62 protein-coding genes (1 of these 62 only partly in view) are annotated in these 57,459 nt (G+C 48.5%); 19 read left to right on the top strand and 43 right to left on the bottom strand.

Features of this window, described 5'->3' with window-relative positions:
* The 19 genes from sthA to XMA127_RS06120 form a co-directional block, all read right to left on the bottom strand.
* Window positions 1-393: the beginning of a Si-specific NAD(P)(+) transhydrogenase gene (gene sthA / locus XMA127_RS06210; protein WP_173482071.1), read on the bottom strand. The gene continues 1,008 nt to the left of window position 1, outside the view; 393 of the gene's 1,401 nt are visible here — the first part of the coding sequence; the start codon lies at window positions 391-393; the stop codon falls past the left edge of the window.
* Window positions 394-432: 39 nt separating this feature from the next.
* Complete coding sequence (gene nqrM / locus XMA127_RS06205; protein ID WP_173482072.1) at window positions 433-666, bottom strand: (Na+)-NQR maturation NqrM; 234 nt, start codon at window positions 664-666, stop codon at window positions 433-435.
* Window positions 667-669: 3 nt separating this feature from the next.
* Window positions 670-1,716 carry an FAD:protein FMN transferase gene (locus XMA127_RS06200; protein ID WP_173484066.1) on the bottom strand — a complete coding sequence of 349 codons (1,047 nt, stop codon included), beginning with the start codon at window positions 1,714-1,716 and terminating at the stop codon, window positions 670-672.
* A 3-nt stretch (window positions 1,717-1,719) separates the two neighbouring features.
* A complete protein-coding gene (gene nqrF, locus XMA127_RS06195; RefSeq protein ID WP_173482074.1) occupies window positions 1,720-2,949 on the bottom strand; it encodes an NADH:ubiquinone reductase (Na(+)-transporting) subunit F in 1,230 nt (409 codons plus the stop codon).
* 30 nt (window positions 2,950-2,979) lie between these two features.
* On the bottom strand, window positions 2,980-3,588 hold the full coding sequence (gene nqrE / locus XMA127_RS06190) for an NADH:ubiquinone reductase (Na(+)-transporting) subunit E (protein ID WP_173482075.1): 609 nt from the start codon (window positions 3,586-3,588) through the stop codon (window positions 2,980-2,982).
* Window positions 3,588-4,247, bottom strand: coding sequence for an NADH:ubiquinone reductase (Na(+)-transporting) subunit D (locus XMA127_RS06185; protein WP_173499063.1), 660 nt, complete (start codon window positions 4,245-4,247; stop codon window positions 3,588-3,590). The genes nqrE and XMA127_RS06185 overlap by 1 nt, the downstream gene beginning before the upstream one ends.
* A gap of 2 nt (window positions 4,248-4,249) precedes the next feature.
* On the bottom strand, window positions 4,250-5,032 hold the full coding sequence (locus XMA127_RS06180) for a Na(+)-translocating NADH-quinone reductase subunit C (RefSeq protein ID WP_173483483.1): 783 nt from the start codon (window positions 5,030-5,032) through the stop codon (window positions 4,250-4,252).
* Window positions 5,022-6,230 carry an NADH:ubiquinone reductase (Na(+)-transporting) subunit B gene (locus tag XMA127_RS06175; protein WP_173499062.1) on the bottom strand — a complete coding sequence of 403 codons (1,209 nt, stop codon included), beginning with the start codon at window positions 6,228-6,230 and terminating at the stop codon, window positions 5,022-5,024. The genes XMA127_RS06180 and XMA127_RS06175 overlap by 11 nt, the downstream gene beginning before the upstream one ends.
* A 13-nt stretch (window positions 6,231-6,243) precedes the next feature.
* Window positions 6,244-7,584: a Na(+)-translocating NADH-quinone reductase subunit A gene (locus XMA127_RS06170; protein WP_173482079.1), complete on the bottom strand. Its 1,341-nt coding sequence runs from the start codon at window positions 7,582-7,584 to the stop codon at window positions 6,244-6,246.
* Window positions 7,585-7,892: 308 nt separating this feature from the next.
* A complete protein-coding gene (gene tolB / locus XMA127_RS06165; protein ID WP_173482080.1) occupies window positions 7,893-9,203 on the bottom strand; it encodes a Tol-Pal system beta propeller repeat protein TolB in 1,311 nt (436 codons plus the stop codon).
* Entirely contained in the window at window positions 9,197-10,144 is a 948-nt protein-coding gene (tolA, locus tag XMA127_RS06160) for a cell envelope integrity protein TolA (RefSeq protein ID WP_173484069.1), read from the bottom strand. The genes tolB and tolA overlap by 7 nt, the downstream gene beginning before the upstream one ends.
* Before the next feature lie 4 nt (window positions 10,145-10,148).
* Window positions 10,149-10,565 carry a protein TolR gene (gene tolR / locus XMA127_RS06155; RefSeq protein WP_173482082.1) on the bottom strand — a complete coding sequence of 139 codons (417 nt, stop codon included), beginning with the start codon at window positions 10,563-10,565 and terminating at the stop codon, window positions 10,149-10,151.
* A 9-nt stretch (window positions 10,566-10,574) separates the two neighbouring features.
* The gene (tolQ, locus tag XMA127_RS06150; protein ID WP_173482083.1) at window positions 10,575-11,252 is read right to left on the bottom strand and encodes a protein TolQ; all 678 of its coding nucleotides are present in this window, start codon (window positions 11,250-11,252) and stop codon (window positions 10,575-10,577) included.
* A 12-nt stretch (window positions 11,253-11,264) separates the two neighbouring features.
* On the bottom strand, window positions 11,265-11,681 hold the full coding sequence (gene ybgC, locus XMA127_RS06145; RefSeq protein WP_173482084.1) for a tol-pal system-associated acyl-CoA thioesterase: 417 nt from the start codon (window positions 11,679-11,681) through the stop codon (window positions 11,265-11,267).
* A gap of 6 nt (window positions 11,682-11,687) precedes the next feature.
* The gene (ruvB, locus tag XMA127_RS06140; protein WP_173482085.1) at window positions 11,688-12,701 is read right to left on the bottom strand and encodes a Holliday junction branch migration DNA helicase RuvB; all 1,014 of its coding nucleotides are present in this window, start codon (window positions 12,699-12,701) and stop codon (window positions 11,688-11,690) included.
* Window position 12,702: 1 nt separating this feature from the next.
* Window positions 12,703-13,335, bottom strand: a complete 633-nt coding sequence (gene ruvA, locus XMA127_RS06135) for a Holliday junction branch migration protein RuvA (RefSeq protein ID WP_173484070.1) — start codon at window positions 13,333-13,335, stop codon at window positions 12,703-12,705.
* A 45-nt stretch (window positions 13,336-13,380) separates the two neighbouring features.
* Entirely contained in the window at window positions 13,381-13,899 is a 519-nt protein-coding gene (gene ruvC, locus XMA127_RS06130; RefSeq protein WP_173484071.1) for a crossover junction endodeoxyribonuclease RuvC, read from the bottom strand.
* A gap of 341 nt (window positions 13,900-14,240) precedes the next feature.
* The gene (gene aspS, locus XMA127_RS06125) at window positions 14,241-16,004 is read right to left on the bottom strand and encodes an aspartate--tRNA ligase (protein WP_173482088.1); all 1,764 of its coding nucleotides are present in this window, start codon (window positions 16,002-16,004) and stop codon (window positions 14,241-14,243) included.
* Window positions 16,005-16,242: 238 nt separating this feature from the next.
* Complete coding sequence (locus XMA127_RS06120) at window positions 16,243-16,686, bottom strand: HIT domain-containing protein (RefSeq protein ID WP_173482089.1); 444 nt, start codon at window positions 16,684-16,686, stop codon at window positions 16,243-16,245.
* A 53-nt stretch (window positions 16,687-16,739) separates the two neighbouring features.
* On the opposite strand from XMA127_RS06120, the gene XMA127_RS06115 reads away from it, so the two are divergent.
* A complete protein-coding gene (locus XMA127_RS06115) occupies window positions 16,740-17,867 on the top strand; it encodes a GNAT family N-acetyltransferase (RefSeq protein WP_173482090.1) in 1,128 nt (375 codons plus the stop codon).
* A gap of 47 nt (window positions 17,868-17,914) precedes the next feature.
* Window positions 17,915-18,283, top strand: coding sequence for a hypothetical protein (locus XMA127_RS06110; protein ID WP_173482091.1), 369 nt, complete (start codon window positions 17,915-17,917; stop codon window positions 18,281-18,283).
* Window positions 18,284-18,291: 8 nt separating this feature from the next.
* Here XMA127_RS06110 and XMA127_RS06105 read toward each other — a convergent pair whose 3' ends face one another.
* From XMA127_RS06105 to fabV, 3 genes are all read right to left on the bottom strand, one after another.
* Window positions 18,292-18,477: a hypothetical protein gene (locus XMA127_RS06105; RefSeq protein WP_173482092.1), complete on the bottom strand. Its 186-nt coding sequence runs from the start codon at window positions 18,475-18,477 to the stop codon at window positions 18,292-18,294.
* Window positions 18,478-18,562: 85 nt separating this feature from the next.
* On the bottom strand, window positions 18,563-19,648 hold the full coding sequence (gene hemH, locus XMA127_RS06100; RefSeq protein WP_173482093.1) for a ferrochelatase: 1,086 nt from the start codon (window positions 19,646-19,648) through the stop codon (window positions 18,563-18,565).
* A gap of 168 nt (window positions 19,649-19,816) precedes the next feature.
* Window positions 19,817-21,010: an enoyl-ACP reductase FabV gene (gene fabV / locus XMA127_RS06095; RefSeq protein ID WP_173484072.1), complete on the bottom strand. Its 1,194-nt coding sequence runs from the start codon at window positions 21,008-21,010 to the stop codon at window positions 19,817-19,819.
* 146 nt (window positions 21,011-21,156) lie between these two features.
* On the opposite strand from fabV, the gene XMA127_RS06090 reads away from it, so the two are divergent.
* The 7 genes from XMA127_RS06090 (at window position 21,157) to XMA127_RS06060 (ending at window position 26,957) form a co-directional block, all read left to right on the top strand.
* Complete coding sequence (locus tag XMA127_RS06090; protein WP_173483480.1) at window positions 21,157-21,591, top strand: MaoC family dehydratase; 435 nt, start codon at window positions 21,157-21,159, stop codon at window positions 21,589-21,591.
* 141 nt (window positions 21,592-21,732) lie between these two features.
* On the top strand, window positions 21,733-22,218 hold the full coding sequence (locus XMA127_RS06085; RefSeq protein ID WP_173482096.1) for a DUF523 domain-containing protein: 486 nt from the start codon (window positions 21,733-21,735) through the stop codon (window positions 22,216-22,218).
* A 79-nt stretch (window positions 22,219-22,297) separates the two neighbouring features.
* Window positions 22,298-24,016 (top strand): proline--tRNA ligase, encoded by a 1,719-nt coding sequence (locus tag XMA127_RS06080; protein WP_173484073.1) that lies wholly within the window; start codon window positions 22,298-22,300, stop codon window positions 24,014-24,016.
* A 12-nt stretch (window positions 24,017-24,028) separates the two neighbouring features.
* Complete coding sequence (arsC, locus tag XMA127_RS06075; RefSeq protein ID WP_173483478.1) at window positions 24,029-24,373, top strand: arsenate reductase (glutaredoxin); 345 nt, start codon at window positions 24,029-24,031, stop codon at window positions 24,371-24,373.
* A 1-nt stretch (window position 24,374) separates the two neighbouring features.
* Entirely contained in the window at window positions 24,375-24,953 is a 579-nt protein-coding gene (gene wrbA, locus XMA127_RS06070) for an NAD(P)H:quinone oxidoreductase (RefSeq protein WP_173483477.1), read from the top strand.
* 10 nt (window positions 24,954-24,963) lie between these two features.
* Window positions 24,964-25,338: a DUF2069 domain-containing protein gene (locus XMA127_RS06065; RefSeq protein WP_173482100.1), complete on the top strand. Its 375-nt coding sequence runs from the start codon at window positions 24,964-24,966 to the stop codon at window positions 25,336-25,338.
* Window positions 25,338-26,957 (top strand): SufS family cysteine desulfurase, encoded by a 1,620-nt coding sequence (locus tag XMA127_RS06060; RefSeq protein WP_173482101.1) that lies wholly within the window; start codon window positions 25,338-25,340, stop codon window positions 26,955-26,957. The genes XMA127_RS06065 and XMA127_RS06060 overlap by 1 nt, the downstream gene beginning before the upstream one ends.
* On the opposite strand, the gene dnaQ is transcribed toward XMA127_RS06060, so the two are convergent.
* The 3 genes from dnaQ to XMA127_RS06045 are packed head-to-tail and all read right to left on the bottom strand — an operon-like array spanning window position 26,945 to window position 28,862.
* Window positions 26,945-27,664: a DNA polymerase III subunit epsilon gene (gene dnaQ, locus XMA127_RS06055; RefSeq protein ID WP_173499061.1), complete on the bottom strand. Its 720-nt coding sequence runs from the start codon at window positions 27,662-27,664 to the stop codon at window positions 26,945-26,947. The genes XMA127_RS06060 and dnaQ overlap by 13 nt on opposite strands.
* A complete protein-coding gene (rnhA, locus tag XMA127_RS06050) occupies window positions 27,664-28,098 on the bottom strand; it encodes a ribonuclease HI (protein ID WP_173483475.1) in 435 nt (144 codons plus the stop codon). The genes dnaQ and rnhA overlap by 1 nt, the downstream gene beginning before the upstream one ends.
* A complete protein-coding gene (locus XMA127_RS06045) occupies window positions 28,095-28,862 on the bottom strand; it encodes a class I SAM-dependent methyltransferase (RefSeq protein WP_173482104.1) in 768 nt (255 codons plus the stop codon). The genes rnhA and XMA127_RS06045 overlap by 4 nt, the downstream gene beginning before the upstream one ends.
* Window positions 28,863-28,941: 79 nt before the next feature.
* Here XMA127_RS06045 and gloB point away from each other — a divergent pair, with 79 nt between their 5' ends.
* From gloB to ahpF, 9 genes are all read left to right on the top strand, one after another.
* A complete protein-coding gene (gloB, locus tag XMA127_RS06040) occupies window positions 28,942-29,715 on the top strand; it encodes a hydroxyacylglutathione hydrolase (protein ID WP_173484074.1) in 774 nt (257 codons plus the stop codon).
* 121 nt (window positions 29,716-29,836) lie between these two features.
* Entirely contained in the window at window positions 29,837-31,438 is a 1,602-nt protein-coding gene (locus tag XMA127_RS06035) for a LysM peptidoglycan-binding domain-containing protein (protein WP_173484075.1), read from the top strand.
* Entirely contained in the window at window positions 31,438-31,686 is a 249-nt protein-coding gene (locus tag XMA127_RS06030) for a hypothetical protein (protein ID WP_173484076.1), read from the top strand. Before XMA127_RS06035 ends, XMA127_RS06030 begins: the two co-directional genes overlap by 1 nt.
* 69 nt (window positions 31,687-31,755) lie before the next feature.
* The gene (locus tag XMA127_RS06025; protein ID WP_371731515.1) at window positions 31,756-33,558 is read left to right on the top strand and encodes an extracellular solute-binding protein; all 1,803 of its coding nucleotides are present in this window, start codon (window positions 31,756-31,758) and stop codon (window positions 33,556-33,558) included.
* Window positions 33,558-34,649, top strand: a complete 1,092-nt coding sequence (locus tag XMA127_RS06020) for a microcin C ABC transporter permease YejB (RefSeq protein ID WP_173484077.1) — start codon at window positions 33,558-33,560, stop codon at window positions 34,647-34,649. Before XMA127_RS06025 ends, XMA127_RS06020 begins: the two co-directional genes overlap by 1 nt.
* Window positions 34,650-34,652: 3 nt before the next feature.
* Window positions 34,653-35,678, top strand: a complete 1,026-nt coding sequence (locus tag XMA127_RS06015) for an ABC transporter permease (RefSeq protein ID WP_173482109.1) — start codon at window positions 34,653-34,655, stop codon at window positions 35,676-35,678.
* Window positions 35,675-37,270, top strand: a complete 1,596-nt coding sequence (locus XMA127_RS06010; RefSeq protein WP_173484078.1) for an ABC transporter ATP-binding protein — start codon at window positions 35,675-35,677, stop codon at window positions 37,268-37,270. The genes XMA127_RS06015 and XMA127_RS06010 overlap by 4 nt, the downstream gene beginning before the upstream one ends.
* A gap of 115 nt (window positions 37,271-37,385) precedes the next feature.
* Window positions 37,386-37,952: an alkyl hydroperoxide reductase subunit C gene (gene ahpC, locus XMA127_RS06005; RefSeq protein ID WP_173482111.1), complete on the top strand. Its 567-nt coding sequence runs from the start codon at window positions 37,386-37,388 to the stop codon at window positions 37,950-37,952.
* 83 nt (window positions 37,953-38,035) lie between these two features.
* Window positions 38,036-39,583: an alkyl hydroperoxide reductase subunit F gene (ahpF, locus tag XMA127_RS06000; RefSeq protein ID WP_173482112.1), complete on the top strand. Its 1,548-nt coding sequence runs from the start codon at window positions 38,036-38,038 to the stop codon at window positions 39,581-39,583.
* Between the two features lie 210 nt (window positions 39,584-39,793).
* Here the strand turns inward: ahpF and adk are convergent, their stop codons facing one another.
* The 16 genes from adk to rpoE form a co-directional block, all read right to left on the bottom strand.
* The gene (gene adk / locus XMA127_RS05995; RefSeq protein WP_173499060.1) at window positions 39,794-40,447 is read right to left on the bottom strand and encodes an adenylate kinase; all 654 of its coding nucleotides are present in this window, start codon (window positions 40,445-40,447) and stop codon (window positions 39,794-39,796) included.
* A 260-nt stretch (window positions 40,448-40,707) separates the two neighbouring features.
* Window positions 40,708-41,529 (bottom strand): nucleoside triphosphate pyrophosphohydrolase, encoded by an 822-nt coding sequence (gene mazG / locus XMA127_RS05990; RefSeq protein ID WP_173499059.1) that lies wholly within the window; start codon window positions 41,527-41,529, stop codon window positions 40,708-40,710.
* Window positions 41,529-43,793, bottom strand: a complete 2,265-nt coding sequence (gene relA, locus XMA127_RS05985; protein ID WP_173499058.1) for a GTP diphosphokinase — start codon at window positions 43,791-43,793, stop codon at window positions 41,529-41,531. The genes mazG and relA overlap by 1 nt, the downstream gene beginning before the upstream one ends.
* Window positions 43,794-43,883: 90 nt before the next feature.
* The gene (gene cysM, locus XMA127_RS05980) at window positions 43,884-44,789 is read right to left on the bottom strand and encodes a cysteine synthase CysM (protein WP_173482116.1); all 906 of its coding nucleotides are present in this window, start codon (window positions 44,787-44,789) and stop codon (window positions 43,884-43,886) included.
* 71 nt (window positions 44,790-44,860) lie between these two features.
* On the bottom strand, window positions 44,861-45,235 hold the full coding sequence (acpS, locus tag XMA127_RS05975; RefSeq protein WP_173482117.1) for a holo-ACP synthase: 375 nt from the start codon (window positions 45,233-45,235) through the stop codon (window positions 44,861-44,863).
* Window positions 45,236-45,979 (bottom strand): pyridoxine 5'-phosphate synthase, encoded by a 744-nt coding sequence (gene pdxJ, locus XMA127_RS05970; RefSeq protein WP_371731474.1) that lies wholly within the window; start codon window positions 45,977-45,979, stop codon window positions 45,236-45,238.
* On the bottom strand, window positions 45,979-46,683 hold the full coding sequence (recO, locus tag XMA127_RS05965; protein WP_173482119.1) for a DNA repair protein RecO: 705 nt from the start codon (window positions 46,681-46,683) through the stop codon (window positions 45,979-45,981). The genes pdxJ and recO overlap by 1 nt, the downstream gene beginning before the upstream one ends.
* Window positions 46,684-47,586 carry a GTPase Era gene (gene era / locus XMA127_RS05960; RefSeq protein WP_173482120.1) on the bottom strand — a complete coding sequence of 301 codons (903 nt, stop codon included), beginning with the start codon at window positions 47,584-47,586 and terminating at the stop codon, window positions 46,684-46,686.
* Between the two features lie 2 nt (window positions 47,587-47,588).
* Window positions 47,589-48,266 carry a ribonuclease III gene (rnc, locus tag XMA127_RS05955; protein WP_173482121.1) on the bottom strand — a complete coding sequence of 226 codons (678 nt, stop codon included), beginning with the start codon at window positions 48,264-48,266 and terminating at the stop codon, window positions 47,589-47,591.
* On the bottom strand, window positions 48,263-48,637 hold the full coding sequence (locus XMA127_RS05950) for a DUF4845 domain-containing protein (RefSeq protein ID WP_173482122.1): 375 nt from the start codon (window positions 48,635-48,637) through the stop codon (window positions 48,263-48,265). Before XMA127_RS05950 ends, rnc begins: the two co-directional genes overlap by 4 nt.
* Window positions 48,638-48,655: 18 nt before the next feature.
* Entirely contained in the window at window positions 48,656-49,447 is a 792-nt protein-coding gene (gene lepB / locus XMA127_RS05945; RefSeq protein WP_173484080.1) for a signal peptidase I, read from the bottom strand.
* A gap of 7 nt (window positions 49,448-49,454) precedes the next feature.
* Window positions 49,455-51,254 (bottom strand): translation elongation factor 4, encoded by a 1,800-nt coding sequence (gene lepA, locus XMA127_RS05940; protein WP_173482124.1) that lies wholly within the window; start codon window positions 51,252-51,254, stop codon window positions 49,455-49,457.
* A 133-nt stretch (window positions 51,255-51,387) separates the two neighbouring features.
* Window positions 51,388-52,785 carry a DegQ family serine endoprotease gene (locus XMA127_RS05935; RefSeq protein WP_173482125.1) on the bottom strand — a complete coding sequence of 466 codons (1,398 nt, stop codon included), beginning with the start codon at window positions 52,783-52,785 and terminating at the stop codon, window positions 51,388-51,390.
* A gap of 22 nt (window positions 52,786-52,807) precedes the next feature.
* Window positions 52,808-53,236 carry a SoxR reducing system RseC family protein gene (locus XMA127_RS05930; protein ID WP_173482126.1) on the bottom strand — a complete coding sequence of 143 codons (429 nt, stop codon included), beginning with the start codon at window positions 53,234-53,236 and terminating at the stop codon, window positions 52,808-52,810.
* A gap of 3 nt (window positions 53,237-53,239) precedes the next feature.
* Window positions 53,240-54,034: a MucB/RseB C-terminal domain-containing protein gene (locus tag XMA127_RS05925; RefSeq protein ID WP_173482127.1), complete on the bottom strand. Its 795-nt coding sequence runs from the start codon at window positions 54,032-54,034 to the stop codon at window positions 53,240-53,242.
* An 18-nt stretch (window positions 54,035-54,052) separates the two neighbouring features.
* Window positions 54,053-54,631 carry an RNA polymerase sigma factor RpoE gene (gene rpoE / locus XMA127_RS05920; RefSeq protein ID WP_371731473.1) on the bottom strand — a complete coding sequence of 193 codons (579 nt, stop codon included), beginning with the start codon at window positions 54,629-54,631 and terminating at the stop codon, window positions 54,053-54,055.
* A 215-nt stretch (window positions 54,632-54,846) separates the two neighbouring features.
* On the opposite strand from rpoE, the gene nadB reads away from it, so the two are divergent.
* A complete protein-coding gene (gene nadB / locus XMA127_RS05915) occupies window positions 54,847-56,454 on the top strand; it encodes an L-aspartate oxidase (protein ID WP_173484081.1) in 1,608 nt (535 codons plus the stop codon).
* Here nadB and XMA127_RS05910 read toward each other — a convergent pair.
* Both XMA127_RS05910 and XMA127_RS05905 read right to left on the bottom strand, forming a co-directional pair.
* On the bottom strand, window positions 56,444-56,863 hold the full coding sequence (locus XMA127_RS05910; RefSeq protein ID WP_173482129.1) for a hypothetical protein: 420 nt from the start codon (window positions 56,861-56,863) through the stop codon (window positions 56,444-56,446). The genes nadB and XMA127_RS05910 overlap by 11 nt on opposite strands.
* Window positions 56,841-57,101, bottom strand: a complete 261-nt coding sequence (locus XMA127_RS05905; RefSeq protein WP_173482130.1) for a succinate dehydrogenase assembly factor 2 — start codon at window positions 57,099-57,101, stop codon at window positions 56,841-56,843. Before XMA127_RS05905 ends, XMA127_RS05910 begins: the two co-directional genes overlap by 23 nt.
* Window positions 57,102-57,459: the final 358 nt, after the last annotated feature.

Genomic DNA, 57,459 nt, shown 5'->3' with positions numbered 1-57,459 from the left:
GCCGTTATTACCTACAATACTGACTTCACTGTTTGAAACCAGCTTGGCTTCACCAAAGAAGAGATCAACACGATTGCGCGCATAGAAGTTAGTGCGTAGCATGACCTGATTAGAGATCACCTTCTCGGCACGACTTAACACTTTAGGAAATGAGAACCAGCGTGGTTCACCGATATCACGGAACATTGGGTTGGTGTTGAACTCGATGATCTGTTTAACGGAGTGACGCAGCGCTTTAGAAGGGATGGTACCTTTATGAGTACAGTTACCGCCGACTGTGGACTGCTCTTCGATCACCGCTACACGGCGACCTTTTTTAGCTGCATTCATTGCAGCACCCTCACCCGCAGGACCCGAGCCAATTACCACTACATCGTATTCGTAGGCTGCCATTTAGTACCTCAACTTTCCTTGTCGTTATCGTCGATCGATCTACTTAACTTCGTAAGCTAGATCGTCTTTATTAATCTCTTTCTTTTGGACCGCGTCTTGCTCGCCATCACAATCTTCGGGACGACCGCCACAGATATCACAAACTGTATCCATGCCAAGTGCACTCATGCCACCACAAGAGCCCTTAATTGGCTTATTCGAGAAGATCACGCCTACTGACATACCAACGATGACAACCAGTAGAACAATAAATGTAATGACCATAATTTCCATGGCTTACTCTCCTTCTTGAACAAAGGCTTCAAACTCTGCTGTTGCCTGTTCGATAAATGTATCACCCTGCTCTGACTTATATAAGAAGTAGGCTGCTATCCCCTCTTCTTTGGCGAACTCAAAGCCTCTGTTTTCGCCCATGACCATCAGGGTCGTTGCTAATGCATCCGCCTCAGCACAGGTCGGCGTTAATACGGTTACTGACGCTAAGCGGTGAGTAATCGGTTTACCCGTCTCAGGATTAATGGTGTGCGAAAAACGGATACCGCCTTCCTCAAAGTAGTTTCGGTAATCACCGGATGTAGCAATCGCCGTATCCTTAACATTAATGATTCGTCCGATACTGCGCTCCATCGATGCCGGTGACTCAATGGCAATGCGCCAGTGTGAACCATCTGGCTTCAAGCCTTTAGCGCGAAGCTCACCGCCGATCTCAACCAAATAGTTGTAAATACCTTCGGCTTCGAGAGTCTCAGCCAGTTGATCAACGCCGTAGCCTTTAGCGATGGCCGACAGATCAACATACTGCTGTCCTAATTTTCGCAAACGAGTGGGGTCTTTTAAAACCTCGACTTTTTGGTAACCAATACGTTCCTTCAACGAAGCGATCTCTGCCTCGGTAGGTGCCTTTTCGATACGGCCATTGGGCCCAAAGCCCCAAAGGTTAACCAACGGACCCACTGTGACATCAAACGCCCCGCCGGATCGTTCACTGATCGTCAATGACTGCTCTACAACCGCTGCCAGCGCGTCTGAGACTTCCATCTCACTGCCTGCAGGAAGCTTATTAAAGGTCGAGAGTTCACTATTAGGAATGTAGGTCGACATCTGCTGATTAACGGTTGCTAGAACCTTACCGGCACGATTGCGAATATCGTTGATTCGATCTTCATTAAGGTCAACCCAGCGCATACTGAAGGTAGTGCCCATGGTTTGACCATCAATGCCAACCACCTTCTCATTTTCAAAAAAGTTACAGCCCGTTAGAACAAAAACGGCCAGTAGCATAGCTACCGGCCATTTAATAAGGCTTTGAAAACCTGAAATCATCTATTAGCCACCGAAGTCGTCAAGCATGATGTTCTCACGTTCAACACCTAGGTTGAGTAGCATGTCGATCACCGCTGCGTTCATCATTGGTGGTCCACACATGTAGTACTCACAATCTTCTGGCGCTTCATGATCCTTCAAGTAGTTCTCTAGAAGGACGTTATGGATGAAGCCAGTCAGACCTTCCCAGTTATCTTCTGGAAGTGGATCAGACAGAGCTAGGTGCCATTCGAAGTTTTCATTCTCTTCAGCCAACTTGTCGAACTCTTCTGTGTAGAAGGCTTCACGAACAGAACGTGCACCATACCAGAAAGAGATCTTACGCTTAGAGTTTAGACGCTTAAGCTGATCAAAGATGTGTGAGCGCATCGGCGCCATACCTGCACCACCACCGATGAAGACCATCTCATTGTCAGTCTCGCGAGCGAAGAACTCACCGAATGGACCGTAAACATCAATCGTATCACCTGGTTTCAGGCTAAATACGTACGATGACATGATGCCAGGTGGCACGTCGTCACGACCTGGAGGTGGCGTTGCAATACGGATATTAAACTTAACCACACCGCGCTCTTCAGGGTAGTTCGCCATAGAGTAAGCACGAATCGTTGTTTCGTCGACTTTAGAGACGTAACGCCAGATATCGAACTTATCCCAATCTGGGTGGTACTCTTCCTCGATTGCGAAGTCTTTGTAGTTTACGGTGTGTGGTGGACACTCTAGCTGAACGTAACCCCCTGCACGGAAGTCGACGTTCTCGCCTTCAGGCAGACGCAGGGTCAGCTCTTTGATGAAGGTTGCGACGTTCGGGTTAGAGTCAACCGTACAGGTCCACTTCTTAACGCCGAAGACATCATCTTCAACATGAATCTTCATATCCTGTTTAACAGGCACCTGACAGCTTAGACGCCAGCCCTCTTTTGCTTCACGCATTGTGAAGTGTGACTCTTCAGTAGGCAACATAGAACCGCCACCTTCATGAACTTCACACTTACACTGGGCACAGGTACCGCCACCACCACAAGCAGAGGCAAGGAATACACCCTTGTCCGCTAGAGTCTGCAGCAATTTACCGCCTGCAGGCACTGTGATTGTTTTTTCAGGATCACCGTTAATTTCAATTGTTACATTGCCGGAGCTAACCAGCTTAGCGCGGGCAGCCAAGATAATAGCAACCAGTGCCAGTACCACGACTGTAAACATCACCACGCCTAGGATGATTTCTGCATTCATAGCTAATTCATTCCTCTCCTAGTAGACCAGTTACAGAGACACGCCAGAGAATGACATGAAGCCTAGCGACATCAGACCGACAGTGATGAAGGTGATACCTAGACCACGCAGACCCTCTGGTACATCTGAGTACTTCAGCTTCTCACGAATACCAGCCAAGGCTGTGATCGCAAGTGCCCAACCGATACCTGCGCTCGTGCCGTAAACAACACTCTCACCAAAGGTGTAGTCACGCTCAACCATGAACAGCGCAGCACCCATGATTGCACAGTTAACTGTGATCAGTGGTAGGAAGACACCCAACGCGTTGTAAAGCGCTGGAACGAATTTATCTAGGAACATCTCTAGGATCTGAACGATCGCAGCGATAACGCCGATGTAAGAGATGTAACCTAGGAAGCTAAGGTCAACTTCTGGGTAACCCGCCCAAGCCAATGCCCCTTCACGAAGCAATAGGTTGAAGATCAGGTTGTTTACTGGAGTCGTAATCGCCAATACAACGATAACGGCTACACCTAAACCAAAGGCTGTTTGAACCTTCTTAGAGATCGCCAAGAAGGTACACATTCCCAAGAAGAATGCGAGAGCCATGTTCTCAACGAAGATCGCCTTAACGGCAAGACTGATCATCTGTTCCATTAGTGAGAACCTCCTTTAGTGTTAGCCGCCATTTCAAAATCTGGCGCCTCAACTTGTTTTGGATCCCAAGAGCGGATGATCCAGATGAAGATACCGATTAGGAAGAAGGCACTTGGAGGAAGCAACAATAGACCGTTGCTCTGGTACCAACCACCATTAGTGACTAGCGGAAGAATCTCGATACCGAACAGTGAACCTGCACCAAAGAGTTCGCGGAAGAAACCGACAAACATCAATACAGCGCCGTAACCAAGACCGTTACCAATACCATCTAAGAAGCTTGGTAGTGGTGGGTTCTTCATCGCTAAGGCTTCTGCACGACCCATTACGATACAGTTAGTGATGATCAAACCAACGAATACCGAAAGCTGCTTAGAGATATCGTAAGCGTAGGCTTTCAGGAACTGGTCAACAACGATTACCAAGGATGCAATGATCGTCATCTGAACGATGATACGGATGTTACCCGGGATATGGTTACGAATAATCGACACGAACATGTTCGAGAATGCGGTAACCACAATAACAGCCAACGACATAACCAGTGCCGTTGCCATGTTTGACGTAACCGCTAGTGCAGAACATACACCCAAGATTTGCAGTGCAATTGGGTTGTCCTTAAAGATAGGGGTCGTCAAGATCTCTTTTGACTTAGCCATGATTAAGCGTCTCCTGCACGAAGGTTAGCCAAGAACGGAGCGTAGCCGTTTTTGCCCATCCAGAATTGAACAAGGTTAGTGACACCGTTACCCGTCAACGTTGCACCTGAAAGGCCGTCAACTTTGTACTCAGCGTTAACTGTCGATGAATCAACCTTACCTTTGATCAGCTGAAGCTCTGGCTTCTGCATGTCATTGGCGTAGACTTTTTTGCCCGGCCAGATCGCTTTCCAAGCTGGGTTGTCCACCTCACCACCAAGACCCGGAGTCTCTGCGTGTGAGTAGAAGCCTAGACCGACCACTGTATTTAGATCACCTTCCAATGCTAGGAAGCCGTACAGCGTTGACCAAAGACCGTATCCGTGAACAGGCAGGATGATCTTATCCAGTGCACCGTTATTGCCTTCTACAACGTAGACTGGCATGAAGTTAGGCTGACGCTTGATCGACGCTTTATCATCTTCACGCGACAGTGATTTTGATAGCGCAGGGTCTTTAGCCGCCTTCTGGATATCGAACTTAGCACCGTCTACTGCATCAGTGAACTTGCCTGTTTCCATATCAACAACTTTGGTTGTGATCTGTGCGAACAGCTCATCAACCGATTTGCCTGGTTGCAGAAGACCCGCTGCCGCAAGAATGTTTGTCTTACGGTCAAGATCTTTGTTAGCAACCTGTTTGGGTTTAAGGATGACAGCTGCTGCTGACACCACTACCGAACAGATTACACATAGCAGAACGGTTACCGTAACCGTTTTGCTAATCGTATCGTTATTAGCCGACATTACGTGCGATCCTCCGTTTGATGTTCGCTTGCACCACGAAATTATCGATGAGCGGCGCAAAGAGGTTCGCGAATAGGATCGCGAGCATCATACCTTCTGGGAATGCTGGGTTAACCACGCGGATAAGAACAACCATCACGCCGATTAGAGCACCAAAAACCCACTTACCTTTATCCGTCATTGAGCCAGAAACTGGGTCGGTCGCCATAAAGAACATACCGAACGCGAATCCACCCATAACAAGATGCCAGTAGAAAGGAACGCTGAACATTGGATTGGTTTCAGAACCGATCGCATTGAACAGTAAATTGGTCCCAACCATGCCGAGGAAAACACCGGCAACAATTCGCCACGCGGCAACACGAGCAAACAGCAACACTGCACCACCAATCATGATCGCCAATGTTGAGGTTTCACCCACTGAACCTTGAATCGAGCCTAGGAAAGCATCCATCCAAGTCACGTTTGCAGCAAGAACGCCCTCGATACCACCGGCAGCGGCTAGACCAAGCGGTGTTGCACCTGAGAAGCCATCAACTGCGGTCCAGATCGCATCACCTGACATCTGTGCTGGGTAAGCAAAGAATAGGAATGCACGGCCTGTCAGTGCTGGGTTAAGGAAGTTTTTACCAGTACCACCGAACACCTCTTTACCGATAACAACACCAAAGCTGATGCCCAGTGCGACCTGCCATAGCGGAACAGTCGGAGGAAGAATCAGTGAGAAAAGGATCGAAGTTACGAAGAAACCTTCGTTCACTTCATGGCCACGCTTCATTGCAAATAGGACTTCCCAGAAGCCACCTACAATAAAGGTCGTTGCATAGATGGGTAGCCAGTACATGGCACCATGTAGGATGTTATCCCAGGCGCTTGTTGCGTCGTAACCTGCAAGAGCAGAAATTACAGCACCCCGCCAGCCTTCCGCTTCGGTCAGGCCAAGCACTTCCATTGCGCTGTTTGCTTGGAAGCCAACATTGTACAGGCCAGCAAATACCGCAGGGAAGGTACACATCCAAACCAGGATCATCATACGTTTTAGGTCAACCGCATCACGAACGTGTGAGGCTGTCTTAGTCACGGCACCTGGCGTGTAGAAAATGGTATCTACCGCTTCGTAGAGTGCGTACCAGTTCTCGTACTTACCACCTTTGTGGAAGTGAGGTTCTAAAGAATCAAAAAAACCACGTAAGCTCATAATCTTCTCCTCCTTAGGCTTCTTTCTCTATACGAGAAAGGTTGTCACGAAGGATCTCGCCGTACTCATATTTACCTGGGCAGGCAAAAGTACAGAGCGCCAGATCTTCCTCTTCCAGCTCAAGACAACCAAGGTCCATAGCAACAGCGATATCGCCGACAACCAGTGAACGAAGCAGTTGAGTTGGAAGAATATCTAGGGGCATCAAACGTTCAAACTGACCAGTAGGAACCATGGCACGTTCTGAACCGTTTGTTGTTGTAGTAAAGGCAAACTTTTTACCCGGCTTGAACATAGATACAAACATGTTCATCACAGAGAATTTCTCTGTGCCTGGTGCTACCCAACCCATGAATTCACGTTCTGTGCCTTCACGAAGAACGCTTACCTGGTTGGCGTAACGCGCAAGGTAAGCGGTTGGACCAGACGCTTTAGCACCATTCCAAACAGAGCCATTGATCACACGGTTATCGCCAGCTTTAAGCTGACCAGCCGTCAACTCATCAAGTGACGCACCAACACGTGTTTTAAGCAGCGTAGGCACCTCAACTTGGGGACCCGCTAAAGATAGGTAACGCTCAGTGCTCAAACGACCCGTTGTAAATAACTTACCGATCGCGATCACATCTTGGTAACCCAAGTACCATACCTGCTTGTTACGGTGAACAGGATCAAGGAAGTGAATGTGTGTACCTACGTTGCCGGCAGGGTGAGTACCTTCAAAGGTTTCTGTTGTAACACCAGATACGGAAGGTAGCTCTGTACCTGGAGCTGCACAGAGATAAACGTTGTTGGCTTGGATGCGAGTCAGAACGGTTAGACCCTGTTCAAACGCCTCTTTTTCGGCACTTAGAACAACGCTAGGGTCCATCGCTAATGGATTGGTGTCCATCGCAGTCACAAAGATCGAACTTGGTACCGCATCGACTGCTGGTACCTTACCGAAAGGACGAGTTCTTAGAGAAGCCCACAACCCTGAAGCAATTAGGTTTTCACGAACCTGAGACTCTTCCAAAGAGGCAAGCTCAGAAGCTGCGTAACTAGAAAACTCAACTGCGTCTTCGTCTGAATCCAATTCAATGACGACTGACTGTAGCACTCGACGTTCACCGCGATTAATCGCAGTAACAACCCCTGCACCAGGAGCTGTGAATTGAACGCCATCATTCTTCTTATCAGTAAAGATCACCTGACCGAGTTTTACTCGATCCCCTTCCCGAACCATCATTGTTGGTTTTAGACCAACGTAATCGGCTCCTAGAAGCGCCACAGTTTTAACATCAGCTGAAGGGGATACCTTCTGTTCTGGTGCACCTGTGATAGGCAGATCTAGACCCTTTCTGATCTTGATCATTCGCTTTATTCCAATCCGCTAAAAATTTTTAAAGCCTCGTACTGAAACCATCTCGCTCTTTTGAAGCTCAATCGTACAGACGGACCTTTCCCAAAATCGCGCAAATTATACCTGACAGAGGTTTATTGCCGCTACAGAGGGAGAGGGGCTTTCAGTGATTATGTAGTTAATTTACAGGACAAACAGCTAACTAATTTTGAATAAACAGTTAACGGTTTGTTATATAGATGCTTTTTAAAACCGAAGGCGGGGGTGTTTATGACGGACAGGAATAACCTGTCCGGTTATGTGGAATTATACTACCAACATTAATAAAGGTAGGGACTCCATGCAGGAGCGCGAACATCACCACGAGTATTCGGCATTCTAAATCGTACCTGACCATCCAAAGAGACTGCTGATAGCACACCTTGATTACCCTCTTGCGTTGCATAAAGGACTACGCTGGCATTAGGCGCAATGGTGGGAGACTCTTCCAAACCGGTCTCTGTCAGAATATCGAGTCGATCAGTCTTTAGATCCAATACCGCAACAGAGAAGCGATTACCTGACCCACCTGAGCGGTGAATCAACGCTAGGAAGCGACCGTCAGGGGTCATGCTGGCACGGGCGTTGTAGTTTCCTTCGTAGGTTACTCGAGTCATTTGACGTGTCGCCAAGAATAGACGATAGATCTGTGGCGACCCTCCTCGGTCAGAGGTGAAGAAGAGCGACTCACCATCGGGCGCCCAGCTTGGCTCGGTATCGATCCCATAGTGATTAGTCACTCGTTGCAACTGACCCGAGGTCACATCCAACACATAGATCTCGGCATTACCGTCTTTAGAGAGCACCAGTGCTAGCTTATTGCCATCAGGTGACCAAGCCGGCGCACCATTCAAGCCGGAGAATGATTGGATTCGTTCGCGTTTCCCGGTTGCCAGGTACTGAACATAGATTGATGGACGACCCGTTTCAAACGAAACGTAAGCGATCTTCTTGCCATCCGCGGACCAGCTCGGTGACATGATCGGTTCGCGTGACTCTAAAATTACACGCGGACGGTTGCCATCCCAGTCAGCCATCTCAAGACGGTAGCGAGAGGTTTGACTGGTCAACTGTTCAGCGGTGACGTAGACGATGCGAGTTGAAAAAGCACCACGATTGCCTGTCAGTGCCTGATAGATCTGATCCGCAATAAAGTGAGCCGCATCTCTAAGTTGGTTAATGTCACTCTCTAAAGGCTGGATCATGATGTTCTCCTCTTTAAGAACATCATAAAGTTCATAGCGAAGGCTGACGCGTGTCGCGGAGATCGGCTCGATTTTACCGACCACAAGGAAGTCACTCTTCGTCATTCGCCAATCACGGAAGAAGACCTGGCTGCGCTCAGAAGGCAGGCTTAACATCGCTGATCTTGGTAAAGTAGTGAATAGACCTGAACGTGATAGATCTTGATCGACAATCTGCGCCACATCTTCTGGGAGCGCACCCTGCCCTGTCCACTTAAAAGGGACAACCGCTACCGGTGTTGGCTCAGAAAGACCCTGTGTCACTTCGACAACCAATTCAGCTTTAACGATTAGTGGCGCCCACAACAGAACAAATATCAGGCTTTTAAATTGGTTAAGATTTACCATCTCAATCCCTCAGGTCTAAATTCAATTAACACTCTACGCAAATTACGCTCAAACGTAATCGGGTCGACGCTTGCAATCAACTCATACTGCCCTACACGCTCAATCGCCTGAAGTACTGATCGATCGTAAGCCATGTCACCACTGCTTTTAATAATCTCTGCCAGATCCACTTCACCCGATGGGAAGAAGTGAATCCGCACGGTCGCTGTCATCCCGTTACGTGCTGTAGAGGGCAGACGCCAGTTATCTTCTGTTAGCGTTCGAATGTAGGCACCTACATCAGCGACCGTTTGTGCTGCTCTTTCAGCTGCTGCGGCACGCTGCCTTGCCAGCTCTTCGCGACGTTTTGCTTCAGCCTGCTCCTGGGCTTTACGCTCTGCATCCGCTTTTCGTTTGGCCTCTTCTGCAGCTTTGCGTTTAGCCTCTTCCGCTTGACGCTTCTTAGCTTCCGCCTTTTTCTTAGCCTCTTCAGCGGCTTTTAATTTGGCTTTTTTAGCCTCTGCATCAGCTTTTTTCTTAGCCGCTTCAGCTTTTTTACGCTCTGCAGCTTTACGTTCAGCCTCTGCTCTCTTTTTCTCTTCAGCCGCTTTTTTGCGCTTAGCGTCATCGGCTTTTTTCTTATCAGCGGCTTTTTTAGCATCCGCTTTACGTTTAGCGTCCGCTGCTTTCTTGCGCTTTGCCTCATCGGCTTTGGCTTTCTTGGCTCGTTCCGCGGCTTTTTTCTTCGCAGCCTCTGCAGCTGCTTTATCTTTCATCAATTTCTCTTCAGCGGCTTTCTTTTCAACCAGAGCCGAAAGATCGACCATTCGAGCCTCGATATGTCGCGGCTGCGCTTTACGATCCTCCTCTTGACCGATCCAAACCCCTGAAATAACCACCAACACCAGTGCATGAACCAGTGCAGCAAAAAGGGTTGGCAGAAGATAACTACGATCGAACAAGGATCTACTCCGTCACCAAACCGACTCGTTCAGCTCCAGCACCCTGTAACAGCACCATTAACTGAACCACCTGATCATAGCTCGCTTGACGATCACCTCGAACCAACATCATTTTTCCAGGGTTAACCGAGAGTATCTGCCTGATCTGACCCGCTATCTGTTCGGCACTTTTAGGAACCGTCTCATCTTCACCCAAATTGATGTAGTAAAGTCCTTCTGCATCAACCGTCACGATCAATGGCTCTTCATCTTGAGTCTCTACAGGCTCAGAGGAGGCTTTCGGGAGTTCCACATCAACGCCTTGAGTCAACATAGGAGCTGTCACCATAAAGATAATCAGCAGAACCAAGGTCACATCGATATAGGGTACGACGTTAATCTCTGCATTCAATTTGCGCTTTGTGCGCTGACGCCTAATCATCTTTTACCCTTAACGAGCATGAACGCGACGGTAAAGAATGCTAGAGAACTCATCGGCAAAGGTTTCGTAACTGTTCAACAGAGAATCCACCGATGCTGAGTAACGGTTGTAGGCCACCACGGCCGGAATCGCCGCAAACAGACCTATAGCCGTCGCGACCAAGGCTTCTGAAATACCCGGCGCTACCGAGGCAAGGGTCGCCTGCTGAACGTTAGCCAGACCACGAAACGCATTCATGATACCCCACACGGTTCCAAACAGACCGACATAGGGGCTGGTAGAACCCACCGTTGCAAGGAAAGGAAGGTGCGCTTCGAGCTTCTCCTCTTCACGTGCCATTGCGACACGCATGGCTCGCTGCACACCGTTCATCACCATATCCGGATCAGCATTTGACTGCTGTGTCAGACGTGTAAATTCTTTGAGTCCAGCACGGAAAATATTTTCAGCTCCGCTCTCTGAATTAGGTTCAGCATTGGCTTCGCGGTAGAGCTGACCTAAATCAGCACCCGACCAAAAACGCTCTTCAAATGCTTTAAACGCTTTTTGTGCACCGCTAATGACGCGGCGACGTTGAAAGATAACAACCCAAGATAAAAACGAAGCCGCCAAAAGCGACAACATAACTAACTGGACGACGAAACTCGCACCAAATACGAGACTCCAAATCGACAGCTGATCTTCCACACTCAACTCCTGTTAATCCCAAGCTTCCGGATGCGCTTGGGTGATTGATGTAATTAACTCTTTTGGCCAGCGTTTCGGACGCATGGCTCCAGTGACGGATATCACTTCAACTTCTGCTTGGCAGAGGACTCTATCAGATCCCTCCTTAACAACAGCTTGCAGAAATTTAACACGTGCACCTTGCGGTTTTTTGACGGTTGTTCTGACAATTAACGAATCATCAAGCCTAGCCGGCGCTAAATATTGCGCCTCCACCGAACCAACCACAAAAATCAAATTTTGCTGTGACAGTTCGTGCTGCGACCAACCCGCCGAACGCAACAACTCCGTCCGAGCACGCTCCATAAATTTTAGATAATTAACGTAGTAAACAATACCGCCAAAATCGGTATCTTCTATGTAGACTCTGACAGGCCACTGAAACGCCATAATAAACTAGTTTCCTTCAGGCTTATCGACACCAAAGTATCGGTAAGCATGGTCGGTTAGCACCCGCCCTCTTGGCGTGCGCATGACAAAACCTTGCTGAATCAAATAGGGCTCGAGAACGTCTTCGATGGTGTCACGCTCTTCGCTAATGGCTGCCGCAAGACTGTCCACACCAACAGGACCACCACCAAACTTTTCTAGCATGGCGAGCAGCATTCGACGGTCCATGTGATCAAAACCATGTTGATCGACATTGAGCATATTCAATGCCAGATCAGCCATCTCTTCGGTGATACGCCCATCCCCTTTCACTTCAGAGAAGTCACGTGCACGGCGCAGGAGCCGGTTGGCAATACGAGGAGTACCGCGAGAACGACGTGCAATCTCGTGCGCACCACCCTCATCGATTTCAGAACCACTTAAACGTGCCGTTCGCATGACAATATTGGTCAGATCGGCAATCGAATAGAACTCTAACCGCTGCACAATACCGAAACGATCACGCAGTGGTGACGTCAATAAGCCGGCACGTGTCGTAGCACCGACTAACGTAAAGGGAGGCAGTTCTAATTTAATTGATCGTGCAGCAGGGCCTTCACCGATCATGATATCGAGCTGGTAGTCCTCCATCGCGGGATAGAGTACCTCTTCGACACTGGCACTGAGTCGATGAATCTCGTCTATGAAGAGCACATCTCCCGGCTCAAGATTGGTCAGAAGAGCTGCAATATCACCCGCTTTCTCTAGAACAGGGCCAGAGGTGGTTTTAATCTCGCTGCCCATCTCATTGGCAATAATATTGGCCAGTGTGGTTTTACCCAATCCTGGCGGGCCAAAGATCAAAGTATGATCCAGTGCTTCATTACGCTTGCGAGCGGCATGGATGAAGATCTCCATCTGCTCTCGAACTTGCGGCTGACCTTCATAGTCTTGAAGTGTCTTAGGGCGAACCGCGCGATCATGCACCTCTTCATTGGGTGTCTTAACCGGCGATATAAAACGATCAGGTTCAATCTGCATCTTAGCTTGCCACCATCATCTTTAACGCCTGACGAATCAACGATTCTGTATCGGCCGTCTCACCCAATTCGGTGACCGCTTTTTCAATCGCTTTAGTCGCTTGTAGCGGTTTATAACCCAATGCGACCAGTGCCGTCTCTGCATCCGCCCTGTAATCGACGGTAGGCTTCGCATCTACGACAGGCATAGCAAAATCACTCAGTTCCGCTTCAACACGGGTCGGTAGCTCAAGCCGATCCAGCTTATCCTTCATCTCGATGATTAAACGCTCAGCGGTTTTTTTACCGACACCGGGCAGACGTACCAGGGCTGTACTGTCTTCATGCTGAACCGTTCGAATGAACTCTTGGACGGAGATACCGGAAAGGATAGTCAACGCCAACTTAGGCCCCACCCCATTCACCTTGATCAAGGTTCGAAACAGAGTGCGTTCGTTTTTGTCGGCAAATCCATAAAGAAGCTGTGCATCTTCACGCACAACGAAGTGTGTATACAGCGTTACAAAGGTGCCGACATCCGGCAATTTGTAGAAGGTATTCATGGACGCTTCCAGTTCATAACCGACACCGGAAACATCTATCAGCAACTCTGGAGGTGACTTCTCTACCAATTCACCTGTTAAACGACCTATCACAATCTGACCTCAATAAAGTAACGCATTGATATTATTCGAAAGCATCTACAATCTCCATCGCCCTTTTACTGAACGACGAGTTCCCGCTGTCGCTATTAAGCCTTGACGGGTATAGGCATGACAAAGTGCGATGGCCAACCCATCAGCCGCATCGATCTGTGGCAACCCCGGAAGTGACAAAATACGTTGCACCATCATCTGGACCTGCCCCTTATCCGCAGCGCCAGTTCCAGCTACTGCCTGCTTCACCAGGCGTGCCGCATATTCATGAACCTCTACGCCTCGATTGACGGCCGCTACGATAGCTGCCCCTCTAGCCTGCCCGAGCTTAAGCGCAGAGTCAGCGTTACGAGACATAAAGACCTGCTCTATCGCACACTCTTGAGGCTGGTAGCGCTCAATCAGTTCAGAGACACCGCTAAAGACTTGATTTAACTTATCAGGAAGGGTCGCATCCGCGATTTTGATACAACCACTGGCAACGTACTCAGCCTTATTACCCTGAGCATTGATGATGCCGTATCCGGTAATTCTTGAACCTGGGTCGATTCCCAATATCAGCATCGGTCGCCTGTCGTAGAGATTGTTTTAATGCTGTATATACTAACAGTAGTTGTGATTGAGACCAATACCTTAAACAGACAGCGGTTGACAGGCTAAAGCCAGTCACCGGAGCATTAAATTCGATTAGCAAGTCCAATCGATCGCGGTTTGGCGCGGGGCGCCAATACGCTCCTATAGTAGGACTTTGCAACGATCTCTCTGCGTAGCTCGACTGTAGGAGCGAATTTGAGCGCAGCGAAAAACCGCGATCAACTCGCATCTGCGAGTTGTAAGTCTTTCAGCATTTTCCAGAGACACAAAAAAACCGGCTTACCGCCGGTTTTTTTTAATCAAACACTCGATTAAGGTGTTTTACGCAACTTGATGTTTAGATCACGCAGTTGAGCCGCGCTCACTTCACCCGGCGCTTCAGTCATTGGACATGCCGCTGACTGAGTTTTAGGGAAGGCGATCACTTCACGAATCGAAGTAGAACCTGTCATCAACATAATCAAGCGATCAAGACCGAACGCCAGACCCGCATGTGGTGGCGCACCGAACTTAAGCGCGTTCAATAGGAAGCCAAACTTCTCGTCCGCCTCTTCATCACTGATACCCAGTACTTTGAAGACCGCTTTCTGCATCTCTTGATCGTGGATACGAACCGAACCACCACCAAGCTCACAACCGTTAAGAACCATATCGTAGGCACGTGACAGCTGACCTTCAGGCTGAGCAATCAACTCCTCTGGTGAACAGCTCGGTGCTGTGAATGGGTGGTGAAGCGCTGTCATGCTGCCATCGGAGTTCTCTTCAAACATTGGGAAGTCGACAACCCATAGTGGCGCCCACTCACGCTCAAGCATGTTAAGGTCTTCACCCACTTTGATACGCAGCGCACCCAAGGCTTCGTTAACGATGTTGGCTTTATCCGCACCGAAGAAGACAAGATCACCATCTTTCGCTTCAAGGCGCTCCATAATCTGCAGCGCAATCTCTGCACCCAAGAACTTAACAATTGGAGACTGAAGGCCTTCAGCGCCAGCCGCTAGATCATTCACTTTAATCCACGCCAAACCTTTCGCACCGTAGATTGATACGAACTTAGTGTACTCATCAATCTGCTTACGAGTCAGCTCTGAACCGCCCGGTACTTTAAGAGCCGCGACGCGACCTTTTGGATCCGTTGCTGGGCCAGCAAACACTTTAAAGTCGACAGTTGCGACAAGGTCTGCAACATCAACCAATTCCATAGGAATACGCAGGTCTGGCTTATCAGAACCAAAACGCTGCATCGCCTCAGAGTATGGCATGTGCGGGAACTCGCCTAGATCGATGTTCAATTGATCTTTGAACAGGCCACGGATCATATTTTCAGTGATTGCCATCACCTCGTGCTCATCAAGGAATGAGGTCTCGATATCGATCTGAGTGAACTCTGGCTGACGATCAGCACGCAGGTCTTCATCACGGAAACACTTAGCAATTTGGTAGTAGCGATCAAAGCCAGAGACCATCAGCAGTTGTTTAAACAGCTGTGGTGACTGAGGCAGTGCGAAGAAGCTACCTTCATGAGTACGGCTTGGGACTAGGTAGTCACGTGCACCCTCTGGTGTAGCACGAGTCAGAATCGGCGTTTCGATATCTAGGAAACCTTGATCTTCAAGGTAAGCACGAACCTGGTGAGTCACTTTAGAGCGGAAACGAAGCTTCTCTTGAATCTCTGGACGGCGGAGATCGACGTAGCGGTGACGAAGACGAACATCTTCACCCACTTGCTGGTGCTCATCCAACTGAAAAGGAGGAGTTTCAGCCTTGTTCAGGATGATCAGCTCTTTACCCAGCACCTCGATAGCACCCGTTGGCATATCCGGGTTGGTAGTACCCTCTGGCCGAGCACGAACAAGGCCTTTAACCTCAACTACGAACTCGTTACGGCAGCTATCCGCCAACGCGAAACTCTCTTCGCGATCTGGATCAAACACAACCTGTGTCAAACCCTCACGATCACGAAGATCTAGGAAGATTACGCCACCGTGGTCACGACGACGGTGCACCCAACCTGCCAGGGTAATTTCTTGTCCAATATGTTCTTCACGAAGATCGCCGCAATAGTGGCTGCGCATAACTCTGCTGTCCTATCTACTAAAACCCGCTGAAACGAGTATTAACTAAAATGGTTAGGCCTATGGCCGAAAGGCGGGAATTATACCTGAATTAACAGGCTATTACAGGGCAATTTTTGGTATTTCAAAGAGTATCTTGTGGATTCTAGAGCGGGTGACAGGCTTAAGGCCTGTCACCTTTGGGACGTCAAACTATCTACGAAGAGCGGTAACTGGTTTTCAACCTGTCAAACGCTGATTATACCGCTCTAAACTCAACTTCACCGGTTAACAAGGCATCCAAACGCTCTTTGACAGAGGCTAGCTCATCTGAGCTGTAAGGCTGTGCTGGCACTTTCCCCCAGACTGGTCCTGGCCAAGCAGGATCACTCTCTAACCGGGCGATAACATGTATATGCAATTGGGAAACCATGTTACCTAGATTCGCAACATTCATCTTTTTGGCCGCGAAGATATCGGATAACGCTTGAGCCAGTGCACTGGTCTCCAGCAGCATCTGCTGTTGATCCTCTGCACTGAGATGGTAGATCTCTGTCATACCCGCACGACGAGGTACAAGAATCAGCCAAGGATATTGGCTATCATTCATCAGCAAAACCGAAGAGAGCGGGAAATCACCCAACTTAATCGTATCCGCAGCAAGTTGAGCATCTAACTGAAATTCGAGTTCTAGTTCATCCATTTCTATATACTCCTCGTAACGACCTAACCTTTTCTTAAATATAGACCAAGCAGATGGAAATTAGGACTCATCAATCCATTAATAGTATTGATAAGCATCGTTGGAATGAACTTAAGGATTCCGACTATCCCTTTCTGCGTCATGAATTCTTGGCCGCGATGGAACATTCAGGGTCTGTTTCGACGGAACAGGGTTGGCAACCCTGTCACTTAGAATTAATTGAGGAGGGTGAGACGATTATCTATCTCCCTCTCTATATTAAATACCACTCTTGGGGTGAGTATGTTTTTGATCAGAGTTGGGCAAACGCTTTCCATCAATCCGGCTTAAACTACTATCCAAAGCTTCTAAGCGCAGTCCCTTTTACGCCATCAACCGGCCCGAGATGGGTAGGTAAACTGAAAGCTGAAGAGTCTCTACAGAGAATATCCCAAGCGATTAAAACCTTTGCTAGCGAGTACAAATTAGAGAGCTGGCACCTTCTCTTTCCAAACGACTCATCGATAAAAAGCGCTCTGCCTAGGGATTTGTTAATCAGAAGCGGACTGCAGTATCAGTGGTTTAATAGAGATTATCGTGACTTTAACCACTTCCTAGAAGGGCTCACTTCTCGAAAACGCAAAGAGCTGCGTAAAGAGCGCGAAAAAACCGAGGCGTTTAAATTCATTCACCTCTCAGGTTCAGATATTACCCAAGATCAACTTCAGCAGTTTTACGAACTCTACTCACTCACCTACCTTAAACGGGGACGTGAGCCCTACCTAAATGAGAGTTTCTTTACCGAATTAGTGCACACCATGCCCGAGCAGATGCTGTTTGTCTTTGCACAACTTGACGGAAAAATCGTTGCGGGCGCCCTATCCTTCCATGACAGCAGTACGCTCTATGGTCGCTATTGGGGCTGTTATGAAGAGTATGACGCGCTGCACTTCGAGACCTGCTACTACCAGGGGATCGACTACTGCATTGCACGACAGCTCAAGCGCTTTGACTCAGGTGCACAGGGAGAACATAAGATTAAGCGCGGTTTTGAACCTATATTTACTCACTCTGTACATTGGGTTAATCACCCAGAATTTCACAAAGCGATCGCTAACTTCGTTGATGAGGAGCGGGACTATCTGTCATCACAAAAATCTTACTTATCTGAAAGACTTCCGTTTAAGAACACAGATTTATAGTCTACTCTTATGAAAAGATTCCAGACAATCCATTTAACGGACTAAACATGACACTGCTCAACCAGCTCAAAGACGCTTATCTTATTCGTGACCTTGTAGAAGGAAAGATACGTTACTTTTGGGAATTCCCCTCTGGAGAGCGCGCCAGCGAACTACTGGTCTCTTATGATGCGGCTTATGACTGGTGGCGACAGGCGATTCATGATGCCTATGAAGGCCCCGAACGTCGTACTTCACCTTTTGATCGACGCGCTAACAGTGTTAAACGCGCCAGCGAGGTCAAACATGGGCAAGTGACCGTTCAGTCTTACGGTGGGCGACGCACAACTGATACGCCACCGAAAATTAGAGAGGATCGAGCTGAAGCTAAAATTGAGAGGTTAAAGTCCCAGCTGTCGCATTGGAGTGATCAATAAACGAGCAATCAGTGCAGTGGGGTTTCGTACTTTTTCTGAATCGCAATCAATTGAGGCTGAATATCGAGTGGGGCGTACTTGATCGCTTGATCAAACAGCTCTTTGTTCGCCTCTGATAATCGCTCATCTTCGTCCATCTGTGACAACTGACTCATCGCTTCAAGAAATTTAGGGTGCGGTTTCGTAGCAGACATCACAGACCTCCTGATCCAATAGATTAGATTCTATTGTGGCCTAAAGTATTCACTAGGCAAAGTGCTTTTTAGCGCAGAACAAACTCTACTGTTCCGCGCCTTTAGCTTTGGCTTCGGATGCTCGTAATTGATAATCATCTTCAGGTTTGGAGATCCACCCTTGAAGTTCACGATCAATCAATCCACACAGCATGTTAATGTGTGATGCATCAGAGTTTAGCGCTTCAATGTATTCATAACGCTCACCACCCGCCTCTTCGAAATATTCGCGGTTCTCTTCACCGATCTCTTCAATGGTCTCAAGACAATCAGACGAAAACCCAGGGCAGACCACCTGAACAGATTTCACACCCTGGCCAGGTAGGGATTTAAGCGTCTCATCAGTATATGGCTTCAACCACTCTTCGCGACCAAATCGAGACTGGAAGCAGGTCATGTACTCCCCCTCTTCTAACCCCAAACGATCGGCAATCAGTCGTGTCGTTTTATGACACTGACAGTGGTACGGATCGCCATTTAAAAGGTATCGTTTTGGTACACCATGATAAGAGAGAATGAGTTTATCCGCTCGCCCATGCTCAGCCCAATGAGCTTGGATCTTCTCTGCTACCGCCTCAATGTAAGCAGGTTCATCAGCGTACTGCTGAATAAAACGGAAATCTGGAATCAGACGGCGTTTTTGAAAATCACTCGCTACCGCATCAAAGGTAGAAGCGGTCGTTGAAGCGCTGTATTGCGGATAGAGTGGCAACACTACTAACTTTCGAACACCCGCTTCTTGCATGCGATCTAGCACTGATTCAATCGATGGATTGCCATAACGCATCGCAAAATCAACCACGACGCGATCGCCATACAGCGATTCAAAATGGTTACGGATAGCTTCTGTCTGATTTTTAGTATGAGTAAGAAGCGGTGAGCCTTCGTCCGTCCACACGGTTGAGTAGGCTTCAGCAGAACGCTTCGGGCGTATATTTAAGATGATAAGATTGAGAACCATCCACCAAATTGGACGCGGAACTTCCACGACACGAGGATCCCAAAGAAACTCCTTAAGGTAGCGTTTAAGCGCTTTGGGAGTCGGTGCATCCGGTGTACCCAGATTGGTCACAAGGACGCCGATTTTATCTTTCTGGCTATGAGAAAATTTTGGAAAGCCTTTGTATTTCATCTAAAAAACGCTCTAAATGTTTGATGGTGACAGTGTAGCCAATCTTATGTGAGTGCACCAAGACTGAAATCAGAAAAATCCATACGCACTCTATGGGCTTTACGATCACCTGTAGCAACTGACAATAAAAAACCGGCACATAGCCGGTTTTTTTTGAGTTGACTTGTATTAAGACAATTCGAGTGGCTTGAACGGAACCAAAGTATCCACTTCAGCGTCGTAATCAACACCGTCAATACCGAAGCCGAACAGCTTCAAGAACTCATCTTTGTAGAGTTGGTAATCGGTCAATTCAAACAGATTTTCAGAAGTGACATCTGGCCATAGGGCTTTACACGCCGTTTGAATACTGCCACGAAGCTCCCAATCATCTAGACGGAAGCGGTTGCCTTCGTCCATTTCGCAGCTGTCACCGTAGAGACCGGTGCGGAATAGTCGGTCAATCTGCTCTTGGCACCCTTCATGAACACCTTCAGCACGCATGATTTTGAACACCATAGCTAGATAGAGTGGCATCACAGGAATAGCAGACGAGGCCTGTGTCACAACGGACTTAAGAACCCCTACGTTTGCTTGACCACCCTTTTTCGACAAGCGCGCATTCAATTCAGAGGCAGCACGATCCAAATCCTGCTTCGCTTTACCAAGGGTACCGTGCCAGTAGATCGGCCAAGTGATATCGGTACCAATGTAGCTGTAAGCAACGGTTTTAGCACCGTCAGCCAAAACTCCTGCTTCATCCAGAGCTTCGATCCAAAGCTCCCAATCCTGACCGCCCATCACTTTGACGGTTGCGTCGATCTCTTCTTGATTGGCTGGTTCGACTTCCGCTTCGATGATGACATCTTTGTTAGTATCGATCGCTGTTGAACGGTAGACCTCACCGATCGGCTTCAAGGCAGAACGAATCACCTCACCAGAGTCTGGCATTTTACGAACAGGAGACGCCAGCGAATAGACCACAAGATCAATTTGACCTAAGTCCTCTTTGATCATCTCAATGGTTTTCGCTTTCGCTTCATGAGAGAAAGCGTCGCCGTTAATCGATTTAGCGTAAAGCCCTGCTTCGTGGGCCAGCTTTTCAAAACTCGCCGAGTTATACCAACCCGCGGTACCTGGTTTCTTCTCGGTTCCCTCTTTTTCAAAGAAGACACCAATGGTAGAAGCACCCGCACCAAAGGCTGCTGTTATACGTGAACTCAAACCATAACCCGATGATGCACCTACAATAAGTACACGCTTAGGACCATCAATCGTTCCTTGCGCTTGAGTCTTCGCAATTTGCTCGCGAACGTTTGCTTCACAGCCTGTTGGGTGAGTTGTTGTGCAGATGAAACCGCGAATTTTTGGTTTAATGATCATGGTAGAAAGTTTAGTCCATTCAATATAACGAAACGCAAAGATACCTGATTTATCCCCACTGGGGAATCTTGCGACCTCTCTTGCACCCCATGAAAAAGTGAGTAACCTGTTGCAAAAACCCAATTCCACACTGTTTAGGATGATTTATGGATAATTTACACGGCTACTACTTAGAAGACCTTGAAGTTGGTATGAGCGACAGTTTTGCAAAGACCATTTCTGAGGCAGATGTCTATGGCTTTGCAGGCATTTCGGGTGACACCAATCCTGTACACATCAACGAAGAGTATGCGGCGACAACTCCATTCGGCCAGCGCATTGCCCACGGCATGCTAAGTGCGGCATTAATCTCTACTGTGGCCGGTACGAAACTTCCTGGACCTGGAGCGATCTATGTTGATCAGCAGATTAAGTTCAAGGCACCCCTTTTTATCGGGCAAACAGCGAGAGCAGAAATCACCGTTAAAGAGATCAATGAACGCCGTCGTCGTGTCCTTTGTGACACCAACGTTTATGTTGGCGACAAGGTAATCGCAACGGGTGAAGCAACCTTTATGGTGGACGCCCGTCCAGAGGCTTAAAGAGCCTAACAGCCTGTGTAAGACCATTGATTGAGACTCACAGGCTGACTTCCCCTTTCCACTTCTGTATGATCGCCAACCACTAAATCGTCGTACAGCGACATCTACGACACAATAATAAAAAAACACGGTCACACATTTATGAATAAAGTGCTTATCAGCGCCTGTCTTTTGGGCGAAAACGTTCGATACGATGGACGTCACAACCTCATTAATCACCCCCTGCTAGAGAGGCTACAAAACGAAGATCGCCTCGTTAGGATCTGTCCCGAGGTCGCCGGTGGTCTCACTGTCCCTCGCCCCTACGCCACTATTGCTCGTCGTATTCCGGTTGAAGTCATCACAGATGAAGGCGAAGACGTTACTCCGCAGTTTGTTCTTGGCGCCGAGCTCACAGCAGAACTGGCAAAGCGAGAGGGGTGCGTTGCGGCTTTGATGAAAGCAGATAGCCCAGCCTGTGGTAATCGCGACATCTCAGGCGCTGCCTTCAGTGGTAAAGAGGCGTCTGGCGCTGGTATTGCAGCGCAAGAGGTCATTGAGTCTGGCATCCCAGTCTTTAATGAGACGGAAATTGATCGCTTAGAAGCGATGTTAGAAGAGCTAGATTTAGTATCTGAAACCGCATAATTGTTTTTAAAACTTGTAGCCGAAAGAGCCCATCCTTAAACTATGGGCTCTTTTTATTTGAGCTGGAAACAATTTCACCATGCGTGCTAGTCAATTTCTTATTGCGACCGTCAAAGAGACTCCTGCTGATGCAGAGGTTATCAGTCATCAGTTAATGCTTCGTGCGGGCCTCATCCGCAAACTGGCATCAGGCCTATACACCTGGCTACCGATGGGTCTTAAAACACTGCGCAAGGTTGAAAAGATCATTCGCGAAGAGCTCGATGCTTCGGGTGCTCAGGAGCTACTGATGCCTGCGATTCAGCCGGCTGAATTGTGGCAAGAGTCAGGCCGCTGGGAACAGTACGGACCTGAACTGCTCCGTTTGAAAGATCGTCACCAGCGTGATTTCTGTGTTGGACCGACTCACGAAGAGGTGATTACCGATCTGGTTCGCAACCAGCTTAAGAGTTACAAACAGCTACCGGCTAACTTTTACCAAATTCAAACCAAATTCCGTGATGAGATTCGTCCGCGTTTCGGTGTAATGCGCTCACGTGAATTTGTTATGAAGGATGGCTACTCCTTCCACATCAACCAAGAGTCACTACAGAAGACGTACGACGACTACTTTGATGCTTACGTTCGCATCTTCGACCGCCTTAACCTAGATTACCGTCCAGTCATTGCCGATAACGGTTCTATTGGGGGTACCGGCTCTCATGAGTTTCACGTTCTTGCCGCTTCTGGTGAAGATGATATCGCCTTCTCTGACAGCAGCGATTACGCAGCCAATGTTGAAATGGCGGAAGCAATCGCACCTAAAGCCGCTCCGGATGCACCTACAGAAGAGATGCGTTTGGTTGACACGCCTGACGCTAAAACCATTGCCGCGCTCGTTGAACAGCACAACCTACCGATCGAGAAGACGATTAAAACCTTAATGGTCAAAGCGTCGGACGAGGTTGATTCAGAGATCGTTGCCCTTCTGGTTCGTGGCGACCATGAGTTAAATGAGATTAAGGCGGAGAAGCAGCCTGAAGTTGCCTCTCCTCTGACCATGGCAACTGAGGAAGAGATCCGTGCAATTGTGGGCGCCGGCCCTGGCTCCCTTGGTCCAGTCAACCTTCCTATGCCAATCGTTATTGATCGTGCAGTGGCGTGCGCGTCGGACTTTGGTGCCGGTGCTAACATCGATGGTAAACACTATTTCGGAATTAACTGGGAGCGTGATCTTCCAACCCCACGCGTTGCAGACCTTCGCAACGTGCAGGTTGGCGATCCAAGTCCAGACGGCAAAGGTACGCTGAACATTCGTCGCGGTATCGAAGTGGGACACATTTTCCAGTTGGGCTTGAAGTACTCCGAAGCGATGAATGCAACGGTATTGGATGAAAACGGAAAAGCGGTGCCAATGACTATGGGTTGTTACGGTATCGGTGTTACTCGTGTCGTTGCAGCTGCCATTGAGCAGAATCACGATGAGAACGGCATCATCTGGCCTGAATCCCTAGCACCTTTCACCGTTGCTCTGGTACCACTGAACTACGATAAATCTGATGACGTAAAAGCGTTATCGGACAAACTCTACTCAGAACTGAAGGCTAAGGGCGTTGATGTACTACTAGACGACCGCAAAGAGCGCCCAGGGGTTAAATTTGCTGACATGGAGCTAACAGGCATTCCACACCGCCTGGTGATCTCTGACCGCGGTATTGCAGCCGGCCAACTTGAGTACAAAGGCCGTCGTGACGCTAAAGCCTCTGATCTTCCACTGGATAATGCCGTGGACGCGCTGATCGCGAAACTGGGCCAATAAGGAACTATTTCAATGAGCATCACTATTCTTCACAACCCTCGCTGTTCTAAATCACGTCAAACTTTGGCACTGGTTGAAGAGCAAGGTGCTGAACTCACCGTTCGTGAATATTTAAAAGAGCCTCTATCCGCCGATGAGCTGCGCCAACTGATCGCTGCACTGGGTGTCACACCTATCGACTTAGTCCGCACCAAAGAGGATGAGTTCAAGTTGGCCGGTCTGACTAAAGAGTCCTCAGCTGATGCATTGATTGCCGCTATGGTTGAGTACCCAAAACTGATGGAGCGTCCCGTTGTGATCAACGGTGACAAGGCGCGCATTGGCCGCCCTCCTGAGCAAGTATTAGAGATTCTGTAATATGTCTGCGCCGTACGTACTGGTTCTATTCTACAGTCGTCATGGCGCGACCCGTGCGCTGGCTGAATCGATCGCACTGGGCATTGAACAATCTGGTATTAACGCTCAAATAAGAACCGTTCCGGATGCAGAAACGTCTGACCTCGCAGATAGTGAAGGGACACTCTATGTCACACAGGACGATTTAAGAGAGTGCTCAGGCCTAGCATTAGGAAGTCCAACCCGGTTTGGTCATATGGCCAGTGCGTTAAGCGCATTTATCGAGACGACCACGTCAGAGTGGCTGTCTGGCTCGCTGATCGATAAACCGGCAACACTGTTCACCTCATCCAGCTCACTGCATGGCGGTCAAGAGAGTACGCTGCTCTCTATGGCTCTGCCTTTGATCCATCAAGGAATGCTGTTAGTCGGTGTTCCCTATAATGTTGCTGAACTGCACTCAACCACCCGTGGTGGCACACCTTACGGTGCCAGTCAGGTATCGCAAAACAGTCACCGCCTATCACAAGACGAACAGAGAATTGCCGTCGCTCAGGGTAAACGTTTAGGTACCCTAGCGCAGCGTTTGAGCAGTCGTTAAAGGAGTTAACATGTCTCTACAACGCAAAGCGTCAATCAGTGGTTTAATTACCCGTGTCAGCTTTATCGCCCTTTTAATCTTCTACACTCTACGTTTCTTATGGTTAGCACCGAGTTCTGGAGATAACCCTTGGGTGATTTGGCTGGTTCACTTACTGCCACTGATCGGTTTTACACCCGCTATATTAAAGGGCACACCGCGTCCTCACGCTTGGCTCTGCTTCGTATTGCTGCTCTATTTCTTGGGCAGTGTACTGACGGCTATCCAACCCCATTTAGCCCTCTATGGTGTGATTGAAGTGTTGTTGATTTCGACTCTGTTTACCGCTGCGATGATGTATACACGCTGGCAGAGTCGCTGGCTGCGTGAGCAAACCAGTCACTGATGGACAGCCAAACCCTGCGACGAATACGTTCGAGCTTTCCTATCCTCAATACACGAGTTGATGGGAAACCCCTGATCTACTTCGATAACGGGGCTACCACTCAAAAACCGCGCGAAGTGATCGATGCAATAACTCAGTTTTATCGGAAAGAGAATGCCAATGTTCACCGTGCGGCTCACCACCTGAGCAGCCTAGCAACCGCACACTTTGAACAGGCTCGAGGTCAATTAGCACAGTTCATTAATGCTAAACCCAATGAAATTGTCTGGACTCGAGGTGCAACCGAAGGTCTCAATCTCGTCGCCGAGAGTTACCTAAGACCCATTCTCAAGGCAGGTGATCGCATTGTTATCGCTATCTCTGCTCATCACGCTGCGATTCTTCCGTTTCAGCGATTAGCGCAGCAGGTTGGCGCCCACTTAGACGTCATCGAACTGACAGCGTCAGGTGAACTCAATTCAGATCAGTACCAAAGCTACCTTAAACTCAATCCAAAACTGGTGGTACTACCCCACGCCTCCAATGTCCTAGGCACCGTCTACCCCATTAAAGAGATGGTAAAACTGGCCAAGAGAGAGGGCCTAACGACTCTGATCGATGGGGCTCAAGCGGCACCGCACCTGGTCTTGGACATGCAGGATCTTGACGCTGATTTTTATGCGTTTTCGGGTCACAAGATGTTTGGTCCGACCGGTATTGGGGTTCTTTACGGGAAAGAGGCTCTGCTTAATGCGATGCCCCCTTGGCAAGTTGGCGGCGAGATGATTGAGTCGGTCAGCTTAACTGAGACCCAGTATGCCGAGGCGCCGCTGCGCTTTGAAGCGGGCACGCCCGATATTGCCGGCGCCATTGGATTGGCAGCTGCCGCTGAGTACCTAAACAATCTAGACCGTGCAGAGATAGAAGAGCACGAGCAGCAACTGACCAGTCACCTCTTGCAGGGACTCAAATCCATAGAGGGGATTAAAATACTCCCTGCTGGAGAGTTCAGCTTACCCATTGTGAGTTTCTATCATGAGACGATCAATGCCGACGACATAGCCGCTCAACTCGATGCACAGGGCATCGCTGTTCGTGCCGGTAGCCACTGCGCGCAACCGCTCATGCAGTCATTTGGATTGCACTCTTCTGTGCGCATCTCTTTAGCGTTTTATAACACAATTGAAGAGCTAGACACTTGTATCGCCCTTTTGCGTTCACTCTGTAGCCATCAACCTGTGACGAGTGATGAGACATCGAATAGCGATTCAGCAAAGCTTTGGATAGAACAGGTTGAGCAAGCGAAAGATTGGCCAACACGACTGAATGCACTGATGAGTTTGGGATCAGTCTCAATAGACCCAAGCCTAAAGCGACCAGAAAATCTCGTCACCGGTTGTGCCAGTCAGACTTGGCTAAAACTGAGTAGTGAAAAGGGTTTTATTCAGTTCGATGGGTGCTCAGAGAGCCGTCAGATTACTGCTCTGATTCAGCTTTTTAAGCACCAGATTGATCAGGGATCCACTGTCGAACAGATCAAGACTTACCTAACGGACCTTGGCTTGGAAAGGCAGTTGAGTCGCACGCGTGGCAACGCCATTCAACGTTTGATTGAATGGCTAGAGTCTCACGACTCCTGAGAAAGGTTTCGCCACACAGCGCCGTCTGATTTCTTATCCAGCATATCCAAAAAACGTTCGTGCTCAGTGAGGTCATCTTCACTCGCTTTCAACACTTTAAGACCAGAAACCTGTTCAGGAGTAAGGCGTCTGATTCGCTGTCCACCACCCTCTTCATCTTGCCCATCCACCGATAGACTCAAGGCGGTTTGACCACCCGTAATCGCCAAATAGACATCGGCTAGGATTTCAGAGTCGAGCAAGGCGCCGTGCAATTCACGGTGCGAGTTATCTATAAAGTACCGACGACAGAGAGCATCTAGGTTGTTCTTCTGACCAGGGTGTTTTTTACGCGCTAAGGCTAAGCTGTCGGTAATCGTACAGAACTCTTCGATGCGCTCTTTAATCCCGTTGCGCTCAAACTCCTTATTAATGAAGCCGACATCGAACGACGCGTTATGGATGATCAGTTCGGCACCACGCACGTATTCAATGAATTCGTGCATCACAACATTGAACTTAGGCTTGTCTGCCAAAAATTCATTGGTAATGCCGTGGACCTGCATCGCCTCAGCATCAACCTCACGATCGGGCAGAATGTATTGATGGTAGTTGTTACCGGTTAAGCGGCGTGCCACCATCTCCACACAACCGATCTCGATGATGTTGTGACCCTCTTCGGGCTCAAGACCGGTGGTTTCAGTATCGAGTGCAATTTGACGACTCATTAGAGCTGTTCCTCATATCCGCGATTAGCCAACTGATCGGCTCGTTCATTACCTGGATCACCACTATGGCCCTTAACCCATCGCCACTCAATGTCATGTTGTTGTGTCGCCTGATGAAGTCGCTGCCAAAGCTCGGCATTTTTAACCGGCTTGCCCTGGGAGTTTTTCCAATTTCGCTTCATCCAGCCGTGGATCCACTCTGTGATCCCTTTGCGCAGGTATTCCGAATCTGTGTAGAGAATTACCTTAGAGGGTCGTTTTAAACACTCTAGCGATTCGATAGCCGCCATGATCTCCATGCGATTATTGGTGGTTTCATGCTCCCCACCCCACATCTCTTTCTCAGCACCGCCATAACTTAATAGCGCACCCCAACCACCAGGCCCAGGATTACCTTTACAGGCCCCGTCGGTATATATCGTGACTACTTTCAACTCTTATTTCGCCTTACACCAGCACTTGTTGCTTTAGATTCTATCACTTGTAACTTGCCAAGTAGACGACGATTCCACTGCGGTTGCAGTGGTGTGAGACCCGCTACATCTTTTCTTGCTGTTATTGTGAATAGATTGCCGGATTTAAACGGCAACGCCTTAATCACCTTGGCCACAGGCCTGATCCGTTGCCGCCACTGGTTACTCTCCAGAGGGTAGTTGAACTCTTTAGAGTCCCCACCTAAGGATGAGAGCTGCAGCAACTTAAACCAATCGCCTAAACGGTGTTGCGAGATAAATTGGGCACGCCAAGGGGCGCCCTGATTTCTCTTAAACTGTGAGTGCAACCCTAACCAGGAGGTCGGATTAAAACCCAACAAAATCAGATGACCACCAGGGCGAAGGATACGGGCCGCTTCACGAATAACTTGGTGTGGATCCGCAGAAAACTCATGAGCATGGTGCAATACCAAAATATCAATGACCGCCGACTGCACGGGCAGCTCTTCTGGCGTTGCAATTAGGGTTCGTTCTTCCATCCCTAGCTCAACTCTAGGAGCAACCAATACAGCGTGCTGAGCTCTGGCTGTATCACAGAGCCACTGACGACCGTCCAAAGTAACCTGTAATAGACGACTGCCCTGCACGGAGAGCAATGCACGCTCGATCATCTGGCGCTCTTGTGCCAAAAACTGCTGCCCCAACTCTGAGTCGTACCAGGCTTGCAGTTCGCTGACTGCGTTCAAATCAGTCACACTACTCATCGTTTTCACCTTCAAATGAGGTTCTCATTGATCTCTATTCTAGGTAACCTGAGGGGAAATTTCAGCCTCGGAGTTCAGGATGTTTAAGCTAACCCCATTACCCGCATTTGACGATAACTATATCTGGGTCATCGAATCACCTGATGACTCATCCATTGCCGTTGTCGATCCAGGTGATGCGGATGTGGTTGAACAGCATCTGACTCAATCCAACAAAACATTGGCTGCTATCCTAGTCACCCATCACCACCGAGATCATACTGGCGGTGTTGACGCCTTGAATGCGCGATACTCAGTGCCTGTTTACGGCTCATCTGAGTCAAAGTTTCCTGGTGTAACACACCCTCTATCTGACGGAGACTCCATTGAGCTGTTTGGGGCGTCTCTATGTATCAAAGCTGTCCCTGCACACACTCTGGATCATATCGCCTACTTAGTTAACGGCGATACACCACAGCTGTTCTGTGGCGATACACTGTTTTTAGCTGGCTGCGGTCGCCTGTTTGAGGGAAGTGCAGATCAGATGCAACAAGCAATGGACTACTTTGCAAGCCTACCGGATGCGACCGAGGTCTACTGTACGCATGAGTACTCTCTAGCCAACCTGGCCTTTGCCAAAGCCGCTGACCCAGAAAATAGTGACATCGACCAAGCGATCACTCGATGCGAACAGCTAAGATCCGATAACAGACCGACACTGCCAAGCAGCATCGGATTAGAACGCCAGATAAACCCCTACATGCGAACGCGTGAAGCGGCATTAATTCAGAGCGCCAGCCACTATTCCAACCAAACACTCTGTGCTGGAGTCGAGACCTTGGCGGCACTGCGAGAATGGAAGAACAGCTTCTAAATAGTGATCTATGAAGTGGACTTTTTATTCCTTAACAGAAAATTAATGAAATTGACCCAATAGCCCCTCACAGGTAGAATTGCGGCTTTAAATTTTCGGTATAAATGTCCAGAAAGGCACTATGGCAAAGTTGAAATCGACACTGATGGTTGGCGCCCTTGCGATCACACTCGCAGGCTGTCAGACCGTCGCGACACAACAGAGCGCACAGCAGAGTCCAACCGAGCCTGTCCAGGTGCTTGAGAGCGAGCCTGTTCTTGTTCAGCGTACAGAACCCAAAGTGAAGCCAGAGTGGGATGAAGCCCCGATTAAATCGGTACTTCTAGAACTTGAGAAAGATCCAAAGAAAGCAGACTTGTGGGAAATAACCCGCAACAACATGCGACTCAACCACAACCTGGACAAAAAGGTCGTTCAACAGCATATCGATTGGTATGTTGAGCACGACAAATATTTGAACCGCTTAACAGGCCGCGCCTCTCGTTACTACCACTTTGTACTGCATGAAGTGATCAAACGTGGCATGCCGGCAGAGATCGCTCTAATACCAGCAGTAGAGTCCTCTTACGACCCATTTGCCAAATCACCGGCTAAAGCGTCTGGAGCATGGCAGTTCATGCCAGCAACCGGCGATCATTTCGGTCTTAAGCGTAACTGGTGGTACGACGGTCGACGCGACATTGTTGCATCAACGCATGCGGCATTGGACTACCTAGAGTATCTGCACGACTACCTCGATGGGGATTGGTTGTTGGCCATGGCCGCTTACAACGCCGGTGAGGGAACCGTAGGTCGTGCAGTTAAACGCAATAAAAAAGCCGGCAAGCCAACCGATTTTTGGAATCTAAAACTGCCGCGTGAGACTCGCCACTACGTCCCTAAAATTCTAGCGATCTCTGAGGTGTTCAAAAACCCAGACAAGCATGGTCTTGCTTTAGCGCCTCTTGCAGACAAACCCTATTTTGAAATCGTCGATACTGGGGGGCAGATCGATCTGTCACGCGCTGCTGAGTTGAGCGGAGTGGAACTGGATGAGATCTACAAGCTCAACGCGGGATTTTCACAATGGGCTACGGACCCAGAGGGCCCGCACCAGCTATTGGTTCCAGTTGATAACGCGGCGCGCTTTAAAACCGAACTAGCATCACTCGCCCCTTCAGACAGAATCAACTGGGCTCGTTACGAAGTTAAGCCTGGCGATAGCTTATCGGTCATCGCTAAGCGCTTTAACACAAACATTTCGACCATTCAGACCTCGAATGATTTGAAAAGTTCTCTGATTCGCGTTGGCCAATCTCTATTGATCCCATCAGCGCTGGTTGATGCCAGCCAGTACCGCTTGAGTGATACGCAACGTCGCACCGCCAGTATCCGCAAGAGCGCACCCGCAGGCAGTAAAAAGATTCTTCACACGGTTAAATCCGGTGATTCGCTCTGGAAAATTGCGAAAATCTACGGCGTTGATCATAAGTCGATCGCTCGCTGGAACAACTTTGGCACCTCTAAGACGCTTAAAATTGGTGAGCGTTTAGCGATTTTCAAAGCCGATGCTCAAGCCTCTTCAACTGCACAGTACTTGGTCCGCAAGGGTGATAACCTCAGCGTCATTGCGCAGCGCCACAACATCAGTGTTCAGCAACTGCTTAAATGGAACGACATCAGCATCGATACCCTATTGATGCCAGGCCAACCCCTTCGCGTTAAACAACCTGAGCAGGGCTAATGGATACTTTAGGCATTGCAATCATCGTCATCTCGGTGGTTCTAGCTGTGGTCTTCAAAGTAGTTGTGATGAAACGCATCCGCGAATGGGTTGATCAAGACCTCATTCGCAGTCTCTCGATGGGCGATCAAATCAAGCTGACTAAGCTGATGGAGTTGGATCAGCAGCTTAAAAGCCAAGAGACGCCTCGTGGCGAACGTCATCAGCAACTGGAAAAGCTTGCTGAGTCACTCAATTCAACAAAATAAGTTGAATTTTTAACCCTAGCACCCTATTTCTAACGTATAGTTTTATAAACTGTTTCGTTGGAGGTTTCCGTGGCTTTGGGTTCTATTCAAAAAAATTCCATAAAAAAAATAGGCGCCATTCTCTCATTCGCCGTTGCACTGACGGCTCATGCCAGTGTCGAGTCTTCGCACGGGATCGCGATGCACGGCGACCTGAAATACGATGCAGGGTTTAGTCATTTTGAGTACGTTAACCCAGAAGCACCTAAAGGCGGAGTTTTTAAACAGGCCGCCAACGGCACTTTTGATAGCTTTAACCCTTTTATTATCAAAGGCACAGCAGCGGATGGTACCGGATTAACCTTTGACACCCTGATGGCTCGCTCTTACGACGAACCCTTCACTCAGTACGGCTTACTAGCCGAAGCGGTCCGTATGCCTGAATCCAGAGCCTGGGTTGAGTTTGATCTTCGTAAGCAGGCACGTTTCAGCGATGGTACCCCTGTGACAGCAATCGATGTCATCGAGACCTTCAGACTATTGCGTGAACAGGGCTCACCCTTCTACAAAGCTTACTACCGCGACATCCGTTCAATCACCGCTATTACAGACCATACTGTCCGTTTTGAGTTTGGCAGTGAAGAGAACCGCGAATTGCCATTGATCATTGGCGAGGTCCCTATTCTCTCTGCGAACTATTGGAAAGAACGAGACTTCACCAAGCCTTCGCTGGACCCTATCTTGGGTTCAGGGCCCTACGTTGTAGACTCTTTTGAAGCGGGTAGAACCATTACCTACAAGCGCAACCCAGATTATTGGGGAACCGACCTTCCGGTTAACCGCGGTCGCTACAACTTTGATGCCATGCAGTTTGATTACTACCGTGACAGCACCGTCGCACTGGAGGCATTCAAAGCTGAAGAGTATGACTTTAGAGAGGAGAACTCCTCTAAAAACTGGGCGACCAGCTATACGGGCCCGGCATTTGATGAGGGTCGTATTAAGAAGGAGCTGATTGCTGATGCCAACCCGGCTGGTATGCAAGCCTTTATCATGAATACGCGCCTCGACAAGTTCAGTGATCCTCGTGTTCGATCAGCCATCGCACACGGCTTCGATTTTGAGTGGACCAATGCCAACCTGTTTTACAGCGCATACACTCGCAGTCACAGTTTCTTCTCTAATTCAGAGATGGCCGCCACTGAACTACCCAGTGAAAAAGAGTTGGCCATTTTAGAGCCGTTCAGAGGCCAGATTCCGGATGAGGTGTTTACAACCGTTTACCAAGCGCCAACCACCAAAGGGGATGGGCGCAACCGAACTCAACTTCGCACAGCACTTAAACTTTTAAAAGAGGCTGGCTGGACACTAAAAGATGGCAAATTGGTTAATGATGCCGGAGATTCATTCAATTTCGAAATACTACTGGTGCAAAAGGATTTTGAACGCGTCGTTGCACCCTTTATTCAAAATCTAGAGAAACTGGGGATGCAGGTCAGCATCCGCATCGTTGATGTATCCCAGTATATTAATCGTCTTCGTTCAACTGACTTCGACATGATCGTCGGCAGCTTTGGACAGAGCAGCTCACCAGGCAATGAGCAGCGCGAATTTTGGGGATCGGAAGCCGCCGATCAACCCGGTAGCAGAAATCTAATCGGCATCAAAGATCCCGCGATTGATCAGTTAGTGGAGCTTCTGATTCAAGCTCCGGATCGTGAGCAGCTTGTGCTGCGTGCTCGAGCACTGGATCGAGTATTGCAGTGGAACCATTTTGTGGTGCCTCAGTTCCACATCGACTCACACCGTGTCGCCTACTGGGATAAATTTGAGTTACCTGCGATTCGCCCCACCTACACCATTGGACTGGATACCTGGTGGGCTAAGCCATAATGGCAGCGTACATTGTTCGACGATTACTGCTCATGATACCGACGCTGTTCGGTATCTTGCTGTTGAACTTCCTAATTATTCAACTGGCGCCTGGTGGACCGGTTGAACAAGCTCTCGCTCACCTACAGGGTTTTTCGGTTGATGCGACCAGTCGTATTGGTTCAGGAGAGCGTTCAGATATCAGCGCCGATGCACAAGGCGGCGATTCAAAATATCGGGGTGCCCAAGGCATGGACCCCGCACTGGTTGCTGAGATCGAACAACTCTATGGCTTTGACAAGCCGGCCCATGAGCGGTTTTTTAAGATGCTGACAGACTATCTAACCTTCGATTTTGGCCGTAGTTTTTTCAGTGATAAACCGGTGGTTGATCTGATTATCGAAAAGATGCCTGTCTCGATCTCTCTTGGGCTATGGACCACACTGATCACCTACCTAGTCTCCATTCCTTTAGGCATTCGAAAAGCGGTTCGAGATGGCTCCCCTTTTGATATCTGGAGTTCCAGCATCATCATTGTTGGCTACGCGATCCCAAACTTCTTGTTTGCTATTTTACTGATCGTACTATTTGCCGGCGGCACCTACTTTGAGTGGTTTCCGTTGCGAGGCTTAACTTCACCCGGATTTGAAGAGATGACTCTGATCGAAAAAATCGGGGATTACTTCTGGCACCTTGCTCTACCAATCCTAGCGTCCGTTATTTCCAGCTTCGCAACGCTGACCATGCTGACTAAAAACACCTTCCTTGATGAGATCCATAAGCAGTATGCACTGACCGCTCGGGCTAAGGGTTTAACCGAGCATCAGGTTCTTTACGGCCATGTATTCCGAAATGCCATGCTACTGATCATAGCGGGTATGCCTGCTGCATTGATTGGTATTTTCTTCACAGGATCGATGTTGATTGAGGTGATCTTCTCACTGGATGGTTTAGGGCTGCTTGGCTATGAGGCGGTTATCAACCGAGATTACCCTGTTATTTTCGGTACGCTCTACATCTTCACCCTAGTGGGGCTTCTATTAAAGCTGGTATCAGACATCACCTATACCCTTGTCGATCCTCGTATCGATTTTGAGAGTCGAGAGGGTTAAACGATGGCATCACCCATTACTCAGCGACGCATTGCACAGTTTAAAAGCAACCGACGAGCCTACTACTCGTTTTGGATCTTTATGTTGCTGTTTACCCTGTCGCTCTTTGCTGAATTGATCGCAAATGACAAACCGATCCTAATCAAAACGGATCAAGGGCTGTTCTATCCGTTAATGGAAAACTATACAGAGACCGATTTTGGCGGTGACTTTGATGCACCGGTCGACTACCGCGATCCCTATATTACTGAACTGATTGAGGAGCAAAACGGCACTCTATGGTGGCCCGTTATCCCGTTCAGCTACGACACAATCAATTTTAACTTGGACCAACCGGCCCCCTCTCCGCCTACTACCGACAACTGGTTAGGCACTGATGACCAGGGGCGTGATGTCGCGGCAAGATTGATCTACGGTTTTCGTATCTCGATACTGTTTGCCACGGTCCTGACCCTTGCCAGCTCAGTTATTGGCGTTGTGGCGGGTGCTTTACAGGGGTATTACGGAGGCAAGGTCGATCTATTGATGCAGCGTTTCATTGAGATCTGGTCCGGTCTGCCGGTTCTCTTCCTATTGATCATTCTAGCCAGCCTAGTGGAGCCTAATTTCTGGTGGTTGCTAGGGATTATGTTGCTCTTCTCATGGATGAATTTGGTGGATGTGGTGCGCGCTGAATTCTTGCGTGCACGCAACCTAGAGTATGTCAGAGCAGCAAGGGCTCTAGGGCAACCGAACTCAGTCATCATGTTTAAGCATGTCCTTCCCAATGCTATGGTTGCGACTCTGACGTTTATGCCCTTCATCTTTAATGGTGCACTGGTGACATTAACCGCGCTCGACTTTCTTGGCTTTGGCCTACCACCCGGTTCGCCATCCTTAGGTGAACTTGTGGCACAGGGCAAAGAGAATCTTCATGCACCTTGGTTAGGTGTGACCGCTTTCTTATCACTCTCTATCATGCTGACGTTACTGATCTTTATTGGTGAAGGTGTTCGTGACGCGTTTGATCCCAGGAAACAGAGCCGATGAAACCGATTCTAGACGTAAAACATTTATCGATTCGATTTCCTGATCAGCCTGAAGCAGCTGTAGAGAATCTAAGTTTTTCTCTACACGCAGGTGAAACACTGGCGATTGTTGGCGAATCGGGTTCAGGCAAATCGGTCTCAGCCCTGTCGCTATTGAAACTGCTGCCTGAGCAGACAGAGATACAAGCAGACTCGATCGTTTTCCAGGGGAAAGATCTTCAGGACGCAACAGAAGCCGAACTTCGATCAATAAGAGGCCACCGAATCAGCTACATTTTTCAGGAGCCGATGACCTCTCTTAATCCGCTTCATAGCATCGAGAAACAGATAGCTGAATCGCTTAAACTGCATAAGGGATTATCGGGCTCTAAGGCCCGTACACGAGTGATAGAGCTTCTAGAGCTGGTGGGTATCCCATCACCTGAATCCCGTTTGAAAAGTTACCCCCACGAGCTATCAGGCGGTCAGCGCCAGCGTGTCATGATTGCGATGGCATTAGCCAACGAACCCGAGATTCTAATTGCCGACGAACCCACCACTGCGTTGGATGTCACGATACAGAAGCAGATATTAGATCTGCTGATGGCACTGCAACAAAAATTGGGAATGGCCATACTGATCATCACTCACGATCTGAATGTTGTGCAGCGTTACGCCGATCGAATTCTCGTCATGCAACAGGGAAAGGTCGTTGAGCAGGGCGATACTCTTACACTGTTTAATGCACCCAACCACCCCTACACAAACACACTGCTCAATGCAGAACCTGTGCGCGACCTCGCTGCTGTTGAAGCATACGCTGACTCCTTGTTAGAAGCTAAAAACATTCGAGTCTGGTTTCCTAAAACTCAGGGCCTTCTAAAACGCGTTTATGATCACATTAAAGCGGTTGACGGCATCGATCTGCAGATCAAAAAGGGCGAGACATTGGGTATTGTCGGTGAATCAGGGTCAGGTAAATCAACCCTGGCCTTTGCCCTTCTGAAACTGACCAAAAGCGAAGGTGAGATATGGCTAGATGGCAGACGTGTTGATTCGCTCAACCAAAAGGAGATGCGACCTCATCGCCGTGTTGCCCAGATCGTTTTCCAAGATCCCTTCGGTAGCCTCAGCCCGAGAATGACTGTGGCAGAGATCATTAGTGAGGGGCTGGAAGTACAACAGAGTTTCTCACCTGAACAGAGAGAAGCCGCTGTCATTCAAGCCCTTCTGGATGTGCAGCTAGATCCAGAATCTAGACATCGCTACCCGCATGAGTTCTCAGGTGGCCAGCGACAACGAATCGCCATCGCGCGAGCACTGGTATTAAAGCCTAAATTAATCGTGTTAGATGAGCCGACCTCTGCCCTCGACAGAACGGTTCAAAAACAGGTCATTGATCTACTTCAATCCCTGCAACGCCAATATAAACTAAGCTATCTTTTTATTAGCCACGATCTCGCTGTCATAAAAGCGTTAAGTCACCGCGTTATGGTGATGAAAGGTGGCAAAGTGGTTGAATCTGGCACTGCAGAGGCTATTTTTAATGCCCCTTCGACGGATTACACCCGCGAATTAATTTCTGCATCAGCCCTTGAAAAAGAGACTGCCTGATAGCATTTATTAATAACATCATTAGTTACAATTAATTTTACCTTTTTGTCGGCGAACTTTAAGATTCGTCGCATTCTTGAAACATGACAATTTAACCAACCAAGGAGAAGACAGAATGTCTGCTTACATTAACCAGGAAGTTAAACCATTTAACGCAACAGCATTCCACGCTGGCGAATTCGTAGAAGTTTCAGAAGCTGACCTTAAAGGTAAGTGGTCTGTTGTTTTCTTCTACCCAGCAGATTTCACGTTCATCTGCCCAACAGAGCTAGGTGACCTTGCAGACAGCTACGCTGAGTTCCAGAAGATCGGTGTTGAGATCTACGCAGTATCAACTGATACTCACTTCACTCACAAAGCATGGCACGACTCTTCTGAGACGATCGGTAAAATCACTTACCCAATGATCGGCGATCCAACTGGCCAGATCTCTCGCAACTTCGACGTAATGATCGAGGAAGCAGGTCTTGCTGAGCGCGGTACTTTCGTTATCGATCCAGAAGGTAAAATTCAGATCGTTGAGATCAACTCTGGTTCTGTAGGCCGTGACGCATCAGAACTTCTTCGCAAGATCAAAGCTGCACAGTACGTTGCTGCTCACCCAGGCGAAGTATGTCCTGCTAAATGGAAAGAAGGCGCTGAGACTCTAGCACCATCTTTGGATCTTGTTGGTAAGATCTAATCGGACCTAAGTCCTTTCCCGAGGCTGCACTCGCAGCCTCGTTTCTCTCTAAAGCTTAGTTATTTTTTATTCATGAGGTCATCATGCTAGAGCCAAATATTGTCCAACAGTTGGACCAGTACCTTAGCTACATCAAACAACCGATTGAGCTTAAGTTAGCTGCTGACGACTCAGCAAAAGGTAACGAACTTAGAGAGCTCGCGACAACGCTCGCTGAGCGTAGCGACAAAATTACGCTAACTGATTGGGATCATCACCGAGTGCCAAGCATGGCCATTCTTGGTGAAGCCGATGCTGAACCACGTGTTGTGTTCTCCGGTATTCCAATGGGTCACGAATTTACAACTCTGATTCTTGCTCTTCTTCAAGCCGGTGGACACCCAAGCAAAGAGCCTGAAGAGGTTCAGAGTCAGATTAAGAGCCTTGAGGGTGAGTTCCATTTTGAAACTTACATCTCGCTCTCTTGTCAAAACTGTCCGGATTTGGTGCAAGCTCTAAACCTGATGGCACGCCTAAATCCAAACATCACCAGCACGATGATCGATGGCGCACTCTACCAATCTGAAGTAGAAGAGCGTGAGGTGATGGCCGTACCCGCTGTATTCCTGAACGGTGAACTATTTACCCAAGGGCGTACTGAGCTCAAAGAGATTCTAGCGAAGCTTGATACTGCCGGTGCTGAGCGCGAAGCAGAAGCGCTATCGGAACGCGACCCATACGATGTACTCGTTGTAGGTGGCGGTCCTGCAGGTGCAGCCGCTGCTATCTATGCAGCTCGCAAAGGGATTCGCACCGGTTTAGTCGCCGAGCGATTTGGTGGTCAGGTTCAAGACACCATGGGCATTGAGAACCTAATCTCAGTTCCCTACACAGAGGGACCAAAACTGGTCTCTAACATGGAACAGCACGTTAAAGAGTACAACGTAGATATCATCACGGCGCAACGCGCAGCGGGCCTCTCTGAAGCCGATGGCCTACATCAACTGAACTTAGAGAGCGGTGCAAACCTACAGTCGAAAACCATTATTATGGCGACGGGCGCCCGCTGGCGTGAGATGGGTGTCCCAGGTGAAGCGGAATACAAAGGCAAAGGCGTTGCCTACTGTCCACACTGTGATGGCCCACTGTTTAAAGGTAAGCGCGTAGCTGTTATTGGTGGCGGCAACTCAGGCATCGAAGCAGCTATCGATCTTGCCGGTGTGGTCAGTGAAGTAACCGTTTTAGAATTTGGTGACACACTTCGTGCAGACCAAGTGTTGCAAGACAAAGCAAACTCGCTCTCTAATGTCACCATTATCAAGAACGCGCAAACCACAGAGATCACTGGAGCGAATGGTAAGGTTAACGGCTTGATCTATACCGACCGCACCTCTGGCAAATCACACAGCGTTGAGCTAGAAGGTGTATTTGTTCAGATCGGCTTAGTGCCAAATACTGAGTGGTTAAAAGAGAGTGCCGTTGAGCTAACCAAATTTGGTGAGATCCAGATTGATGATCGCGGTGCTACCAACGTACCGGGCGTCTTCGCAGCGGGTGATGCAACCACCGTGCCTTACAAACAGATCATCATCTCGATGGGTGCCGGAGCTACAGCCTCACTATCAGCCTTCGATCACCTGATTCGAAACTAGGTCGAAGAGGCTAGCAAATAAAAAAAGGAGAGTTTAATGCTCTCCTTTTTTGTCTCTTAACGGCACAAAGTAGACTCTGAACTTAATAAGTATCGCGGAATCAATCAACCCTTTGCACTTGCGAGTTGAATGCGCGTGAGTATTTAAACCCCTTTAGGCATAAAAAAACCGCACTAAAAAGTGCGGTTTTTAATTAGCTAAGCTTTAAAGTCAAGCTAGGCCTTCGAATACTCGATCGCGGATCTGGTCAACGCTACCCACACCCTCTACGTATACGTATTTTGGTGCAGCTGCAGCATCTTCATCAGCCCAACCACGGTAATAACCGATTAGAGGTTTAGTCTGATCATGGTAGACGTTTAGGCGAGCACGAACAGTCTCTTCTTGATCATCTTCACGCTGAACAAGATCTTCACCAGTTACGTCGTCTTTACCCTCTGTTTTAGGTGGGTTAAATACGACGTGATAAGTACGACCTGAACCCGGGTGTACACGGCGACCCGACATACGCTTGATGATCTCTTCATCTGCAACGTCAATTTCAACGACTGCATCTAGAGCAACGCCAGCTTCTTTCAGAGCGTCTGCTTGAGGAATGGTGCGTGGGAAGCCGTCGAATAGGAAACCCTTAGCACAATCTGATTCTGCAATGCGCTCTTTAACTAGGCCGATGATGATGTCATCTGATACCAGACCACCTGCGTCCATAACCTTCTTGGCTTCAACACCTAGAGGCGTACCCGCTTTTACGGCTGCACGTAGCATGTCCCCAGTAGAGATCTGTGGGATACCGTATTTCTCAGTGATGTACTGAGCCTGAGTACCCTTACCGGCACCTGGTGCACCGAGAAGTATCATTCGCATTAATTTTCTCCTTAAAAAAATACGCTGCGCCTGGGCGCAGCATTAAAATTCTTACCGCTGACATTAATTTAGGTGTGGCTACTACACAATTCGACCATAGCCGTGCGGTGTCACCTAAAGCACTTTATAAAGCTGTTTAAAGTGCGCTCAAGGGAGTCACTTATCCCGAGCAAGCCACGCATATTAGCATGGCTGTATAGAGCTTGAGAACTGAATCACTATTAGGCTTTAAGCGAATAGTGCCAAAGACTCTATCAAACCTATTTTTTAGATTTCTCGATCTTTTTGGCTTCATCCCACCAAGCGTCTAGCTCTTCAAGCGTAAACTCTCTCCAATCCTTACCACTGGCTAGCACCCTATCCTCGACATGGTTGAAGCGACGTTCAAATTTAAGGTTGGTATTGCGAACAGCTTGCTCGGGGTCGACTGATAATTTTCGTGCAAGATTGGCGTTAACAAATAGAAGGTCGCCTAACTCTTCGCGAACCGCATCCATATCACCTTGCTGCATCGCTTCGCGGAGCTCTTGGATCTCCTCTTCAATCTTATCCAGCACACCGGTAGCATCATCCCAATCAAACCCCACCTTAGAGGCACGTTTGGTTAGCTTTACGGCACGACTCATAGCCGGCAGTGTCGTTGGTACCTCATCTAAAACACGGGCACGATCTTTACTTTCGCGCTCCTGCTCTTTGATGCGCTCCCACTGTGCATTCACAGTTTGCTGATCTATTTCAACCGACTCAGCACTGTCACGTAACTGACCTGTTGGAAAGACGTGAGGATGGCGACGCACCAGCTTACTGCAGAGTTGATCAACCACTTCATGAAGATCAAATAGGGATTGCTCTTTACCCAGTTGCGAATAGAAGATGACCTGAAACAGTAGATCACCCAACTCATCTTTTAGATGAGGCCAATCCTGTCGTTCGATGGTATCAGCTACTTCGTAAGCCTCTTCAAGGGTATGAGGTACGATTGAAGCAAAGGTCTGCTCCAGATCCCATGGACAACCGGTTTTAGGGTCACGCAAACGCTCCATCAGGTAGATGAGGTCATCCAGGGTATAGCGATCACTCATTAAGGAACCCCTGAGCGTTCACGGCGAACGTCACTGACATTCGGAATTTGATTGATCTTATCCATCACTTTGCCAAGCTTATCGAGTCGACCTATCTCTAGTGTCAGCGCCAAATTCGCTTCGTTACTGCTCTTATCCGTCAGTGTATTGGCCGACAATATATTGATTCGCTCGTTCGCTAAGATGGTCATAACATCGCGCAACAGTCCAGACCGGTCAAAGGCCTCTATGACAATATCGACTGGGTAGGTGGCTTCAGCCTCCTCTTCCCAAGCCACTTGAACAATTTTACTGGGCTCCACCTCGCGCAGGTGTTGTAGCTCTTTACAATCTTCACGGTGGATCGAGACGCCGCGGCCCTGTGTCACGAATCCAGCAATGGCATCGCCGTGAATCGGCTTACAACAACTAGCAAATTGAGTCATCAAGCTGCCGACGCCAACCACATGGACACCAGAGTCACTCGACCTACTCTGTTTTGGTGACGAAGCAGGAACATCCAGATCCAATTGTGATTCACGTTCGGCCTGCTCTTCACGCGCTTGTGCAGCTGAGATCACTTGCGAGATTCTTAGATCGCCAGCACCGAGTGCCGCAAACATGTTCTCATTGGAAAGGAACTTAAGACGTTGTGCGATATCCGATAGGTCTACCTCAGTGGCGTCTAATGCCAATCGCTTAAACTCACGCTGAATCATCTCTTTACCCGCATCCACATTTTGATCACGAGCCTGAGTCTTAAACCAATGAGCAATCTTAGCTCTACCCTTAGAGGTTTTTACATAACCTAGGTTGGTGTTGAGCCAATCACGACTTGGGCGCTCTTCTGGGCCTGTCATGATCTCAACTTGATCACCAGTCTGCAGCGCGCGGTTGAGCGGAACAATACGACCCGAGACACGTGCACCTCGACAGCGGTGACCGATTTCCGTGTGCACACGGTAAGCAAAATCAACTGGGGTAGCGCCAGCAGGAAGATCAATGACGTGCCCTTCTGGCGTGAATACATAGACACGATCCTGGGTCACATCGGAGTGGAGAATATCACCCAATGATTCAGTATCGCCCAGTTCGTCATGCCACTCGAGAACCTGGCGTAACCAAGAGATCTTCTCTTCATAGCCATCGGCGCGACTCGCTGTATCTGTCCCTTTGTAGAGGTGGTGAGCACAGACACCTAGCTCAGCCTCTTCATGCATGTCAAAGGTGCGAATCTGAATCTCTACCGCCTGTGATTCAGGACCGAATACCGCGGTATGCAGTGAACGATAACCGTTGGGTTTTGGTGATGCGATGTAGTCATCAAATTCGTGCGGGATATTTCGCCATGCGCCATGAACTATGCCCAGCACGGTGTAACAATCACGAATTTCTGGCACCAATATACGCAGGGCACGGACATCGTAAACCTGATTGAATTCGATATTCTTACGCTGCATCTTTCGCCAGATACTGTAGATGTGTTTAGCGCGGCCAGAAACCTGACCATCAATACCTACCTCTACAAGTTTCTCTTCGAGCAGCTTAATGACACTGTCGATGTACTCTTGACGCGCAAGACGCTTTTCAGCAAGTAGCTTTGCTATGTGTTTGTAATCATTAGGTTTTAGATATCGAAATGAGAGATCTTCTAATTCCCATTTGATGTGGCCGATACCCAACCGATGCGCTAATGGGGCGTAAATATCGAACACTTCACGTGCAACGATGTAGCGTTTACGTCGATCCGCATCTTTTACTGCACGAATCGCGCAGGTCCGCTCAGCCAGTTTGATGAGTGCAACGCGAACATCGTCCACCATGGCGACCAGCATCTTACGAACGTTGTCGACCTGACTGCCGCCAGTGCCTAACACGCCCTCTTCATCACGTGGATTTTTGCGACTGCCAATTGCAGCCATCTGCAAGACACCGCGCAGAAGACGAGCGATTTCAGCACCGAATTTAGCCTTAACGCGATCGATTGATAGTCGCTCTTCTCGCACTGCACGGTAAAGCACACCGGCTACCAGAGCCTCTTCTGTCTGCTGCAGGTCAACGAGAATCTGGACCATCTCCAGACCAGTAAGATAGGCGTTTTGCCCCAGTGACCAGACATCATGAGTTGAGCTCTCTTCATTCAAGGAGGCTTCAACTAATTCGCATGCCTGACGGAAACGCGCTTCATCTTCGAATGTATAACGGTTAGATAGAATCTCTAACCAACGATCCAGATCAACGGATCCATCTTCACGGACCGGTTGATCGTCACGAACCTTAACCAATGTAGGCTACTCCTGTATTGCGAGTAGCGAGCTGATACCCTAGCTCAAACTCATAAAAACGGCGTCAATATTAGAACGACGGGGCTTAACCTATGATGACTTAGAGAAGACACCTGTCGAAAGATAACGATCGCCTCTATCACAAATAATGGCGACGATTACTGCATTTTCAACCTCTTGAGCCAATCTTAGCGCGCCAGCAACGGAACCACCTGACGAAACACCACAGAAAATACCCTCTTCGGTCGCTAAACGACGCATCATGACTTCAGCATCCGCCTGATCAACATCCAATACACGATCGACACGACTCTCTTCGAATATCGTTGGTAGATACTCTTTTGGCCAACGACGTATGCCAGGGATTTGAGACCCTTCAGAGGGTTGAAGACCAACAATTTGAACGCTTGGATTCTGCTCTTTAAGGTAGCGCGAGGTCCCCATGATGGTACCTGTAGTTCCCATAGAGCTGACAAAGTGTGTGATAGTTCCTGAGGTTTGTTGCCAGATTTCAGGCCCTGTTGTGCGGTAGTGCGCTTCAGGATTATCTAAGTTACCAAACTGATTTAGAACCTTGCCTTCACCACGCGCTTGCATTGCCTCGGCCAAGTCTCGAGCACCTTCCATGCCCTCCTCTTTTGTCACCTCAATCAACTCTGCACCATAAGCACTCATAGCCGATTTACGCTCTTCGCTCATGTTATTCGGCATGATCAGTTTAAGCGTATACCCCTTGATTGCAGCGGCCATCGCCAACGCGATACCGGTATTGCCAGAAGTCGCCTCGATCAATGTATCACCTGGTGCGATCTCGCCTCGCTCTTCGGCTAGAGTGATCATACTCAAGGCAGGACGATCCTTAACGGAGCCCGCAGGGTTATTACCCTCTAATTTACAGAGAATGGTGTTGTTATTTGGCGCTTCGATACGTTGCAGTCTGACTAGCGGTGTATTGCCAACCAGCTCAGCGATAGTAGGGTATTGAGTTGAGCTCATCTCTAATCCGTTATAAGAATTGATTTTATTATTCGATTATATCAGGGGAATTCCACCATCGAAATGGTGAATTAAGCCTGAGCGATTACTTGAGCAACCACATAGTGCTGCTCATCACTGTAGCTTAAAAACCACCGGGTAATGCCAAGCACCTCGGCGTGTTCTAGAGCTTTGTCAGTCACCAACAGATCAGGGCGACCTGCACTGTTCTTAACCACCTCGAGGTGCTGCCAGCTAACGCCTTTAGCGATACCTGTACCCAAGGCTTTAACGGCCGCTTCCTTCGCTGCAAAGCGTTTAGCTAAAAAACGCGCGGGTTGGCTAGATTGGTTGAACGCTTCCAACTCAGTGGGGGTCAATATTCTCTCAGCAAAACCGGGAGTTCGCTCAAGTGCGCGCTCCACTCTAGAGATTTCAAGAATATCGACACCGGTTCCAACAAGCATTTAACTGGCCATCGCTCTGGCATTAAGCATCAGATCACGCATTTCACGAACCGCTTGATCCAAGCCGACAAAGAGTGAACGGGCGATGATCGCATGACCAATGTTTAGCTCATTGAACTCTGGAATTTCAGCAATCGGCTCTACGTTATGGTAGTGCAGACCATGACCAGCGTTGACCACCAGACCTATTGAGTGAGCATAGGTTGCTGCCTCTTTAAGTCGTTCAAGCTCGTCTAACTGCTCTTGGCCTTCTGCCTCAGCGTAAGCACCAGTATGCAGTTCAATCACTGGAGCTCCCACACGTTTAGCCGCATCAATTTGTGCCTGATCAGGATCGATAAAGAGTGAGACTTCGACTCCGGCTCTCGCCAAGCGCTGACACGCCGACTGAATGTGAATTTCATGACCAAGTACATCCAGACCGCCTTCAGTCGTTAACTCTTCGCGTTTCTCTGGCACTAAACAGGCGTGTGCAGGTTTGATCTCTTCAGCAAAACTGACCATTTCATCAGTAACCGCCATCTCAAAATTCATACGAGTCTGAAGCGTTTGCGCCAATAGACGAATGTCACGATCTTGAATGTGGCGACGGTCCTCACGAAGGTGCACCGTAATACCATCGGCGCCAGCGTGCTCAGCAATAGACGCTGCATAGACAGGGTCTGGGTATTGAGTACCACGAGCTTGACGAAGAGTCGCAATGTGATCGATGTTCACACCTAATAAAATACGATTTGGCTGGATCACTCACTCTCTCCTTTTCTCTCTTTAGATCTCGGTTGAAACAACTCTCTTGATCGCAACGGCTTGTCACCTAACTGCTCTTTTAAGAGCTCTCTCATTAAATACTTTGCCGCTTTCTTAACGCTGGGATCAGTATACTCACCTTGTTCAATGGAACGAAGCTGATCACCTGTGAAATGCGCCGAGGCAACCTCATCTACCGCACTTATCCCCTGCACAACATCATAACGGTAGTACGGCTGATGACAGCCTGACAGATCGCTCCAACTCCCTAACTCCTTCAGTAGCGCCTGCTCAAATAGCCGTAAACTCACCTCGTGATCTTGAGATTGAAGCAGATCATTAAGCAGCACTTTGTAATTGAGGAATAACTTAGGTGTCGCCTCTAAGGGTTGAAGCAAACGCTCCAGTAGTTCATTGGCGTACAAGCCACACATTAACGCTTTGCCAGTCAAAGTGGGGAGTAGTTCTGCCAATTCGGCTTGATGAAGCGTTTTAAGCTCTGACTGGCCTGAAAATCGAACGGCCAATACTGTAAAGGGTTGAAGCGTATGGCGTAACTTTGAGCCTGGCCTGCGCACACCTCGAGCAACTACTGATACTTTGCCATACTCGAGTGTAAATAGATCGACAAGTGCACTGGTTTCACGATAGGGACGCGAGTGAAGAACAAACGCTGCGACCTGTTCAGTGCGACTGTTCATTTAGTCGTGATGATATCCAAGGCTTGCTAGGGCACGTTCGTTGTCTGCCCAGCCGCGTTTCACTTTAACCCAAAGGTTCAGCATGACCTTGGCATCAAACATGCGTTCCATATCGATGCGAGCGTCACGACCGATCACTTTAATTCGCTCACCCTTATCACCGATAACAATACGTTTTTGCCCCTCTCGCTCAACAAGAATCAGTGCACTGATGGTCAACAGACCACGTTCATCTTGAGTAAACTCTTCGATCTCAACCGTGGTTCCGTAAGGGACTTCATCCCCTAGATTACGCATCAGTTTTTCACGCACAAGCTCTGCCGCGACAAAACGGGAGCTACGGTCGGTGATCTGATCTTCAGGGTAGAAGTGCATCCCTTCCGGCATGTAGGATTCAACGGCACGCTCTAGTTGATCGACGTTATGCCCTTTGTGAGCAGAGATAGGCACGATCTGATCAAAATGGCGTTTGCTATTGAGCGTTTCGATCCAAGGGAGAAGCGACTCTTTATCCTTGAGTAGATCCACTTTATTAACCGCCAATATGACTGGGCAACGAAGCTTCTCCAACTTAGAGAGTACGATCTCATCCTCTTCGGTCCAAGCGGTACGATCGACAATAAAGACGACTAGATCGACATGACGCAGCGCCTCAGAGGCGGCTTTGTTCATGTAACGGTTCAGTGCTTTACCTGTAGCGTCGTTGTGTAGCCCGGGTGTATCAACGTAGATAACCTGCAGATCCTCTTCGGTTTTAATACCAAGAATCTGATGACGAGTCGTTTGAGGTTTTTTTGAGGTGATGCTCAGCTTTTGACCAAGGATATGGTTGAGCAGTGTGCTCTTACCCACATTCGGTCGGCCAACAATAGCAACATAGCCACAGCGTGTATTCGCTTCCATGATTACTCCTGCCCTAGTGCAATCAGTGCAGCACGAGCGGCTTCTTGTTCTGCCTGGCGGCGGCTGGATCCAACACCCTTGCAGCTTTGATCCAACAGTTGAACCTGACAAGAGATATAGAAGGTCTGATCATGCGCCTCACCAACGACTTTATCCAGTTGGTAATCAGGTAGCGGCTTACGTCGTGACTGCATAAACTCTTGAAGGCGCGTTTTAGAGTCTTTGACTGACTTTTTAAGATCGATCGCTGCTAAACGCTCTTTGAACAACCCTAAGATGAACTGTTTAGACGTCTCAAAATCACTGTCCAAGTGAATGGAACCAATGATCGCCTCTACCGCATCAGCCAAAATTGAGTCGCGACGGAAACCACCACTCTTTAACTCACCCGAACCAAGGCGAAGATAATCACCCAAACCTAGCTCACGACCGATCTCTGCAAGAGTTTCACCTTTCACCAACTTTGCTCTAAGACGGCTCATTTCACCCTCTTTAGCCTGTTCAAACTGCTCAAACAGCGCATTAGCTATGACAAAGTTTAGGATTGAATCGCCCAAAAATTCCAGGCGTTCATTGTTGCGCTTACCACAGCTTCGGTGCGTTAACGCCAATTCAAGCAGGGATTCATCTTGGTAGGTGTGGCCAAGCTTTCTAGCCAACTCTGAGACAGGTCGTATCAAGGTTTTATCGCTTTAAATTCATCTTTAAAAACAACGACAGCATCAATGTTGCCGTACAGTGGGACGCGCTCTTCATAGTCCAGCGTGAATATCAGTTCACCAGTATCCTGAGTGATCTGCAAAGCGTCACGTCCAGGCAGAGCTACTTGATTAATCGTAAATCGACGCTCGATATCACGACGAATCTCGGCGCGACTTTTTGAGAGTTCAGCCGGGTCAGCAATAATATCTTCAATAATGCTGACCACGGTTGTATGGGTTGAGTAAGGCGCTAGCAGTTTAAACCCAAGGCTAAAGCCAACTGAGCCAACAATAAGCAGTAACAGTATCGATAGTGTACTGATGCCCTTTTGTCGAATGTGCTTATCCATACTCAACCTCAGTATTATTTACTGAATGGATCGCATCGCCGTGAAATCTGGAATGCTCAATAGTTGAGCCCAATGCATCCAAACACTCACCGCTTTACCGACGATCAATTCATCAGGAACAAAACCCCAATAACGGCTGTCATTACTGTTATCGCGGTTATCGCCCATCATAAAGTAGTGACCCTCTGGCACACGCCAGCCACCATTCATTACACGTGCATTTACATCGCGATAGATCTCGTGCGCAACATCGCCTAGCTGCTCTTCAACTTGAAGACGCTTGGGGTTGATCGCTGGTATTTGAGCAATCAACGTTTGATTCTGCGGCTCACCGTTCACAAAGAGCATCTTATCTTTGTAAACAATCTCGTCACCCGGAAGACCTATCACACGTTTAATATAGTACACGCTTGGGTTTTGAGGGTATTTAAATACCATAACGTCGCCACGTTGCGGCTCGTTATTATCAACAAACTTGATGTTTCCAACCGGTGTACGAAGACCGTAGTGGTATTTATTCACCAAAATGAAGTCACCAACTTTCAGCGTCGGCAGCATCGAACCTGAAGGGATTTGAAAGGGTTCGTATAGAAATGAACGAAGAATCAAAACAGCCGCTAATACCGGAAAGATAGAGCTAGAGAGTTCAGCCCAGTAGGGTTTATTAACCTTAGGTTCTTCGAAACTCTCTTCCACCATTTGCGACTCTTGGCGTTTTCTAGAGGGCGCAAAAAAGGCGATATCCAATAACCATAGCAGGCCTGTAACTAATGTAACTACGACCAGAATCAGTGCAAAATCTAAGTTCATATTAGCCTCAGCTGTCTACCTTCAGTACGGCTAGGAATGCATCTTGCGGGATCTCAACTCGACCCACCTGCTTCATGCGCTTCTTACCCTCTTTCTGCTTAGCGAGCAGTTTCTTCTTACGGCTCACGTCACCACCGTAACATTTTGCTAAAACGTTCTTGCGCAGAGCTTTAACCGTTGTACGAGCAATGATCTTACCACCCAGAGCCGCTTGAATAGCGACATCGAACATCTGACGTGGAATAAGGTCTTTCATCTTTTCACAGAGCAGACGGCCGCGGTACATTGAGTTATCGCGGTGAAGGATAACGGCCAAAGCATCCACTTTCTCACCGTTAATGAGAATATCCATTCGAACCAGCTTAGCGGCCTCGAAACGGGTGAAGTTGTACTCAAGGGAAGCGTATCCACGTGATACCGATTTCAAACGGTCAAAGAAGTCCAATACCACTTCGGCCATTGGCAGTTCATAACTTAACTGAACCTGCTTACCAACAAACTGCATGTTCTTCTGAATACCGCGCTTCTCCACACACAAGCCAATGACTTGGCCAAGGTAGTCCTGAGGCACAAGGATATTCGCTGTCACGATCGGCTCACGCATCTCACGAATGCCGCCTGGGTCTGGCAGTTTCGATGGGCTGTCAATGTAGATGATATCGCCGTTGTTCATCTCCACTTCGTAGACAACCGTTGGGGCTGTTGTAATCAGATCGAGATCGTATTCGCGCTCAAGACGCTCTTGGATGATCTCCATGTGAAGCATACCCAAGAAGCCACAACGGAAACCAAAGCCAAGTGCATCCGATGTTTCAGGCTCGAAGAAGAGAGAGGCATCATTAAGCGTTAGCTTGTCGAGCGCTTCACGGAAGTCTTCATAGTCATCAGAACTCGTTGGGAATAGACCGGCATAAACCTGTGGTTGAACTTTTTGGAAACCTGGCAGTGCATCAACATCAGGTGTCTTTTGATGCGTCAAGGTATCACCCACCGGTGCACCGTGAATATCTTTGATGCCGGCAACAACGAAGCCTACTTCACCTGCTTGTAAGATGTCAGTTTTCACCTGTTTTGGTGTAAAGATACCGACCATCTCAGCCTGGTAGTTCATGCCAGTCGATTTAACCATGATGCGATCTTTACGACGCAAGGTTCCTTGAGTCACACGAACCAGTGAGACGACCCCTAGGTAGTTATCAAACCAGGAGTCGATAATTAGGGCTTGAAGTGGTGCTTCGCGGTCACCTTGTGGTGGTGGGATTACATCGATCAGCGCCTCTAGAACATCTTCAACGCCCATACCCGTTTTAGCTGAACAAGGGACCGCAGCTGAAGCGTCGATACCGATCACCTCTTCAATCTCCTGACGAACCACTTCGGGTTCAGCCTGAGGTAGATCCATTTTGTTCAAGACAGGTAGAACCTCAAGGCCCTGCTCTATCGCGGTGTAACAGTTGGCTACCGACTGCGCTTCAACACCTTGCGCGGCATCGACAACAAGAAGTGCACCTTCACATGCATAGAGTGAGCGTGAAACTTCATAAGAGAAGTCGACGTGTCCCGGCGTATCGATGAAGTTCAACTGGTAAGTTTCACCGTTGCGCGCTTTGTAGTCCAAGGTGACACTTTGAGCTTTGATGGTGATGCCACGTTCGCGCTCGATATCCATTGAATCGAGGACCTGTTCAGCCATTTCACGATCAGACAGACCGCCACAAATTTGAATAATGCGATCGGCTAACGTCGACTTACCGTGGTCGATGTGTGCAATGATACTGAAGTTACGAATGTGATCTAGTTCACTCACTCTGTGTAAAACCTATACTCTTGGAACGACAAAGAAAATTTAGCGCACAATTCTACTCGAATTCATGCCCTATAGATAGAAAACAGGGGCCATTAAGGCCCCTGCAGAGGATCTTTTCAACGATCCACTAGGTTCACTCGAGACGCATTGCTAAAAAGACTGGATTACCGCCACGAATCACTCGAAGTGGCACCGCTTTGTCATCTGGCAAGTCGGCCACTATATCGGCCAGTTGCTCCACTGAGCTAATTGACTGACCGGCTAGCATAGTGATCACATCACCCTGACGTACGCCGGCATTGGCCGCAGGACCTTGTCCAACTGATTCAACATAGACCCCTGCATCAACACCGGTACGCTCTTTGATTTCAGACGTCATATCTTGAACCACCAAGCCCAGAGACTTTCTCTCTTTAGGCTCAGGTTGTGCTCGGTTAGCGGCTAACTCTTCATTTGAGGGAAGCTCACCAATCGTCACTTTCAAGTTGACTGATCTACCTGAACGGAACACCTCGACATCCGCTGTTTCGCCCGGTGCAATACGACCAACCTGAGCAGGTAGCTCGGCTGACAAACCGATCTCACGGCCATTAAATTTAACGATGACATCACCCGCTTCAAACCCTGCCTCTTCAGCAGGACTATCACTTAACACCTGTGCAACCAGCGCACCTGATGGTTTATCTAAGCCGAATGATTCAGCAAGGTCACGTGTAACCTCTTGAATAATCACACCCAACCAACCTCGAGAGACGCTACCCTTCTCTTTAAGTTGATTGGCAACCTCCATAGCCACATCGATGGGAATGGAGAAAGAGACCCCCATGAAGCCACCTGAGCGGGTATATATCTGCGAGTTGATACCGACCACTTCGCCATCTAGATTGAATAGCGGGCCTCCGGAGTTGCCTGGGTTGATCGCCACATCGGTTTGAATAAAAGGAACATAAGAGTCACCTGGAAGGGCTCTCTCCTTAGCGCTGACAATACCGGCAGTGACGGTTGAGTCAAAACCAAAAGGACTGCCAATAGCCAGTACCCACTCACCCACTTCAAGCTCAGAAGAGCTACCGATCTCCAGTGCCGGTAGATCTTTAGCATCGACCTTGAGTAGCGCCACATCTGAACGTTGATCAGAACCAATAATCTCTGCCTCAATTTCGCGTCGATCATTCAGTCTAACCAGAACTTTCTCAGCTTTATCGATCACATGGTGATTGGTCAAAATGTAGCCATCATCCGAAATAATAAAGCCCGAGCCCAGCGATTGTGGATGCATACGAGGCTGCTGCCCAGGTGGCTGCTGAAAACCCCTGAAGAAGTCGCGGAAGATCTCTGGCACTTCCTGGTCGTTGAAGTTGTGGGGCATAGCCGAACGAGAACTCTGTTTCTGTTCTTGAATCGTGCTTATATTGACGACCGATGGCGACAGCGATTTCACTAAATCCGTGAAATCGGGTAACTGCTTGGCCATCGCCAAGGATGAAATAGCGATACCCGCTACGAAGGTAATTGATCGAAGAAAGGTCATATTTACTCCTTAGGTAAAAACCTTAGCGAAGCAAACGTGGCTGATACTGCCCTGATGCTACGCCTCTTAAACCCATATTACGGCCAATGAACAAGCCGACTATGAATCCAAGGATAGCGCCAACTATCTGAAAAAATTCTGAAAAGTTTAAAAATCTCGCCAAAATTGGCAGAAGGATCATACCGACCAGCGGTATAAGGTAGACGGTAACAGAGGCACCTACCAAGGCACCCTCTTCCAATCCAACCCAAACCTCTTGGCCTGGCGATACAATAAGTCGACTGGGGTTATCGATTAGAACTTCAACGCGTTTGGTTGGGAACCAATCGCTGAGGCGTTTCTGGCCACAAGTCGATGAGCTTGCACAGGATGCACAAGCACTTTGGCGACTCACCTCTACCCAAACCTGATCGGCCTCAGAACGGAGAACCGTCGCACGCTCTTCGATCATGAATTAATTGCTAGCGACCACCACGCTTGCAGCCACTTTATCAGCATCCGTCAGTGACAAATCACCCACTACCGAGACAAAACGATCATCAACTAAACGACCGACAGCCACCAAACCTTGTGCGCTTAAGGCGCCTTCCGATGCAGAGACTGCTTCAGCCGGTTTAATCACCACACTTAGCACCTGATCACCCTTTTTGTAGAGCTTAGATTGACTGTTACCAGTCACTCGTTCTGATACTTCAGCAAAACCATCGGGTAGCCAGTTAACCTGCCAGTCAGTCCCAGTGCTGTTTAACAGTGCAATATGCTCATCGATCTGACCGCGAAGACCTTCAGATAGACGAATCACTTCGAGAGTTGGTTTACTCTCTTGCACCGCTTCAACGCCTGAAGCAAGGGATGTGCGCATAAGATCTGAAGAACCTTGATTACGCTCTAGGTAGCCACTGGATGCCAATGCGCTCGGCTCACCCAGCTGAGCGCTGTTCAAACCAATCATGACAGCTAGGGTAAGGGATGCAGCAATAGCCATACTACCTACCGCACTCCAACTAGAGGTTTTTGTCTCTTCAACCTGAGTTGATTGCTCTTCTGAAATAGAGGCCATGACTTGAGAGGAGATGTCAACAGTAGAGTTGATGCTCTGTTCACGCATCAAGGTTCGAGCGAGGTGGTAACGACGCCATACTTGAGCGTCTTCACTGTTCTCGTCGTAATGTTTAAGAGCACGACGCAACTCAAATTCAGTTGCCTCCGAGTCCATCAATGCAGAAAGACTTTCTCTATTGCTCGACATATTTGATCCTCATTTGCTCTAGTTAGAGAGCATTGGTTTCAACTCATTATCAATCGCTTCACGAGCTCGATGGATCCTTGATCTGACGGTGCCAATTGGACACCCCATTACTTCGGAGATCTCATCGTAGCTCATCCCTTCAAGCTCTCTCAGTGTTAACGCCACTCGAAGCTCTTCAGGAAGTTGCTCGAGCGTTCGGGTCATCACCTCGAACATCTCATCTCGATGCAAACTATTTTCTGGTGTTTCAAGATCTCTAAGCTCTGTGTCGCTCTCTAGATCTTGAAAATCTAAATCTCTATCAGGCGGTCTTTTACTTCTTGCGACTAAATAGTTCTTCGCAGTGTTAATGGCTATACGATACAGCCAAGTGTAAAAGGCACTTTCACCTCTAAAGTTCTTAAGAGCCTTATAAGCCTTAATGAACGTCTCTTGTGCAACATCCAACGACTCTGATTGATCGTGAATGTAACGCCCTACCAGTGCAATAATCTTATGCTGATAACGCTTCACGAGCAGATCAAACGCACGCTGATCACCTGCCTGTACACGCTCAACAAGCATCTGATCGGTTATCTTGTGGTTGGTATCGTTCACTCTCTATCCTAGTCAATGCCAAAGGGCTTCGGAGGATGACAGTATGATTGTTACACCAACCTAATATCAAGCCGATCAATCTCTTACACAGACTAAGATTCAAAAAATGTCGAAAAGTTCCCCAATTATTGAAGTTTTTTTACAAACCCCTTACCAAGAGCTAAACACACTCGCATAATAGAGCTCTTTTTTACGGTCTCAATAAGTCAAAACAGATGGCACGATTTGAAGCAGATGTACTGATCATTGGCAGTGGCGCAGCCGGTTTAACAGCCGCACTAAATTTATCGTCTAACCTGAAGGCACACGTCTTGAGCAAGGGTAAATTAGAGCATGGTGCTACATGGTGGGCACAGGGTGGAATTGCCGGTGTTTTTGATCCAAAAGATCAAACCGAAAACCACATCAACGACACCCTGGTTGCTGGTGCCAACCTTGGACACTTAGACTCTGTTCAACACACCGTAAAAGATGGCCCCAAAGGCATTCAATGGCTAATTGATCAGGGTGTACCTTTCACACGACAGGAAGAGCAGTATCATTTAACACGAGAAGGCGGCCACTCACATCGCCGTGTACTTCACTCGGCCGATGCAACAGGCAAAGCGATTCAACAAACTCTAATCAGCCAAGCAAGGTCGGCCAGCAACATTGAGCTGTTTGAAGATCGAATTGCGATCGACCTGATCACCCGTCGTAAATTAGGCTTAGGTGAAGATGCGTGTGTAGGTGCCTATGTCTACAACCAAGAGACAGAGAGCGTTGATCTGTTTCTTGCTCGAACCGTCATATTAGCAACTGGCGGTGCCTCTAAGGCTTACCTCTATAACACCAACCCGAACGGCGTCGCATCCGGCGATGGTATTGCAATGGCTTGGCGAGCAGGCTGCCGAGTTGCAAACCTAGAGTTTAATCAGTTTCACCCTACCTACCTTTATCACCCTAAGGCACAGAGCTTTTTGGTCACCGAAGCGATCCGTGGCGAAGGCGGTATTCTGAAACTACCTAACGGCACCCGTTTCATGCACCGTTTTGATGAGAGAGCCGAACTGGCACCACGCGATATCGTCGCCCGCGCCATCGACTTTGAGATGAAACGTGTTGGTTGTGAATATGTTCACTTGGATATTTCTCACAAACCCGCAGATTTCATTAAAGAGCACTTCCCAACCATTTATGAGCGCTGTTTAGAACTTGGGATCGACATTACTAAGGAACCGATACCCGTAGTACCAGCTGCACACTACACCTGTGGCGGTGTCATGACCGACATAAATGGCCAGACCGATATCAAAGGACTCTTTGCCATTGGTGAGACCGCGTTTACAGGCCTTCATGGCGCAAACCGATTAGCGTCAAACTCTCTACTTGAGTGTATCGTGTACGGTAAATCCGCGGCTGAACAGGTGGCATCACTGCTACAAGAGAGTGGAGAAGCCTTCCCAGAAGTCCCTAACTGGGATGACTCACAGGTAGTTAACTCAGACGAAGATGTCATAATCTCGCACAACTGGGATGAACTGCGCCGTTTTATGTGGGACTACGTGGGTATTGTACGTACTGATAAACGCCTACAGCGAGCACAGCACCGTATCGATCTATTGAACGATGAGATCAATGAGTACTACAGCAACTATAAAGTGAGTAAGTATCTGATCGAGCTTCGTAATCTAGTGACCGTCTCGGAATTAATTATCCGCTGTGCTATGAAACGCACTGAATCACGTGGCCTTCACTACACGCTCGACTACCCAGAACAGTCACCTGATCTTTATGACACCGTTCTGGTGCCGGAAAACTACTTCTGGGGCGTTAACGCTTAGCAGCAATAGGCGCGTATTGAGAAATAACCGATAAGCGCCGCCACCCACTCTCTGGTAATTGGTCAAACCAGACACAAATCCAAACGGGTAATGCACGCTCTAATGGTTGTACTTTAATAAAGAGAACAAACCTTAAGTTTATAATTTGAACAGGTGGAGCTGTCACTAACATCTTCTCATCTATAAACAGGCAAAACCTATCTTTATCGGCATTCCAAACAAAGCCGGTAAAGCGCTCAAATGGAGCCAAAGCACGATAGACCCATAGTGAGAAGGTAAGTAACAGAAGATACACCGCAGTCGATGCACCGGTGAGTAAAGGTGTTAAACCGACTAAAACAAAAAAGCCAAACGTAAACAGACGTTTGGCTTTAGATTCAATAAGATCAAACCTTACTGGCGCGAACACAATCCAACACCACAGTGACCGCCCTCTCCATATCTGGGTCAGCCGGCTTTTCACGCTGCATGAACCAGAGAAAAAGCTCCTGATCCTCACAATCAAGAAGCTTCACAAAGCGATCTTGATCCTCAACTGATTGGTCCCGAAAATGATTCTCCATGAACGGAACAAACAGCAGATCCAGTTCCCACATACCACGACGAGACTGCCAAGTAAGACGACGAATGTCTTCTTCAGAATACACGCTATACCACTCCAAAACGCGTTGATTAGATGAGAGTAAATATAGCATTAAATGGGCATGGTAGGGGGAGAAAGTTGAGACGTTGGAGCGGTCTTGCAAAGGCTGCGAAGGTTGGGAGCGTGATTGGAGAGCAGGTGACAGGCTAAAGCCTGTCACTGGTGTGCTTAACTCGCTACGGAACTACGGTGACAGGTCTTCAGCCTGTCATCCGCTATATCCGTTGGCAGGGACTTTTTAAAACCGTTGGAGCGGTCTTGCAAAGGCCGCGATGGATTTGGCAGAGATCCTTTACGAAGCTCTCAATGACCTACAATAGGTGCCGAGCGTTGCTCGTCATCGCTTCGCGACGCTTGCAGCG

It is taken from the genome of Marinobacterium sp. xm-a-127 (assembly GCF_013283425.1).
Lineage (GTDB): Bacteria > Pseudomonadota > Gammaproteobacteria > Pseudomonadales > Balneatricaceae > Marinobacterium_E.
Note: the sequence above shows the minus strand (reverse complement) of the source record. Positions and strands in the feature narration are given on the sequence as shown.

Bases quoted from the DNA above. Each gene is read 5' to 3' on its own strand.
- hemH (WP_173482093.1), bottom strand. From the start codon at position 19,648: ATGAAATACAAAGGCTTTCCAAAATTTTCTCATAGCCAGAAAGATAAA.
- XMA127_RS06065 (WP_173482100.1), top strand. From the start codon at position 24,964: ATGTCTCTACAACGCAAAGCGTCAATCAGTGGTTTAATTACCCGTGTC.
- XMA127_RS06180 (WP_173483483.1), bottom strand. From the start codon at position 5,032: ATGTCGGCTAATAACGATACGATTAGCAAAACGGTTACGGTAACCGTT.
- aspS (WP_173482088.1), bottom strand. From the start codon at position 16,004: ATGCGCAGCCACTATTGCGGCGATCTTCGTGAAGAACATATTGGACAA.
- XMA127_RS06090 (WP_173483480.1), top strand. From the start codon at position 21,157: ATGGATAATTTACACGGCTACTACTTAGAAGACCTTGAAGTTGGTATG.
- tolR (WP_173482082.1), bottom strand. From the start codon at position 10,565: ATGATTAGGCGTCAGCGCACAAAGCGCAAATTGAATGCAGAGATTAAC.
- era (WP_173482120.1), bottom strand. From the start codon at position 47,586: ATGGAAGCGAATACACGCTGTGGCTATGTTGCTATTGTTGGCCGACCG.
- mazG (WP_173499059.1), bottom strand. From the start codon at position 41,529: ATGAGTGATCGCTATACCCTGGATGACCTCATCTACCTGATGGAGCGT.
- XMA127_RS05950 (WP_173482122.1), bottom strand. From the start codon at position 48,637: ATGGATAAGCACATTCGACAAAAGGGCATCAGTACACTATCGATACTG.
- acpS (WP_173482117.1), bottom strand. From the start codon at position 45,235: ATGCTTGTTGGAACCGGTGTCGATATTCTTGAAATCTCTAGAGTGGAG.
- XMA127_RS06060 (WP_173482101.1), top strand. From the start codon at position 25,338: ATGGACAGCCAAACCCTGCGACGAATACGTTCGAGCTTTCCTATCCTC.
- XMA127_RS05925 (WP_173482127.1), bottom strand. From the start codon at position 54,034: ATGTCGAGCAATAGAGAAAGTCTTTCTGCATTGATGGACTCGGAGGCA.
- ahpC (WP_173482111.1), top strand. From the start codon at position 37,386: ATGTCTGCTTACATTAACCAGGAAGTTAAACCATTTAACGCAACAGCA.
- ybgC (WP_173482084.1), bottom strand. From the start codon at position 11,681: ATGGCGTTTCAGTGGCCTGTCAGAGTCTACATAGAAGATACCGATTTT.
- ahpF (WP_173482112.1), top strand. From the start codon at position 38,036: ATGCTAGAGCCAAATATTGTCCAACAGTTGGACCAGTACCTTAGCTAC.
- lepB (WP_173484080.1), bottom strand. From the start codon at position 49,447: ATGAACTTAGATTTTGCACTGATTCTGGTCGTAGTTACATTAGTTACA.
- recO (WP_173482119.1), bottom strand. From the start codon at position 46,683: ATGAACAGTCGCACTGAACAGGTCGCAGCGTTTGTTCTTCACTCGCGT.
- gloB (WP_173484074.1), top strand. From the start codon at position 28,942: ATGTTTAAGCTAACCCCATTACCCGCATTTGACGATAACTATATCTGG.
- XMA127_RS06120 (WP_173482089.1), bottom strand. From the start codon at position 16,686: ATGGATGAACTAGAACTCGAATTTCAGTTAGATGCTCAACTTGCTGCG.
- nqrF (WP_173482074.1), bottom strand. From the start codon at position 2,949: ATGAATGCAGAAATCATCCTAGGCGTGGTGATGTTTACAGTCGTGGTA.
- nqrM (WP_173482072.1), bottom strand. From the start codon at position 666: ATGGAAATTATGGTCATTACATTTATTGTTCTACTGGTTGTCATCGTT.
- XMA127_RS05930 (WP_173482126.1), bottom strand. From the start codon at position 53,236: ATGATCGAAGAGCGTGCGACGGTTCTCCGTTCTGAGGCCGATCAGGTT.
- XMA127_RS06080 (WP_173484073.1), top strand. From the start codon at position 22,298: ATGCGTGCTAGTCAATTTCTTATTGCGACCGTCAAAGAGACTCCTGCT.
- XMA127_RS06170 (WP_173482079.1), bottom strand. From the start codon at position 7,584: ATGATCAAGATCAGAAAGGGTCTAGATCTGCCTATCACAGGTGCACCA.
- XMA127_RS06085 (WP_173482096.1), top strand. From the start codon at position 21,733: ATGAATAAAGTGCTTATCAGCGCCTGTCTTTTGGGCGAAAACGTTCGA.
- XMA127_RS06105 (WP_173482092.1), bottom strand. From the start codon at position 18,477: ATGTCTGCTACGAAACCGCACCCTAAATTTCTTGAAGCGATGAGTCAG.
- XMA127_RS06030 (WP_173484076.1), top strand. From the start codon at position 31,438: ATGGATACTTTAGGCATTGCAATCATCGTCATCTCGGTGGTTCTAGCT.
- XMA127_RS06010 (WP_173484078.1), top strand. From the start codon at position 35,675: ATGAAACCGATTCTAGACGTAAAACATTTATCGATTCGATTTCCTGAT.
- XMA127_RS05935 (WP_173482125.1), bottom strand. From the start codon at position 52,785: ATGACCTTTCTTCGATCAATTACCTTCGTAGCGGGTATCGCTATTTCA.
- arsC (WP_173483478.1), top strand. From the start codon at position 24,029: ATGAGCATCACTATTCTTCACAACCCTCGCTGTTCTAAATCACGTCAA.
- XMA127_RS06020 (WP_173484077.1), top strand. From the start codon at position 33,558: ATGGCAGCGTACATTGTTCGACGATTACTGCTCATGATACCGACGCTG.
- wrbA (WP_173483477.1), top strand. From the start codon at position 24,375: ATGTCTGCGCCGTACGTACTGGTTCTATTCTACAGTCGTCATGGCGCG.
- ruvC (WP_173484071.1), bottom strand. From the start codon at position 13,899: ATGCTGATATTGGGAATCGACCCAGGTTCAAGAATTACCGGATACGGC.
- tolB (WP_173482080.1), bottom strand. From the start codon at position 9,203: ATGGTAAATCTTAACCAATTTAAAAGCCTGATATTTGTTCTGTTGTGG.
- XMA127_RS06045 (WP_173482104.1), bottom strand. From the start codon at position 28,862: ATGAGTAGTGTGACTGATTTGAACGCAGTCAGCGAACTGCAAGCCTGG.
- nadB (WP_173484081.1), top strand. From the start codon at position 54,847: ATGGCACGATTTGAAGCAGATGTACTGATCATTGGCAGTGGCGCAGCC.
- XMA127_RS06185 (WP_173499063.1), bottom strand. From the start codon at position 4,247: ATGGCTAAGTCAAAAGAGATCTTGACGACCCCTATCTTTAAGGACAAC.
- dnaQ (WP_173499061.1), bottom strand. From the start codon at position 27,664: ATGAGTCGTCAAATTGCACTCGATACTGAAACCACCGGTCTTGAGCCC.
- XMA127_RS06110 (WP_173482091.1), top strand. From the start codon at position 17,915: ATGACACTGCTCAACCAGCTCAAAGACGCTTATCTTATTCGTGACCTT.
- XMA127_RS06035 (WP_173484075.1), top strand. From the start codon at position 29,837: ATGGCAAAGTTGAAATCGACACTGATGGTTGGCGCCCTTGCGATCACA.
- ruvB (WP_173482085.1), bottom strand. From the start codon at position 12,701: ATGCAGATTGAACCTGATCGTTTTATATCGCCGGTTAAGACACCCAAT.
- XMA127_RS06200 (WP_173484066.1), bottom strand. From the start codon at position 1,716: ATGATTTCAGGTTTTCAAAGCCTTATTAAATGGCCGGTAGCTATGCTA.
- XMA127_RS06175 (WP_173499062.1), bottom strand. From the start codon at position 6,230: ATGAGCTTACGTGGTTTTTTTGATTCTTTAGAACCTCACTTCCACAAA.
- adk (WP_173499060.1), bottom strand. From the start codon at position 40,447: ATGCGAATGATACTTCTCGGTGCACCAGGTGCCGGTAAGGGTACTCAG.
- cysM (WP_173482116.1), bottom strand. From the start codon at position 44,789: ATGAGCTCAACTCAATACCCTACTATCGCTGAGCTGGTTGGCAATACA.
- fabV (WP_173484072.1), bottom strand. From the start codon at position 21,010: ATGATCATTAAACCAAAAATTCGCGGTTTCATCTGCACAACAACTCAC.
- XMA127_RS06015 (WP_173482109.1), top strand. From the start codon at position 34,653: ATGGCATCACCCATTACTCAGCGACGCATTGCACAGTTTAAAAGCAAC.
- XMA127_RS06115 (WP_173482090.1), top strand. From the start codon at position 16,740: ATGGAAATTAGGACTCATCAATCCATTAATAGTATTGATAAGCATCGT.
- nqrE (WP_173482075.1), bottom strand. From the start codon at position 3,588: ATGGAACAGATGATCAGTCTTGCCGTTAAGGCGATCTTCGTTGAGAAC.